This window comes from Amycolatopsis sp. NPDC041971 (assembly GCF_055588925.1).
The window spans coordinates 21663-79333 of sequence record NZ_JBVJCE010000010.1 but is presented as its reverse complement, the minus strand read 5'-3'; the positions used below and the strand labels follow the sequence as shown (position 1 = coordinate 79333).

Below are 57671 nucleotides of genomic sequence, written 5' to 3'. Positions count from 1 at the left end.
CTCCGACGAGTGGCCGCGGACCGATTTTCCGCGGAGAAGACGCTCCTGATCATCGACGACCTGCCGGTGGACCTACCGCCGAGCGTGCTCGATCAGCTGCTGGTCCCGTCGGGACGAGTGGCGACTGTACTGACCAGCCGGGTCCAGAAGTCGGCCTGGTGGCCGCCGGCCATGGAGCTCAGCGGGCTGACGCTGGAAGACGGTCTGGAGCTGCTTTCGACGGAGAGAGCGCCATTGGATCAGGAGGGCCGGGAAGCCGTGTTGCGGTTCGCCGCGCGCTGTTCCGGTGAGCCGTGGGTTCTTCGCGGCGCGGCGAGGGCGATCAGTGACGGGCTCGGAGTCAAATCCTTGGACACTCGCCCGCATGACGTGACACAAACTGTCCGGAACGAACTCGCCGGGCTCGATCCAGCGGTGCTCGCGGTTCTCCACATCGCCGCGGCACTCGCGCCGGTGCCGGTGCCGGTGCGGTTGATCTCGGAAGTGCTCGGCTTGGCGACCGAACCGCAGATGCCGCCCTTCACGGACGTGGCAGACGGCGGCTGGCAAGTACATGACGCCGCTCTCAATGTGCTTCGCGAGAATCCCGCACAGCTCGCGAGGTTCGCGTTCCGAGCGGAGCCGGTCCTGCTCGATTGGCTGGAGCATTACCGTGCTGATCGCCCGGACTTCCTGATCCAGCACGCCGAAGCGGTGGCGGATTGGCCGGTGCCACACCGAGCCCGGTTACTCCGGCCGACCGCGGAAGCCTACGAGACACTCGGTGATATGGCCGCAGCGGGTGAAATTCGCGCGAGAATACTGGCGATCCGCCCGGACGGCCCGGAAGACCTGCTCGCGGCGGCGCGGGTGGAGCTCGGCTGCGGGTTGCAGACCGAAGCGGTGAATCATGCCAGGAAGGCGGCCGAACTCGCCGCGGCCGATCAGCGAGTTCATCTCCGCGCGAAACTCGTCGCCGCACAGGCGTTGGACGAGCTCGGCAGGTATTCGGAAGCCGAGCAAGAGTTCTGGGAGAAACATGCCCACTCTGCGGGCGACGACGTCTCTGACGACGAAGACTTCCGATTAGTGCTGGCGACGGCTGTCGCGTGTCGGCTGCGCGGTAGACCCACTGACGCCGCCGCCCTACTGGAACCACTATTCCTCGCCCCTCATGGCGATTTCGCGAACGTCGTGTTGACGGCGAAACTGGAGTGGGCTCGGGTCTTGCACCTGACCGGGCGATCGTGGAAGGCCAGAGCCGTCGCGGACGAGGTCGTCGCCGCATACCGGACGGCGGGCCGTGAGTGGCATCCGGATTGCACGAAGGCGCAAGCCGTCCACGCGGACGCGGCACTCGAACTCGACCTGTCCGAGCTGAAACCCGCCGCGCCACGCTGGGAGTGGTCCGCGGTCGCGCTCCGCGAAGTCAAGACGGCATATGAGGAAAACCATGGTCGTGACCATCCGCTGACGCTCGCGGCGGCCGTACGTGCGGATCGGGCGCTGCTCGCACACGGACAACCGAGACGTGCGCTCGCGGCGCTGGCTGCCACCGAGCGGGACATCGTCCGAGTGTTGGCGGACGACCATCCGCTTCGCTGCCGAACCCGGCACGGGATGGGGATCGCGCACGGCATGCTCCGCGAATTCGAGCAGCAGACCGACATCCTGGACTCGATACTCGAGCCACAGATCCGGCTGCTCGGGACCGGTCACCCCGAAACCATCGAGAGTCACCTCGACCTGGCCATCGCCTTGGTGTTGTCCGGCCGGGAGACGGGAGACCGCGAGGTCGCGCTGGTAGAATCCGCCGAGCATGGCCTCGCCGGCACGGTGAACCCGGCGGCGAGGCTTTCGGCCAAAGCGATGACCGCGAGATGGGTCGTCCGGCTACCGAAGCCGGTATTATCGCTGATGGTCACCCGCGACCGGCTTTCCTGAAATCAGGAATGCGACGGCTCTGACCATTTCCATTTGACGCCGTACGCGAACCCTGGATCAAGATTTTCGAAACGGACATGGACCTCGCCCGCTTCATTCACCGGAATGCTCGCCCCTTCGGCGATCGGATCCCGGGCGTCGTCCTGGAAAGCCTTGTTCAGCAGGATGACCTCACGGGGCGCCCGCTCTTTTCCGAGCCGGACGTGAAGGTCGAAGAGATCGCAAGGATGCCGAGGGACGCATACGTAGTGCGGCTCGATCCTGGCACGAAATCGTAAGGCTATCTCATGCCTGTCGCCATGGTTCAACGCGATGGGCAGTTTGAGCGCCAAACCGAATCGGTCGGAAGACTCCATTCGCCTGCCGGTGAGTATCCCACCATGAAAGACCTCGACGTCCAGGTCTTCCTTTCGCGCCCGCGCTCCGGACGGATCCGGCGCGGTCACGGTCAGCGCGAGATCGAGCTCGGTGAGATCGTCGGTATCGGCCACCACCCGTCGGAACTCGAAGGCTTCCGGCATCGGCCTGTCGACGGCGAGCGCGACGCGCAGTTCCTCGGTGTGCCACTGGTGTGCCACGCGCCTCGCCCGTGAGTCCGACCGCAGTGCGCCGACCGCGAATTCCGCGAGTTGCGCTATGCCGTCGTCGATCCGGCGGCGCGCCGTCCGGTCGTCACGATCGATTCTGGTGGCCGCCCAATGTACCCGATCCTGATAGAACGGCATCCGCGCGTCCGGGGTGAGCCCGAACGCCGCCAGGACAACCGTCCGCAGGTCGTCGGGTAAGTGGGTACTAAGCACCGTCAGCCGCTCGGAAATCTTACGGCGGGTCTCGGTCACACCATCCTCGGTGGCGAGCTTGCATACCGCGCGGAGGGCCGGACCCACCCGCTCGACCAGCTGCGGCATTGCCACCCCACGACCTTTACGAAGTATCTTCAGCTCACTGATCAGGTCGCCTTTGCTGACGTCCACAGAACCTCCCCTGTCTGTCACGTGGCTGCATCCTGGCGAGTCGAGGAGGCGGTTGTCCAGTCGATCATGCTGGAAGACATTCGACTTCTTCGCCCCTACTGGCGAGGTTCTCGTTGGCCGCCAACATGAAGCGTTCGCGGTGAACCGGCCGGAGCGCAACTGTTCCCGGGCAGCCGCTGGAAAGTGACCGATCAGTACGTACTCGGATTACTCGATTCACCTTGTCCTGATTTCTCGAATTCCGGTGCGTCGAAGTGGCGCGCGGGACGGCCCGCGAAAGGATTGAGTCTCCACCCACTGGAGCCTTTAACGTCGCTTCCATGACGATCAAGGTTCTCGACACCTACCCCGCGATGCGGAAGATCCCGCGCGCCGCGGGCGGACCGCGCCGCGCTGCTCAAGGCGATGATCGAACCCGCCGCCGGGATGTACCGCTACTTCCCCGGCGACGTGGACGTCGTCGCGATGCACGCGATGAGTTCCGGGTTCCCGCTCGACCGCGATGAGGAACGCTGCTCGGAAGCGCTCGAGGCCCTCCGTGAAGCCGACGCCTGGACTCACGGTGCCGGACATCACCGTGCTCACCGTGCTGGGTGATCCCGGCGACGCGCACTTCATGGGCCCGAATCTGGGGATGACGGCGAACGGCAGCGTCTCCGGCTACATCCACCTCAATTTCTGGCCGTATCCGGAGAATTTGGCGCGGCTGGAGGCCACGGCGGTGCACGAGCTGAACCACAACCTGCGCTACAGCCCCGGCGGGGTGATCTGGGATCCGGCGACGGTCACCGTCGGCGAGCAGATCGTGTCCGAAGGGCTGGCGGACGCCTTCGCCCGCCAGTTGTACGGCGACGAACTCGGCTACACCCGCATCGGTGTGCCGCATCTGCACGACGACGCGGTGTTCGCGAAGGTCGTCTCCGGGCTGGAGATCACCGGCATGCGGAACTTCGCGGCCTGGGTGCAGGCGGCGACGGGTCAGACCGCCGCGGAGGCCCTGCCGGTGGACCGCCGCGACGTCATCGATACCGCGTTGGCCTAGGACTCGCGGCGCCTCGACCGGATCGCGAGCGCCACCAGCGCGCCACCGAGGAGCAGCAGGGACAGACCGGAGACCAGCAGTCCCCGGATCTCGCTGCCGGTCGAGGCCAGCGGTCCGTCGTCGGACGGTCCGCCGCCCGGGGTGGTCGCTCCCGGCTGCCCCGGCGTGGTGCTGACGCTCACCCCGGGGCCCGGGGTCGTGCTCGACGAGCTGCCGGTCGTCGGTGACGTGCTGCTGCTCGGGCTCGAAGACGTAGCGGTGCTGCTCGTCGGGCTCGACGACGTGGCACTGCCGGAGGAACTGCCGGCCGAACTGCTGCTGCTCGTCGGGCTTGTGGAACTCGCGGAAGAAGACGTGGAGCTGCTCGGGGTCGTGGTCGGCGTGCTGCCGCATTCGGGCAGGTCGCCGTCGAACGGGTAGGCGTGGAACTCCTGCCCGCCCCCACCGGTGACTTCGGAGGTGTGCACGAGCGAGCCCGTGGTGAAGAAGCGGCCGTTCATCCCGGACGCGGTGACGGTCGCGGTGCTCCCCGGCTCGCCGATCAGCACACTTCCCTGGAACTGGGCGCCGCCGGCGATCTTCACCTGGGTGGCGTCCGGGAAGTTCCACAGCAGTCGCTCCCGCAGTTTGTTCAGTGGGTCCCGGTCGTTCAGGTCTCCGGTATAGGTGTTGATCGTCCGGGCGGCTCCCACCATGTTGACCAGGATCGTCGCCCCCGCCGGGATGCCTTCGAATTCGATCCCCTGCATGCCGCCGGTGGCGCCGGTCAGGTCGAAGTCCACGGTGAACACCTGCAGGGCGGACTTGCCGTCCCCGGCGAACAGGGTGCGATATCCCTGGTTGGTCGCCGTGCCCGTGACCGGTCGCGACGTGCTGCCTTCCCGCGCGTAGCACTTGCTGGCGACCCGAAGATCCTCGCGCAGGCTCGAATAGGGTTTCACCGCGTCGGGATCCTTTTCGAGTTTGCCGGTCACCGTTCCGGTGACGGTTCCCGCGTGCCGGACGACACCGCCCTCGGCGAGCAACCGCTGGCCCCTCGCGACGCTGACGGTCCCGCCCGTGCTCAGGAAGTCCGCGCCGTCCGGCGGCGGAACGCGTGATCCGACACCGGCGATGCCGACGTTGTACACAGAGGACGCGCCCGCTCGTTTCGCCATGTCGAAATCACCGAGGACGACCACTCGTCCTTCGGCTTCCGCGGCCGCTTCGCGAACCTGGAATTCACCGCCGACATAAACGTTGATGCCGTTGTCCCGGCCCGCGTAATCCTTGTTGTTCACCGGCGGGTATTCGTCCGGACAGGCGGATCCGACGCACGGTCCCAATCCGCCCGGTAAGGGGGCGGCGACCGCGCCGTCGGTCACCACGAGGGCGGCCACGCACACCGCGGCGGCGGCACCGGCGGAAAGGGAGGCGAATCGCCTTGCGAGCATGGGGCGATTCTTGTGCCCTTCGACCGGGCGAACACAACCGGAAACCGGAAATACCCCCGACCGGGCGAGGAAGGTGACCCACCCCCTTCGTGGACGTGGGGTTTGGCAACGCCGATCGGCGAACCTGGACGATGGTCTTCCTTTCGATCCGCCGCGAGCGCGGTTTTCGTTCCGCGCGAATTCTCGCGAAAGTCGTTCCAGGTTCTGAGACCGGCGACTCGGCAGCGGCTCTCACCTGGCGGGTACTGGACCTGCGGGCGCTCGGGGCGTCTGCTTGACTGCTGCCCGTGCCGTCCGATCGTGAGACCTCCGTCGAAGCGGAGTTCCTGCGGGTGGTCGGCCGGTTCGCCGGTCCGGCCAGGGGCGCCGGGTTGCTGGTGATCAGCGTTTTCGGGGTGCTCGCCACGCCGTCGGACGCGCTCCCGCTCGCCTTCGGCCTGCTCGCGCTGGCTCTGGTCACCGCCGTCGCCGAGTACCTGGTGGGAAGGACCGGCCGGGGCAGACCGGTGGCGTTCGCGCTGGCACTGGTGCGCGCCGCGGCGATCTGCGGCACCCAGTTCCTGACCGCGCCCGAAGCGGGTGAGCTGAACCAGTGGGCGTTGAACGTCCTCACCGTCACCGCGATCACCCTCCAGTGGGAATGGCCGCCGAAGATCACCGTGCCCGCCCTCGCCTGCCTGCTGGCGATCGAGGTGGTGCCGCTCGGTTTCGAGGGCGGTCTTTCGGTGGTACTGCGAGTACTGCTCGAGGCCACTCTCGCCCGGGGCGCCTTCCTGCTGCTGTCACGGACGACGCGCCGGATCGACCACCTCCGTGACCGCCAGGCCCGGCTGACGCGTGAGGAATCCCTTGCCGTGGAACGAAGACTGCGGGAACGCGAGTATCTGGCCGTCCTGCACGACACGGCGGCGGCCACCTTCCTCACGGTCGCCCAGCGCGGGGAAACGGCGGACCCCGCCGAGGTCGCCGGCTACGCCCGCCGCGATCTCGCGATCCTCACCGGCGAATCCGGTTCCGGCAGTGTGGTCGATCTCGAGACCTCGTTGCGAGGTGTGCTCGCGCAGAGCCCGGTGAAGGTCGAGACGCACTGGTCGCCGGTCCCGCCGATCCCGGCGTCGGCCGCGCTCGCGCTGGTGCGGGCCGTGCGTGAGGCGCTGGTGAACGTCGAACGGCACGCCGGTGTCGGTGAAGCCCGGCTGACGGTCGAAGGCGGGGTACGCGTGACTGTCCGGGACGAGGGCCGCGGTTTCGATCCGGCGCGGACCCCGGCGCAGCGGCGAGGGGTGCGCGGTTCGCTCGTCGAACGCATGGCCGCGGCGGGCGGCCGGGCCGAGGTGACCTCCGCGCCCGGCGCGGGGACCACGGTGGAACTGGTGTGGCCGCATGAGTGAGACCGCGGACCGGGTACTCGGCGGCTGCCGGATCGCGGTCCTGCTCGCGACGGCGGCGATCCAAGTCGGGCTGAGCCTGCCCCGGCTGGACGACACCGCGGATCGGATCGCGTTCACGGCGCTCGCCGTGGTGCTCGCCGTGGCGGCGTGGTGGGTACTGCGCTGGAAGCCGGTCCCCTGGCCGGTCGCGCTCGCGGGGGCGGTGGTCGTCCTCGCCGCGTCGACGGTCGCCGTCCGGGCACTGCCACCGGATCAGCTGCTCGGCGACGACGATTGGGCGGCCGGCCTCGCGGGCTGGCATCTGCTGGTGCTGCTGCTGGACCGTCCCGCGCTCGCGATGGGCGCGCTCGTCCTCCAGATGACGCTCACCTTCTCCCGGCAGATCGGTTCGGCGCCCGCCGATCGTGGCGCGATCGGCAGCGTGGTGATCGTCGGGCTCAGCGTGCTCACCTTCCAGGCCGCGACGCTGGCGCTGATCAGGGTCGTCAACCGGCGCGCGGACGAGGCCGCGGAGTCCTCGGCGGAACGTGGTCGGCAGGCCCATCGCAAGGCACTCGCCGAGGAACGGGAAGCCGACCAGCGGAGCCGGTTCGCCGGTCAGCTCGGCGCCACCCTGTCGCTGCTCGCCGGACTGGCCGACCACACCTTGGACCCGCGTGACGAAGCGGTCCGGCGGCGCTGCGCGCTCGCGGCCACGCAGCTGCGGCGGCTGTTCGCGGAGAACGACGACGTGCCCGACCCGCTGTTGCACGAGGTCTCGGCCTGCGTCGATCTCGCCGAGCGGCGGGGACTGACGGTGACACTGGCGGTCAGCGGTGAACCGGCGCCGATCCCGACCGCCGTCCGCCGCGAACTGACCGGTCCGCTGATGACCGCACTGGTCGCCGCCCGGTCGCAGGCCAGGGTCAGCGTGCTGCGGACCGGCGAGGAGATCCGCGTCGCGGCGATCACCGACGGTGAACCCGGTGCGATGGCGAACGGATCGGGAGCCGTCGACGTCGAATGGCACGCACTGGGAAAACGATCGTGGATGGAGGCGAAATGGCGTTCGCGACCGAACTGACCGCGGTGGTCGTCGACGATCATCCGGCCGTACGGGCCGGGGTCGTGCACTGGCTGTCGTCGGGTACCCCGCCGGTCACCGTCGTGGCCGAAGGCGAGGACGTGCGGGCCGCCTGGATCGGCGAAGGCGCGCGTGCCGACGTCGTCATCCTCGACCTGCACCTGAACAGCACCACCCCGGCGATGGGCGATCTGCGACGGCTCACCGAGACGGGCCGTCGCGTCGTCGTCTACTCGATGCGGGCCGACGACGAGACCGTCCTGCAATGCCTCGAACTCGGCGCGCTCAGCTATCTCACCAAGGCCGAGGGCGCCGATCACCTCCTCGAAGCCGTGCGCGCGGCGGCGGCCGACCGGTCCTACACGCCGCCGTCGCTGGCGGGCGCGCTGGCCGGGGACCGCTCCGAACGGCGCCCCGCCCTCTCCGCGCGCGAGACCGAAGTGCTCATCGAGTGGTTCCAGTCCGAGTCGAAGGATTTCGTCGCGCACCGGCTGGGGATCTCCCCGAACACGGTGAACTCCCATCTCGAGCGAATCCGGGTCAAGTACGCCCAGATCGGCCGGGACGCCCCCACCAAGGCCGCGCTCGTCGCGCGGGCCATCCAGGACGGGCTGATCGGCGTAAGCGATTTGTGATCGGCTGTGGTGCGAACGGGCCGCAACCGCCACCGTCGGTTTGCGACTACGGTGCGTGATAAGCACGCCGGTTCAGGTTCGGCGGGAGTCCGAGGAGATCCATGAAGACCGTCCGAGCCGACGGCACCATGGCGCCCGGCAGCGGGCTCACGGGCGCGACCTACGAGACCTGCGACACCGAGGAAGTGATCACTCTCCGCGTCGGGCCGATCGGCGCAGCCTTTTCGTGATCGTTCGTGGTGCGAATGGCCCACACCGTCCTGCTCCCGCGTCGACTACGGTGCGTGGCGAGAACGCCGGAGCAGGATTCGGCGGGGAGTCCGAGGAGATCCATGAAGTTCGACCGCATCGCCCTGTCCGCCACCGGTTGCGCCGCCGTGCTGCTGCTTTCCGCCTGCGGCGGCCAAGAGAAGTCGGGCAGCCCCGTCCCCGCCCCGTCGCCCGCGCCGACTTCGGCCGCGGCGTCCTCGCCCGCGACCAGCGGCACCGTCCCGGTCTCGAACGCGGACGCCACCGTTCCCGGCAGCGAACTGAAGGTCGGCGACCGTGCCGTCGTCCCGTTCAAATACGGCACCGACAAGACCGGCACCATCGCGATCACCGTGAAGTCCATCGAGTTGGGCCCGAAAGAAGACCTCGCCTCCTACGGCGAAAAGGCCAAGGGCATGACGCCGGTGTACATCCGGATGACGGTGGAGAACGTCGGCGGCACGGACCTCACCTACAGCACGGTGCGGCTGCGCGCGGTCGGCCCGAACAACAAGAGCACCGGCGTGATCATCACCGGCGAGACCCCGAACTGCCAGTCCGAGGCGGCGAAGAAGGACTTCAAGACCGTCGGCGCGACTTACGAGACCTGCGAACTCCAGGCCATCAGGGACGGCGGCGAGATCGGCGGCGCGACCTACAGCGACGGTGACGGGTACAAGGACGACCCGATCGTCTGGAAGAAGTAAGCCCCGTCTCGGCGTTCGATCGCGAGTCGAACGCCGATTGAAGGCGGCTCTCGAAGCACTTTGAGCTAAAGGTCCGTGAAGGCCTCCTTGAGGGACTCTGGGTCCCTCAAGGAGGCCTTCACGGACAGTTCCCCCGGGGGCTGCTCAGCCGCCGCACCGCGTTGGCGCAGGCGAGGGACTCCAGAAGCGGAACGGTCCGCTCCCACCCGAGGCAAGCGTCCGTGATGCTCAGGTCGGGTCGCGGCGGAGCGGATCCGAAATCCTGCCGCCCGTCGGAAAGGTACGACTCGATCATCACCCCGGCCAGCGCGTCGTTGCCCGCCGAGATCTGGTCCGCCAGGTCCGCGACGACCACGGGCTGCCGGTTGTGGTCCTTGCCGCTGTTGCCGTGCGAGGCGTCGACGACGAGCCGGTGCGGCAACCCCGCGACGGTCAGCGCGTCGAGGGCGTCCGCGACGGCGTGGGCGTGGTGGTTGGGTTTCGGGCCGCCGCGCAGGACGAGGTGGGCGTCCGGATTCCCGGCGCTGCGCTGGATCCGCGGGCGGCCGTCGGCCGCGGCGCCCGGGAACACGTGGGGCAGCGCGGCCGCCCGGACCGCGGCGACGGCCGTGTCCAGCCGTCCCGACACGCAGTTCTTCATGCCCATCGGCATCGCCAGCCACGACGCCAGCTGCCGGTGCGGCTGGCTGGCGACGGTCCGCGCGCCGATCGCGCCCCAGCTGACGGTGTCCGCGAAGTAGGGCGCCAGGAACGGGTCGACGAACTCGTACGCCAGCGGCAGCCCGGTCGCGGTGGCGTCGTCGAGGAACCTTCGTCCGATTCGGACACCGGACGCGAGATCGCCCTTACCGTCCAGGCCTGGGTCGGGTACCAGACCGGTCCAGCCCGCGATGGTCCGCGGTTTCTCCAGGTAGGCGCGCAGGACCACGACGAGGTCGTCGGCGAACCGGCGGGACGCCTCGGCGAGCCGGTGCGCGTATTCGAGCGCGCCGTCGGTGTCGTGCACGGAACACGGGCCCACGACGACGAGCAGCCGGGAATCCCGCCGGGCGAGGACGTCCGCGACGGTTTCGCGGTGCCGGACGATCTCGTCCGGCACGACGCCGCTCGTGGCCACTTCGGCGGGACTGGGCAGCGTGTCCTGGTCAAGCATCCGCATGACCTCTCTTCTTGTCGGGGGCGGCCGCTCCGGTCCGGGGCAGCCGCGTCGCACCGGCGATCGCCACGACGGCGAGGCCGAGAACACACCAGAAGGCGTCGGCGAAGGCCGCGGCGATGTCCGGGCCGCGCGCGGCCAGCCGGGCCTGCAGCACCACGGCCAGCACCGCGGTGCCGATCGAGCCGCCGAGGGTGTTGAGCAGGTTCAACGCCCCGGCGGCGCGGGGCAGCCGGGCGGGTTCGACGCGGCGGTAGACGAGCGTCATCACCGGCGCGCCGATCAGCGCCGCGCCGAAACCACGCAGCAGCAGGGAAACCACGATCGCCCAGTTCGGGAGACCCGGGCCGAGTTGTGTGAAGGGCGCGGTGCCGAGGGCGACCAGCCCGATCCCGCTCAGCACCAGCGTGCGTGGCGAGAGCCGGTCGACGAGCCGGTTCACCAGCACCGACCCGGCCGCCGCGCCGATTCCCTGGGGCACCAGCAGCAGTCCGGTGTCCCAAGTGGACAGACCGGCGCCGCGCTGGAGGTAGAGCGGCAGCAGGAACATCGTGCCGAACACCGACGCGCCGAGCAGGACCAGCGCCAGCGCGGCGACCCCGAACGGTGGTCGCGTGAACAACCGCGGATCCAGCAGGGGTGCTTCGGCCCGCAGGCCGTGCCGAACGAACCCCGCGAGCATCACGACGCCCGCCGCGACCGCGATCCCGGCGACCACCGATGAGCCCTGTTCGAACCAGGTGAGCCCGAAGACCAGCACCGCGAGCCCCGGCGAAAGCAGCAGCGCGCCCCGGAAATCGAATCGCTCACCCTTGCCGCCGGGTTCGCCCGCCGGGACCCAGCGCCGTGCCAGGACCACGGCCACCACACCGACCGGGAGGTTGACGTAGAACAGCCACGGCCACTCGGCGACGGCGAGGATCGTGCCGCTCGCCAGCGGGCCGAGCACCGGCGACAACAGCGGCACGAGACCGACGACGCTGATCACGCGGCCGATCCGGTCCGGCCCGGCGGCCCGCGCCAGCAGCGCCTGCCCGATCGGGGGCAGCAGGCCGCCCGCGAGCCCTTGCAGGACACGGAACGCGATGAGCGCGGGCAGCGTCGGCGCCAGCGCGCACAACAGGGAGGCCAGCAGGAACACGAGGACGGCGGTGAGCCATACGCGACGTCCGCCGAACCGGTCGGCGAGCCAGCCCGACGCCGGCACCGCCGTGACCACGGCGAGCAGGTACGCCGTCGTCACCCATTGGACACCGGTGACCGGCGCGCCGAATTCGTCGGCGAGGGTGTCGACGCCGACCGAGACGATCGTGCTGTCCAAGGTCGCCATGAACGTGCCGAGCACCAGGACGGCCGCCGTGCGCCACAGCGCGGCGTCGATCGGGCGCGCGGTCACCGTTCGCCCACGAACCGGGCGGCGTCGCCATCCAGCGAGGACGGCAACTTCCGTAAGAACCCGACCAGGTGGTCGGCGAGCGAGCGGGCGTCGGCCTCCCTTGCGTACAGGACGCCTTCCCAGCCGTGCTCACCGGGAACGACGGTGACGCTCACCGGATGGTGCGTCCGTTCCCGGAACCTCGTCCCGGTGACGGTCAGGCCGGGCGCGGGTTCGCGCAGCTTCGCCGGATCCACCGGGTAGTTCTCGAACACGAGCAGGCTGTCGAACAGCCGCTCGCGTCCGGCGAGCGACGCGAGTTCGAGCAGGCCGATCCGGTGGTGCGCGGCCATCGTCTGTTGCCGCGCCTGCAAATCGACGAGGGCCTCGGCGACCGTCCCGGTGAACCGGGCACGCACCGGGACGCTGTTCGCCAGCAGCCCGATGATCTCTTCGACACCGTCCACATCGGACGTCCGGTTCGAGGTCATCACCCCGAAACTGACGTCGGGGCGCCCGGCGTGGGTCGCGAGCACGGCCGCCCAAGCACCCTGCAACAGGGTGTTGACGGTGAGTCCGCGCGACGAACCCAGCCTGGTCAGTTCCGCGACGAGCTGACCGTCCACAGTGAACAGAGCAGGCTCGGCGGACCCGCCGGTGCGCGGCAGATGGTCGCCTTCGGGCAGCCCGTCGAGTTCCGCCCGCCATGCCCGGACATCGGCGGAGTGATCGGCCGCGGCGAGCAAGCGGGGGTACCGGGTCGGCGGAACCGGCTCGGGCAACGGCTTCCCCGCGTAGAGCGCGAACAGCTCGCCGAGAATCCGTGGCGCGGACCAGCCGTCGGACAGCAGATGGTGACTGGTCAGCACGAGGGTGTGGCGGCCGGGTCCGTGTCGCAGCACGGTGACCCGCCACAGCGGACCGCGGGAAAGGTCGAACGGCTCGGCGAGTTCCTCGTCCAGCGCAGAGTCCACTTCGGACACTTCACGGACCCGGAACCCCGCCCTCGGTTCGGCGGGAATCACCTGGACCTCGTGCGACGCCGGGAACACCGCGCCCAGGTTCGGCTGCCGTCGCACCAAAGCCGTCGCCGCGGCCCGCAGCGCCTCGACGTCGAGGTCACCGGACAGGGTGAACGCGGCTTGCACCGGATACGGATCTTCTTCCGCCGCGCGGGACTCGCGCAGGATCACCTCCTGCAACGGTGTCAGCGGCAGGACCTCGCCGGGACCCGGCACGTCGGCGGCGAGCTCGTCCAGCTCGCGGCGGAAATGCTCGCCCAGCACGGCGATCTCGTCGTCGGTGAACAGCGCGGACGGCCAGGTGAAGCGGACGCCGAGCGTGCCGCCGTCGGGGACCATCGCGTTCACCGTCAACGCGTACGGCAGCGGCATATCCGCGCCGCCGCCGGAACCGAGTGGATCGGCGTCCGGCGGGCGCTGCCACCAGGTCTCCTCGACCGGCGCGGCGGGGAACCGGCCGAGGTAGTTCCAGGCGATCTCGGGCCGTGGGCCGCCGACGCCGAGGATTCCGTGCCCGAGGCCGTCCCCCGCCGCGCGCAAATGGTCACGCACGGCCCGCAGCGCGTCCGGCAGCGGACCGGTGGGCGGGGCGATTCGCGCGGGATGCACGGCGGTGAACCAGCCGGCGGTCTGCGCGAGATCGACCGTGCCCGCGAAGTCCGGCGTGTGCCCCGGCCGCCCGTGACTCTCGACGGCGACGAGCAGCTCGGCCCCGGTCCCCCGCCAGGCGGCGACAGCCCGGGCGAGCGCGGTCAGCAGCACGGTGTCCGGACCGGTGAGGTAGGCCGTGGGCAGCGCGGTGAGCACGGCGTGGGTGGTGTCGTCGCCGATGTCGACCCGGTGATGCCGCGCGGTCGCCACGGTGTCGCGTGCCGGATCGAGTCCGGCACTGCCGAGCGTGGTCACCGGCGCCGCGGCGATCCCTCGCCAGTACGGCAATTCGTCCTCTCGATGCGGAGCGGCGGCACGCAGCGACCGCGCCCAGCCGAGGAACGACTGCCCGCGCCGGTGCAGGGTGTTGCCGTGGAAGGCCTGTTCGACGTCGTCGAGCAGCACGCGCCAGGTCACCGCGTCGGCGACCAGATGGTGCGCCACCAGCAGCAACCGTCCCGGCCGCTTCTCCCCCGCGTCCACCAGCACCGCCCGGAGCAGCGGCCCGGTGCGCGGGTCCATCCGTGCCACGATCTGCTCGATCCGCGCGTCCAGTACCGCACGCGGATCGCCGGACGCGCGGACGGCGGTGAGCACGTCGGCACCGGTCACGGCGCCGACGTCCGGAACGCGGAGCGCGTCCTCGACCAGATGCGCGCGCAGGACGTCGTGGCGGGCCAGGACGGCGTCGAGCACCGACCGCCAGCGAGGGACGTCATTCGCCGACGGCACGCAGATCTCGGTCCATTGGCAGAACCCGTCGGCCGCTTTTTCCGCAAGCAGCAACAGATCACGCATGATCGGCGTGAGCGGGGCATCGCCGACGGCGTTGGCCTCCACGGCCTGTTCGGGTACGCCGCAGCGAGCGGCGATCCCGGCGACCGTGCCGCCTTCGAGAACGTCCCGAGCGGTCAGGTGCAGTCCTTCGCGACGGGCACGGGAGACCACCCGCAGCGAGGCGATGCTGTCCCCACCCGCGTCCAGGAAACCGTCGTCCAGACCGACATCGGGACCGAGCAGCTCCCGGACCACCCGCAGCAGCACGGCTTCCGCCGGGGTGACGGGTTCGCGCCCGCCGTCGGACCGCGCTTCCGGCGCGGGCAGCGCGGCCCGGTCCAGTTTTCCGCTCGGGCCGAGCGGAAGCCGTTCCAGCGGCACGAACGCTGTCGGGACCATGTACGCGGGCAACTCCCCGGCGAGGTACTCGCGCAGCGCGGCCGGGTCCGGTTCGGTGCCGTCCACGGGGACGAAGTAGGCGACCAGCCGGTCCTCCCGGACGATCACCGCCGAGGCGCGCACGTCGTCGTGCGCGGTCAGCGCGGTCTCGATCTCGCCGAGCTCGATCCGGAACCCGCGCAGTTTGACCTGGTGGTCGGCACGGCCGAGGAAGACGATCTGCCCGTCCGGCCGCCAGCGGACCAGGTCGCCGGTGCGGTACATACGCTCCCCCGGCGGCCCGAACGGGTCGGCGACGAACCGTTCCGCGGTCAGCGCGGCCCGGCCGACATAACCCTGGGCGAGCTTCGGCCCGGCCAGGTACAACTCGCCGGTGACGTTCGTCCCGACCGGGAGCAGCCCGCCGTCGAGCACGTACGCGCGGACCTCCGGATCCGGACGGCCGATCGGCAGCGGCCCGGGATCGGCCGGATCGTAATGCCAGGTGACCGAGTTGATGGTGACTTCGGTCGGCCCGTAGGCGTTGAACAGCGCCCGCCGGTTCCCCCAGCGCCGCGCCAGTTCCGGATCGAGCCGTTCGGCACCGACGACGAAGAACACGTCCGGGTCGACGGCCGCGTCGTCGGGCATCGCGGAGAGGAACGAAGGCAGCAGGTTGAGCCCGGTGACGCGGTGTTCGGCGGCGTAGGCCAGCAGGTCGTCGCCGGAGACCCGGACCTCCTCCGGCGCGATCACCGAGGTGCCGCCGGACAGCAGCGGCAGCATGAACTGCCAGAAGGCGACGTCGAAACTGGTCGAGGCGAAATGCAGGTACCGCTCGGCGGTCCCGATCCCGACGATGTCCTCTTGCAGCGCGATCAGGCTCGGGACACCGCGATGCGGCACCGCCACGCCCTTCGGCTTGCCGGTGGTACCGGAGGTGTAGATGACGTAGGCGAGCGCGTCCTCGCTGAGCCGGACAGCCGGATCCGTGTCCTTGGTGGACAGATCAGCCGGGTTCACCACCGGAATCCCCCCGGCGTCCGAAGTGGACACGACGGCCGCGGGTTCGATGTCGTCGAGCATGTACGCGAGCCGGTCGGCCGGATAGTCCGGATCCATCGGCACGTGCACCGCGCCCGCCTTGATCACGCCGAACAACGCGACCACGAGGTCGACGTCGCGGCGCAGCAGGACCGCGACCGGGTCCTGCGGTTTCACGCCGGCATCGATCAGCGTGTTCGCCAAGCGGTTGGCGCGACGGTCCAGTTCGGCGTAGGTCAGGCTCCGGTCGCGGCACACCACCGCCTCGGCGTCCGGGGTCTCCCGGACCCAGCGGCCGAATTCCTCCAGCATGCCGCCGCGATCGCGCTTCGGTTCCGGTCCTTCCCCGAGACGCAGCATCGCGCGTTCTTCCTCGGCGCCGAGCGCGCGCATCCGGGCGACCGGCCTGGACGGATCGGTGACGATCTCGGTGAGCACGGCGCGCAGCCAGCGGCCGTAGGACTCGGCCTCCTCGCGGGTGAACGCCTGGGGCTGGTAGCCGAGACCGACGGTGAACTCGTCGCCGGGCAGCACGATCACCGTGAGCGGGTAGTGCGTGGCGTCGATGATGTCGACCCCGACGAGGTCCAGCCCTGGCGCCAGGGTCGTGCGGGCACGGCTGGAGAGCGGGAAGTTCTCCATCACCAGCATCGTGTCGAACAGGTCGCCGACGCCTGCCGCGCGCTGGATGTCCGGCAGCCCGGCGTGATGGTGATCGGTGAGCCGGACGCTTTCGGTGTGCACGCGCTCCAGCACGGTCGCCGCGGTCTCGGCGGCGGCGAACCGCACGCGCACCGGGATCGTGCTGCCGAGCTGCCCGATCATGCGCTCGACACCGGGCACGTCGGCCGGGCGACCGGAGACCGGACAGCCGAACACCACGTCGCGACGGCCGGTCAGCCTGGCGAGCAGCACCCCCCAGGCGGTCTGGAACACCGTCGTCGGGGTGATCCCGCGTTCGCGGGCGAAGGCGCGCAGCCGATCGCTGAACTCCCCGCCCAGTTCGACGGTGACGCGTTCCGGACGCTCCACAGTGGACTCGACGCTCGCCGGGGCGAGCCGGGTTCCCTCGTCGAGCCCGGCCAGCGCCTCGCGCCACGCCGCGAGAGCCGCGTCGGGATCGCGTTCGCCGAGCACCCGGTGGTACTCGGAAAGCGGGGCTGCGACCGGGGCGGCCGGGCCGCCGCCGAGTTCGGCGTAGGTGGCCAGCAGCGTGCGGCCGACCAGCGGCATCGACCAGCCGTCGAGCAGCGCGTGATGGTTGGTGAGCACCAGGCGGTGCTCGTCCGGGGCGAGGGTCAGCAGCAGGAACCGGATCAGCGGCGGGGTCGCCGGGTCGAAGGGACGGGCGAGTTCGGTGCGGCACTCGGCCTCGACCTGCTCCGGCGAGACCTGCGCGAACCGCCAGTCCAGCGTGACCTCGGCGGGGACCACCTGGACGACCTCGCCCGCGTCGGTGGTGTGGAGGTGGACGCGCAACGCGGGATGCCGCCTCAGCACCTCCGCCGCGGCCTGCCGCATGCGGTCGGCGTCGAGCGCGCCGCTGAGCAGGGTGACGGCCTGCACCACGTAGACGTCGGTGTCTTCGGTTCCCCGCGCCAGGGTGTGGAACGAAAGCCCGGTCTGCAACGGGGTCGCGGGCAGCACGTCTTCGACCCGGCCACGGCGTTCGAGCGCGTCGATGTCGGTCTGGTCGAGGCCGACCAGGGGCAGATCCGACGGCGTGAGCCCGCCGCCGTCCGGTCCGATCCACGCCGCATGCGCGGCCAGGGCCTCCAGTGCCCGCGACCATGCTTCCTGAAGCGCCGCAACGCTTTCCTCCGGCAGGACCTCGCCCGCCGCGGTCCATTCGACGGCGAGCCGGGGACGGCCGTCCTCACGGACGAAACAGTTCAGCGCCAGTACCTGTTCCAGCGATTTGGCGTCCGGTTCGGTGACCGCGAACGGGTCCTCCTCCGGCAGCCGCCAGCCGGTGCCGGGCAGTGCGGCGAATCGGCCGAGGTAGTTCAGGACGACGTCCGGCGGCGGGACCGCGGCGAGTTCGTCCCGGGTCAACGGGTCGAGGTAACGCAGGACACCGAAGCCGACGCCGTTGTCCGGGACGGCGCGTTTGGCTTCCTTGGCGGCCCGCAGCAGCTTTCCCGCCGCGTCGCCGCCCTTGAGCGCGCTATCGAAGTCCGTGGTCGCCGCCACCGCGCCGGCGGGCACGCGCAACGGATGCTCGGCGGTGAACCAGCCGATGGTGCGCGAGAGGTCCAGGCCGTCTTGATCCCGGCCGTGTCCTTCGAGGGAGACGCTTTCCACCTCGACCGGTGCACCCCGCCACGCTCGGAGGGCGAGCACGAGCGCGGCGAGCAGGACGTCGTCCGGTCCGGCGCGGTAGGCCGCGGGCAAGCCGTTGAGCACCGCGTCGGTCTGCTCCGGCGAGGCGAGCGTGACCGAACGCCGGGCGGTCACGGCCGTGTCCACGGCCCGGTCGAGCGGCCGGTGACCGAGCCGCGGACCGTCGAGCGCGTCCCGCCAGTGGTCGAGTTCGCCGCGCCGGGCGCCGGAATTCCCTTGCTCGGCAAGGCGAAGCGCGTGCCGCCGCCAAGAAGTCCCGACCGGTTCGAGCGGTTCACCGGCGCACGCGGCGCGCAAGTCCGGCAGGAGGACCCGCCAGGAGACACCGTCGATCGCCAGGTGGTGGAGCACGATGACGAGGTGATCCGGCAGCGACGCGACCCTCAGCACACCCGTTCGGAGATCGAGGGACTCGGCCAGTTCCGCCGCGACCTCGGCCGGTTCGCCCGTCGTTTCGACGACGATGTCGGCGGCGAGCACGGAACCGCGTTCGCGGACCCGCAATTCGTCCTCTAAATGCAGCCGTAGGACGTCGTGGTGGTCCAGCAGCGTTTGGACGCCCTCGACCAGCGAGCCGGGTGGCAGGTCCTCGTCGAGCCGGACCGCGGTCCATTGCGTGTATCCGGCGACGGCGGCGACGTCCGGATGCGGATCGAGCAGGGCGCGGACGATCGGCGGGGCGGGCACCTCACCAACGGCCTCGTCGGGCTCGTCCGACGGACCGCCGATCTCCGCGCTCGCCGCGGCCAGCGCCTCGAAACTGCGGCGGGCCAGCAGGTCACGCGGCCGCAGGTCGAGACCGTGCGCGCGCAGCCTGCTGCTGACGCTGATCGCGGTGATGCTGTCGCCGCCCAGCGCGAAGAAGTCGTCGTCCACGGCGACCTCTTCGACGCCGATCACCTCGGCGATGGTGGCGCACAGCAGCCGTTCGCGTTCGGTGGCCGCGGTCCGGCCCGCCGCCGCGCGCGGGGCGGGCAGCGCGGTCCGGTCGATCTTCCCGTTGGAGGTCAACGGAAGCGTGTCGAGCACGACGACCGCGGCGGGCACGAGATGCTCCGGCACCCGCCCGGCGAGCTCGGCACGGACGTCGTCCGGGACGACCTCGCCGACGACGTACCCGACGAGCCTCGGCCCGCGCACGGCCGCCGCCGCCGCGCGCACTCCCGGGACGGCCGCCAGCGCGGCCTCGACCTCGCCCAGTTCGACGCGGTGGCCGCGCACCTTCACCTGGCCGTCGCGGCGGCCCAGGTACTCCAGCCCCCGGCCGGGCATCCAGCGGACGAGGTCCCCGGTGCGGTACATCCGGTCCCCGGGCGCACCGAACGGATCGGCGACGAACCGTTCGGCGGTCGCGCCGGGGCGTCCGAGATAGCCGCGGGCCAGATGCGGTCCGGCGAGGTACAGCTCGCCCGGTGAGCCCGCGGGCGCCGGGCGCAGCGCGGCGTCGAGCACCCGCACCGCCGTACCGGGTACCGCGGTCCCGATCGTCGGCTCCCCGGTGTCCAGCCAGGATCCGGCACCGTCCACAGTGGCCTCGGTCGGACCGTACATGTTGCGGGCGCGGACCCCGGACTCCACGACCCGGTGCCACAGCGCGGGCGGAGTCGCCTCGCCGCCGAGGACGAGCAGCGCGGGCCGGTGCGGGCCGTCGAGCAGGCCGGCGTCGACGAGCGGCGCGGCCATCGACGGCGTGGTGTCGACGATGTCGATCCGGTCGCGGGCGAACGCGGCCAGCAGTTCGTCGGCGTCACGGGCGACGTCGGTGCCGTAGACGTGCAGTTCGTGCCCGAACAGCAGCCACATCAGCTGGTCGAGCGCGGAGTCGAAGGCGAACGAGTAGGTGTGCGCGACCCGGAGCCGCCTGCCCGCGGCGCGTTCGGTCTCGGCGACCGTGGTCGCGCGGTGATGACGCAGCAGCGTCGCCAGTCCGCCGACCCGGCCGAGGACGCCCTTGGGACGGCCCGTGGAGCCGGAGGTGAAGATGACGTACGCGAGATGGTCCGGATGACGCTCCAACGTGAGCGGTAGAGAGTCCATTGTGGACATATCGGTTTCCGTGAGCGGCAAATGCGGCCCAGGCAAGATCTCCGTGTCCACGGCGATTGTGAGCACCGCCCCGGCTTCGGCGGCGAGTTCCCGCAGCCGCTCGACGGGATGGGCGAGGTCCAGCGGCAGAAACGCGGCCCCGGCGTCGAGCACCGCCAGCAGGGCGACGACCAGGTCCGCGGACCGCGGCAGGGCCAACGCGACGACGTCGTCAGGCCCGACTCCGCGTGCCCTCAAGGCCCGGGCGAGCCGGTGCACCCGTCCGACGAGTTCACCGGCGGTCAACCGCTCATCGCCGAAGACCAAAGCGGTCTGGTGCGGATCGAGAGCGGACAGGAGTTCCGACACTCCGACGGATTCGTCGTCCGGAGCGGGTGTCGTCCACGCCTCCAGCAACGCGTCCCGCTCGCCCGCCGGAACGAGGTCGGCGCCACCGACGGCCGGGCCGTCCGGTTCGGTCAGCGCGGTGATCAGGCAGCGAAGCGCGGTCAGCTTCGCGTCGACGGCCGCCTGGTCGTGGGTCCGCGCGTCGACCTCGAAACCGAGCAGCAACCCGCCGTCCGAGGTCGGGAGCACGGACAGGCCCATGTCCTCGGGCGGCCCGCCCGCGACGTTGCGCATGGTGCCGTGCGAGCCGGCGAAGTCGAGCTTCAGATCGAACGCCTTGAGGTTGACGCCGCGGCCGTGCAGCAGCGCCCCCGCACCGGGCACCGCCAGCTCCTGCGGCAGGTCCTCGCCGCGATACCGCTGATGCGCGCGCATCTCCTTCAGCGCACCCGCGACCCGCTCGGTCAGCTCGGCCGCTGAGTCCTCCGGGAGCACCGTGACCCGCAGCGGCAGCACGTTGACCGCCATCGCCGGGGTCCGCAGCGCGGCTCCCTCGCGGCACATCAACGGCATCGCGAACACGACGTCGGTCCAGCCGAGCACACGGTGCAGGAAGGCCGCGTAGCAGGCGATCAGCGCGTCGCCCCACGTCGTCCCGGAGCGTTTGCCCAGCTCTCGCAACCGGGCCAGGTCGGAAGCGGGCAAGATCGACCGGGCGGTCACCGTGCTTTCGGGAGGCCCCGACGCGCCACTGCCGTCGTCGATATCCGGCAACGGCGTGAATCGCCCGCGCCAGTACTCCCGATCCCGCTCGAACCGTTCGCTCTCGCGATATGAGCGGTCGGCCTCGACGAGATCGGCGAATCGCGCGAACGTCGAGGGCGGCGCTTCCTTGCCCAGGACCGAAGCCGTGTAGCGAGCGGCCGTCCGGCGCGCGAGCATCGCCGCGGTGTAGCCGTCGAAGACGAGGTGGTGCCCGAGCTGGGTGAACCACACGTGCGACTCCGAAAGCCGCAGCACCAGATGGGCGAACAGGGGCCGGTCCACCATGCCACGGCACGCCTCGGCGACCCGGCGGCGTTCGGCCTCGACCCGTGCGTGCGCCGCGGCCACCGGATCCGCCTCACCGCGCAGATCCACCACCTCGGGCGACGGCACCGCGTCGTCCGACACCACCTGACGGGGCCCGTCCGCCGTGTCGAAGACGCGCAGCCGCAGGCTGTCCGCCTCCTCGGCGGTCGCGCGAATCGCCTCGGTCAGCGCGACGACGTCGACCGGCCGGTCACCGACGATCTCGATCACGTCGCCGACGACGTAGTACGGAGAATCAGGCTCCAGCCGCTGCGCGGTCCAGATGCCCAGCTGGGCTCCGGTGAGGTTCAGCATGAGGGCACCACCATCGGGGTTCCGGTCACCGGGTCGGGCACGACGACACTGGGGAGATCGAAGACCTCCTTGATCAGCTCGGCATCGACGATGTCGGCGGGCGCGCCTTCCGCGACGATCCGGCCGTCCCGCAACGCGACGAGGTGATCGGCGTACCGGCAGGCCTGGTTGATGTCGTGCAGGACGGCGACCACCGTGCGGCCCTCGTCGCGCAGACGCGCCAGCAACCCCAGCAGCTGGTACTGGTGCGCGATGTCGAGGAACGAGGTCGGTTCGTCGAGCAGCAGGTATGGCGTCTTCTGCGCCAGCACGAGCGCCACCCACACGCGCTGCCGCTGCCCGCCCGAGAGTTCCTGCACCGGCCGGTCGGCCAGCCCCGCCACCCCGGCCGCGGTCATCGAGTCGAGCACCGCGCGTTCGTCCTCTTCGGACCACGACGCGAACAGCGACTGATGCGGGAACCGGCCGCGCGCCACCAGCTGCCGGACGCGGACGTCCTCCGGCGCCACCGGGTCCTGCGGCAGGAAACCGAGTTCCCGCGCCAAACCCTTGCCGTGGAAGGAACCGACATCCTTGCCGTCGAGCAGGACCTCGCCATCGGCGGGCCGCAGCAACCGGACGAACGCGCGCAGCAGCGTCGACTTGCCGCACGCGTTCGGTCCGACGACGGCGGTGAACGCCCGGTCGGGCACGTCGAGGGTGAGCCGGGTCGACACCACCCGGTCGCCGTAGCGCAGGGTCAGGTCCCGAGCGGTCAAGCGGGCACTCATGTGCGCCGCACCTCCTTGGTGAGCAACCAGATCAGGTAGCCGCCGCCGATCACGGTGCTGACCACACCGACCGGCAGCGCTTCCGGCGCGAGCAGCATCTGGGCGGCCAGGTCGGCGCTGGTCAGCAGCACGGCACCGGTCAGGGCGGCGGGAAGCAGCGAGATACCGGGGGTACGGGCCAGCCGCCGCCCGATCTGCGGGGCGGCCAGCGCGATGAACGCGATCGGCCCGGCGACGGCGGTGACCGTGGCCGTGCAGCCGACCCCGATCAGCACCAGGACCAGCCGCAGCCGGTCCCAGCGGACGCCGGTGGTGACCGCCAGCTCGCCGCCGAGCGCGGCCTGGTGCAGCGCCGGTGCCCGGGTGAACAGCACGGTGAACAGCACCGCGAGCACCCCGAACGGGATCGCGACGTCGTCCCAGCCGACCCCGTTGAGGGACCCGGCGTTCCAGCCGACGGCCGCGATCGCGATCTCGAGTTCCGCGCGCAGCACGATCCACGAGTTCAACGCGGTCAACATCGCGTTGATCGCGATACCGATGACGATCAGCCGCAGCCCGGACAGCCCGCCGCCGAGCGACAACGCGTACACGATCGCCGCCGTGAGCACGCCGCCGAGCACCGAGCCGATCGTCAGCTGCGTCGACGTCCCCGACAGCACGGTGATCGCGAACAGCGCGCCGGTGTAGGCGCCGGCGTCGAGGCCGATCACGTCCGGGCTGCCGAGCGGATTGCGGGTGATGTTCTGGAAGATCGCGCCCGCCACCCCGAGCGCGGCGCCGAACACCAGCCCGGCCAGCACTCGCGGCAGGCGCCATTCCCGGATGACCACGCCGGGGCCGCCGCCGGAACCGGTGAGCGCGGCGAACACGCGGGCGGGACTCGCCCACGCCGCGCCGTAACAGAGGCCGAGCAGCGTCAGCCCGGCGATGACCACGATCATCGCCACGAAGAACCAGAGGGTGCGGCGTTCCAGCCGGGCGGAGAACCGCCCGCGCCGCAGGACGAGGGTGCTCACAGTGTTCACAGCGGCGCCGCCCCGTATTTGCGGACGGCCCAGATCAGCACCGGGCCGCCGAGGAACGCGGTCACGATCGCGACCGGAACCTCTCCGGTCGGCAGCAGGACCCGGGAGCCGACGTCCGCCGCCAGCATCAGGACCGGGCCCAGCAGAGTGGCGAACGCGATCAGCCATGGGATCGACGCGCCGGCCACCCGCCGGGCCAGATGCGGCACGATCAGGCCGACGAACAGGATCGGCCCGGCCAGCGCGGTGGCCGCGCCCGCCATCAGCGTGATCAGCAGCAGGGTGATCGTCCGGACACGGGCGACGTTCGCGCCGAGCGTATGCGCGACCGTCTCGCCGAGCGCGATCGCGTTCAGCTGACGGCTCACCGCGAACGCGCCCAGCAGGGACAGGCCGATGATGATCAGCGGGACCGTCGTCGGCGCCTGTTCGCGGCCGGCCAGCGAACCCACCGACCAGAACCGGTAGACGTCGAAGGTCTCCGGGAACAGCAGCCGCAGGCCGAGGGTGAGCCCCAGCAGCACGGCGCTCAGCGCGGTCCCGGCGAGCACCAGCCGCAGCGGCGACCGGCTGCCGACCGCGTACACCAGCGCCGAAGCACCGAGCGCGCCCAGCACCGCCAGGCCCAGTTCGGCGGGCGCCGACGCGGCGAGGCCGAACGACGAACCCACCGCGATGGCGAACCCGGCCCCGGCGGTCACACCGAGTACGCCGGGTTCGGCCAAGGCGTTGCGCGACAAGGCCTGCACGAGCACGCCGCCGACGGCGAGCGCCGCGCCGACCCCGGTCGCGAGCACCGCCCTCGGCATCCGGATGTCCAGGACCACGGCCCGGTCACTCGGATTCCCCTCGCCGAGCAAGGCGCGCACGACCTCGCCGGGGGCGATGGCGTGCGCGCCGATGCCGACGCTCAGCACGGCGACCACGACGAGCCCGAGCAGTGCGGCGCCGAGCAGCGCGGACCGCCCGGTGGTGGTCACTGCTTGAGCAGCGGCGCGAACGCCTGGTCGACGGCGTCCAAAGTGGACGTCGCGGCCCGGTAGGTGGCGGCCTCGGTGTAGCGGAACGGGTAGACCTTGCCCGCCTTCACCGCGGGGAGTTCCTTCCACAGCGGCGAGTCGAGGACGTACTTGACCGGCGCGGGCACGGATCCGTCGGCGCTGACCGAGTAGGTGATCGCGTCGGCCTGGGCGAACGCGGTCGACAACTCTTCGATCGACGGGTACTCGCTGACGTCCTTGGAGCCGCCGCCCTTGACCTTGACCTGGCCGTAATAGGTGGCGCCGACGTCCTGCGCGATGTTCGTGCCCCAGGAACCGTTGAACTCGCGCTGGAAGTTGCCCTTGGCGACCTCGCCGTAGGCACCGACGTGGCCCAGCTTCAGCTGCGGCAGCACGGACTTGTACTTCTCGGCCAGCCCCTTGGCCTTGGTGTCATACGCGCTCTTGATCGCGTCGAACCCGGCGGTGGCACCGGCGGCGTCGGCCTGCTTGCGGGACAGCTCACGCCACATCGACGGCACCGAGGGGCCGATCGCCACGACCGGCGCGATCGCTTCGAGCCGCTTGAGGTCGATGTCGGCGAGCACCGGCTTCGGCACGCCGATGACGATGAGGTCCGGATCCGCCTGCGCGATCGCCTCGTAGTTCGTCTCTGCCGCCGACTCGCCCGCGACCTTCGCCAGCTCGTCGTACTTCTTGCGCTCCTGTTCGTTGAACAGCGGGATGCCGCGCTTCCAGCTGGACACCCCGACCAGCGGCGCGCCCGCTTCGAGCAGGGCGGGGACCGCGTAGCCGGTGGCGATGACCCGCTTCGGCGAGACCGGGATGGTGATCTGGCCGTTGTCGGCGGCGAACACCCGGGTCTGACCGCCGTCGGCGGCCTTGCCGTCTTCTCCGGAGCCGCAGGCGGTGGCCGCGGTCGCGACCGTCAGCGCGAGCGCGATCGCTCCGGCGAAGCGTCGGGTTCTGGTGGGGCGCATGGGTTTCCTCGTTCTTCGGTGTTCTTTGGCGGGTGGGATCAGTGGTCGTGCTCGTCGTCGAAGTCCGCGACGCCGCGTTTCCAGTAGCCGGTCACGTCGTGGTCGTCCTTGCCGAGCCCGAGATCGTTCTTGAGCCAGCGGCGCAGCGGTTTGATCTGCCCCGCTTCGCCCGCGACCCAGGCGTAGAGCCGTTCACCGGCGGGGACCTCGATCGTCTGGACCGCGCGGGCGAGCATGTCCGAGGCACCCGGCGTGACGTCGCCCCGATGCAGCCAGTGCACCTCGACGTCTTCGGGCGCGGACAGCTCGATCTCCTCGCTCGCGTCGGTGACCTCGATGAACGCCCAGCCCGCGGCGGTGCGCGGCAGTTCTTCGAGCCAGCGCGCGATCGCGGGCAGCGCGGTGAGGTCACCGGCGAGCAGGTAGCGGTCGTAGGTGTGCGGCACGATCAGCCCGCCCGGCGGACCGGCGACGTGCACCGGGGTGCCGGGGGTGACCGCCTCGGCCCAGCCGGAGCCGAGCCCGCCTTCGTGCAGCGCGACGTCGAGGTCGAGTTCCCCGGAAGCCGGGTCGTACCGGCGGACCGTGTACTCGCGCGACGTCGGCGAGGGCTTCGGCCAGCGCAGCATGTCGCCGTCCTGGACCGGCAGCCTCGGCTCGGGATCCAGTTCCGGGAACAGGACCTTCACGTGTTCGTCGGGCGAATGTGCCTCGAAACCCGCCGTCCCGGGACCGCCAAGGGTGACGCGAAGCAGTCCGGAACCGATCAACTCGGTACGGACGACTTCGGCTTGCCGGACCCGGATCGGATACGGCACCTTCTCGGCGTGCGCTCCCCCGCGCACCTCGGCGATGCGCTCGAGGTGCCGGTGGCGATGGTCGGCTCGGCTCACGCGGCGTTCCCGGTGAGGACCCGCGTCCAGTGACCGAGGGTCGGCTGTTCGGCGAGGTCGGCGAACTCCAGGTTGTCGGCCCCCTCGGTGCGCCACTGCTCGACCAGACCCATGATCCGCATCGAGTCGAGACCGAGGTCGGTGAGGTCGGTCTCCGGCTTCAGCTCCGCCGGGTCGCAGCCGAGCAGTTCGGCGACGTCGGCGTGGATCTTCGCTGTGCTCAGGCTCATTACCGCGCTCCGGCGTGGATCGGGGCCAGCGCGGCGAGCGCGGCGGCCGTGGTGGTCAGTGCGCCACAGCGCTGGGCGACGTACTCGCAGGCCTGGTCGTGCCGTTCGCGGGAGAAGTCCGCGACCGCGTCGCCGACCAGGAACGGCTGGATGTCGCGCATGAACGCCTCGACGGCGGTGGCCTGGCAGCCGATATGCGCGTAGACGCCGGTGATCAGCAGCTGATCGCGACCCGCTTCGGCGAGCTGTTCGGTGAAGGTGCTGCGCTGGAACGCGCTGTAGCGCCACTTCGTCAGGACGGTGTCACCCGGTTTCGGGGCGATTTCGGCCACCACGTCCGCGGCCGAGGGGTCGTCCTCGATGACCGCGCCGATGCCGTCGCCCCAGAACTCGGTGAGCAGGCCGCGGTCCTCGGCGGCCTGGTGACCGGGTTGCGCGGTGTAGAACACCGGAACGCCGACGGCGCGGGCGGTGTCGGCCAGCGCGGCGATGTTCGCGACCATCTCCGGGACCGGGGCTCCCTCGTACGGCGCGAGGAAGTACCGCTGCGCGTCGTGCACCAGCAGCGCGGCGCGGGCGGGGTCGGGTTTCCAGCCGACCCGCCCGGCGGGCAGTTCGGCCTCCGTCGGCAGGGCGTACGGCTGGATCTTGGGCAGCGACACTCTCACTTCTCCTTCGCCAGAGCGGCCAGTGCCGCCCGCAGCTCGCGTTTGCTGGTCTTGCCGACCCCGGTCACCGGGAATTCCGGCACCACCTGGACCAGATCGGGCACCTTGAACGCCGCCACTCCCCGTTCCCGCACGAACCGGCGCAGTTCCGCGGCGCCGGGTTCGGCACCGGCAGCGGGGACGACGTAGGCGCAGGTGCGCTCGCCCAGGTACGGATCCGGCACCGCGACGACGGCGGCGTCGAGCACGCCGGGATGGGCCATCAGGTGGTTCTCGACCTCTTCCGCGGCCACCTTCTCGCCACCGCGGTTGATCTGTTCCTTGGCCCTGCCGACGACTTCGAGGTGTCCCGACGGGTGCTGCCGCACGAGATCGCCGGTGCGGTAGAAGCCGTCCTCGGTGAACGCGGTCTTGTTGTGCTCGGTGGCGCGGTAGTAGCCGCGGATCGTGTACGGGCCGCGGGTCAGCAACGCGCCGACCTCGCCCGGCGCGACGACGTCGTCCGAAGTGGACAGTGGGTCGTCCGGGTGCACGACGCGGATCTCGTCGTCCGGCGAGATCGGCCGTCCCTGTGTGGCGAGGACGTACTCGTCCGGATCGTCGAGCCGGGTGTAGCAGACCAGCCCTTCGGCCATGCCGAACACCTGCTGCAGACCGCAGCCCAGCGCGGGCCCGATCTTCTCGGCCAGTTCACGCGCGCATTTGGCGCCGCCGACCAGCAGGACGTCCAAAGAGGACAGATCACGGGTGGTCCGCGCGGCCGCCTGCGCCCACGCGGCGGCCAGCGGCGGCACGAGGCCGGTGATCGTCACACCCTCGGCCTCGATCAGCCGGAACGCGGTGTCGGCGTCGGGACGCGGCGCGAACACCGTGGCCGCGCCCGCGTGCAGGGCGCCGAGCAGACCGGGCGAGCTGAGCGGGAAGTTGTGCGCCGCCGGCAACGCGGCCAGGTACACGCTTTCCGGGCGCAGGCCGCAGATCCGGGCGCTTTCCCGCACGCTGTAGAGGTAGTCGTCGTGCGTGCGCGGGATCAGCTTGGGCAGGCCGGTGCTGCCGCCGGACAGCTGGAGGAACGCGACCCCGGCGGGATCCGGATCCGGCAGAGCGCGCGGAGTCGCCGCTTCGAGCACGGCGAATTCCTCCGTGCCGACGACGAAGACGTTCCGCACCGAAGGGATTTCGGCCGCGACCGTGTGTGCCATGGCCGCGTGGTCGAACCGTTCGTGCTCGCCGACGGTCAGGATCGCCGCGGCCTCGCTCTGTTCGGCGAAGTGCCGCAGTTCGCTCGCCCGGTGCGCGGGGAGCGCGAACACCGGCAGCGCGCCCGCCCGCCACAGTCCGAAAACGACGGACGCGAACTCCGGCACGTTCGGCAGTTGCACGACGACCCGGTCACCCGGCTGGATTCCGGCGCCGGCGAACCCGGCGGCGAGCCGGTGCGCCCGTTCGTCCAGTTCGGCGAACGTCCAGCGGGCGGTTTCGCCGATCACGGCGAGGCGTTCGGCGTACGCCTCGGCAAGGCTGGTCAGCAGCTTGCCGAAGGTCTGTCCGCGCCAGTATCCCGAAGCCCGGTACCGCGCGGCGGTTTCGGGCGGCCAGGGCACGTGATCCTGATTCACGCCGCTCCCTCCAGGCCGAGCGCGCGCAGCATCGTGCCGAACTTCGCGCCGGTCTCCGCGAGTTCGGCTTCCGGATCGGAACCCGCCACCACTCCCGCGCCGGCGAACAGCCGCACGGTCCGGTCACGGACCTCGGCACAGCGGATGGTGACGACCCATTCGCCGTCCCCGTCCTGATCGGTCCAGCCGACCAGACCCGAGTAGTAGCCCCGGTCCTCGGGTTCGAGCGCGGCGATGGTGTCGCGGGCGAGCGCGGTCGGCACCCCACAGACGGCAGGTGTCGGATGCAGTGCTTCCGCCAGCCCGAGCGCGGACGAACCGGCGTCGCCCGGGTCCGCGAGCCGCCCGCTGATCCTGGTGGAGAGGTGCCACATCGTGGGCGTGCCGAGCACCTCGGGTTCGGCGGGTACGTCGAGGTCGACGCAGAACCGGCCCAGCACGTCGGCCACCTGGGCGGCGACGTGGGCGTGTTCGGCACGGTCCTTTTCGGACGCCAGCAGATCATCGATCCGGCGGGCATTCTCGGCGTCGTCGGCCACCCTCGGCCGCGATCCGGCCAGCGGGTTGGCCGTCACGATCCGGCCGCGGCGGGAGACCAGCAGTTCCGGGCTCGCGCCGATCAGGGTGCTTGGCGTGGGGTCGCCCGGCGCGCTGACGTCGACGGCGAAGGCATGGGCGGCCGGGTCCGCGTGGACAAGACGGGCCAGCAGCCGCGGCACGGCGACGGGGTCGCCACCGGTGACGTCGAGGCAGCGGGCCAGCACGATTTTGCGCAGGTCACCGTCGCGGATCTCGTCCAGTGCCCTGGCGACGGCAGTGGTGTAGACCTCCGGCGCGGGCCGCGGCGACACCGACCAGCTCCCGCCGAGCGGTGCCACCGGACCACTCTTCTCCGGTGGTCCGGCCCGGCGGACCACCGCGGGCACCACCAGGCTGCTCGGCGCGTCGGGGCGGAACCCGATCGCCCCGGCCACCACCGGTTCGGCCACTCCCGCCACCAAAGCGGCGTCGAGGATCTCGGCGGCGGCGCGGGCACGGTTACCCGGCGCCGCGTGGACCGGCGCGTACACCCCGTCGGCGAGAAGCGATCCTCGAGCGGACGAGTAGTAGAACGATCCGGGCAGGTACGCCGCCAGCAGATCGGCCGCCTGGTGGACCGGCCTTGGTCGGGCCGGTGCAGGTGAGGACACGACTGGATTCCCTTTCGCGAATACTACTGACCAGGTCGGCACCTCTTGGTGCTGCGGTGCCCCATGCGGCGCGGAACGCGACCCCTGGACGCGCCTTTCGGTTAGCCTAACCTAATTGTACGGACCCGAAAAGTCTTCGTTGCGTCATCGAGATCACCCGCGGAGCGTGGCGCCGCCGTCGACGTAGAGATTCTGCATCGTGATGTGCCGCGCTCGATCGGAGGCCAAAAACAGGACGGCGTCGGCGACATCGGTGGGCTCGGCTATCCGGCCCAGTGGTATGCCGACGCGGTATTGCTCCGGATTTCCCGCGATGACACGGTCCGCGCCGTTCTCATCCGTCCACAGTAGACGTTGCATCTCGGTGTCGGTCGAGCCGGGCGAGACGATGTTGCAGCGGATACCGGAACCGGCGAGTTCGAGGCCGAGACAACGGGTCAGCATCGTCGCCGCGGCCTTCGAGGCGGCATAGGCGGCCATCCCGGTGCGTGGGACCCCCGCCGCGTTCGACCCGACCGTCACCAGCACACCGCTCCGCCGCGACAGCATCCGGCGGGAGATTTCGCGAAGCACGGTGAAAACACCGGTGGAGTTGACCGCGAAGGTCGCCGCCCAGTCTTCGTCGCTCGTCTCGCAGACCGACCCCGGCTTCAGCACGCCCGCGACGGACGCCCCGATCCCGATCGGTCCGAGTTCGCGTTCGACCTCGTCGACCACCCGCGCGACGGCCGCGGGATCCCCGACGTCGGCGACGAACGAGGTCACCCCGTCCCGGGAAGGCCCTTCAGTCAGGTCCACCGCCGCCACGATCGCGCCCGCTCCGACGAGCCCGTCCACGACGGCCGCCCCGATCCCGCGCGCGCCTCCGGTGACGAGCGCGACCTTGCCCTCGATCCCGTCCACGCCACAACCCCCGCTCCCTGTGCTTAGCCTTGCCTAAGCTAGCGGGGGAATCCGGACAAAGCGAGGGACCGACACCGGTGATTAGGGGCACAGCCCGTCGCGCGCCGCTTGGTCGCCCTCGATGAGCGGCACCCTGGGCATGCCGACGGCGTGCCCGTGCGGAACGGTGACATTTTCGTCGACGTCCGCGCACATCGCCGCGATCGGCTCGGGACAAGCGGCGTCGACTGTGAACGGTATGAAAGAAGTCGTTCTCGCGGCGATCACCCGCGTCCTCGCGGTGCTGCTGCTGATCCCGGCGTGGCCGCGGTCCCCCGGTCACGCCCGGCGGCTCGCCTGCGGCTGGGCGCTGTCGCTGCGGTTCCCTGCCGAGAACCTCGCCGGGCTCACCGGAGGAACCCTCGACGCGTTCACCGCCGCCAGGACCGAAGCGTTCTGGCGGCACGGCACGCTCCTCGGCGTCACCTCGGGACATCGTGACGCCGCCGAGCAGCATCGTCTGTTCCTCGCCGAGATCGGGCGAAAGCGGGTCCTGCCACCGAAGGATTCCGCGCACGTCCGAGGCGTCGCGCTGGACGTCCGGCCGCGCGAGGGCGCGCAGTGGCTGGAGGACCACGGTGCCCGCTTCGCGCTCTACCGGATCTACGACAACGAATGGTGGCATTTCGAGTACCGGCCCGGCGAGGCCCCGCCCGTGCGGCTGCCGCATCCGGGCTGGCGGGCGGGTGTCACCCGGTGACGGTGATCCGCGGGGCCAGCGCCGCCAGGAAGTCGGCCGCGTCGAAGACCTCCCCTGCCGAGACGACCCCGGCCGCCTTGGTCCGGCCGTCGAGCACCCGCTGGACGGCCTCCACCACCAAAGGTGCCGTGATCGCGTAGATGTCCTGGCCCCGTGCGGCGATCCGCCGTTCCGCGCCACCGGATCGCACGACGACGTCGACCACGAACTCCTGCGAGGACGGGCCGTCCGAGCCAGGCGCGGGCGTCTCGGGCGTCACCACCTCACGAGCCGCGTTCACGGTCATGTACGTGGTCACGTCGGGGATGGCGAGATGACTCGGGACGGTGACGACATCGGCCATCGTGAACTCGCCGAGTACGGCGCGGGTCCCGAGCGGCGCTGGGAAGTCCCAGTCCAGTTCCGGCAGCGCGTCGTCGCGATACTCGATCCGGCCGCCGGAGAACCGGATCCGCTGACCATTACGCCGCTCCCGCGACACCTTGCCCGCCGCGCGGGTCCCTTCGGTCGGATGCCAGCTGCTCAGCGCGTAGGCGATGTGCGCTTCGTCGGCGGAAGTCCAGTCGCCCATGGCGGCGGTGACCATCAGATCGCCGAGACCGCCGAAGAAAGCCATCGCCGGGATCACTGTCGCTCCCTCGGCGCGGTCGGCGAAATGCGCGAAGGTGTCCATGTTCGCTTCGAGCTCCGCAGCTACGTCCAGATACGGGACGCCCGCCCGCAGCGCCGCTTCGATCACCGGAGCGGCGGTGTCGGCGAAGGGCCCGGCGGCGTTGATCACCGCGTCGGCGCCCTCGAACGCGCGGTCGAGCGAAGCGGCGTCGTCGACCGACGCCCGGCGGATGTCGAGGCCGGGCCAAGACAGACCGCGCAGTTTGGCCTCGTCACGCCCCACCGCCAGCACACCGAAACCGCGCTCGCGCAACTCCGCCACCACGAAACGCCCGGTGTGCCCGTAAGCCCCGAAAACCGCGACGTCGTACGTACCCATGAGGGTTTCTCCTGTCCTCGGCTGATCCACTGTGGACCATCTTTTCGGCCGATCCCGTCCGCCGACAGTGTCCGGAACGCCATCATGCGTACACTTTCGGACATGAGCACGGTCGCCCTCGCCGCCACCGACGGCATGCTGCAGTTCGAGCTGGCCATCGCCCACGAGGTCTTCGGCACGGGCCTGCCGGGATTCGCCGGCTCCTGGTACGAGCTCAGCGTCTGCGGATCGAGGCCGGTGAAGGTCGGCCGCTTCCTGCTCGAACCGGACCACGGGCTCGGCCAGCTCGCGTGCGCCGACACTGTCATCGTCCCCGGCTGGGCCGACATCGACGTCGATCCGCCCGGGGACCTCATCGACGCCGTGCGAGCCGCTCACGAAGCGGGCGCGCGGGTGGCGTCCCTCTGCACGGGCGCGTTCGTCCTGGCGGCCGCCGGCCTGCTCGACGGCCGCCGCGCGACGACACATTGGGCGCACACCGACGTCCTCGCCGCCCGCCATCCCTTGGTGAAGGTCGATCCGGACGTCCTCTACGTCGACAACGGCAGCGTGCTCACCTCCGCGGGCAAAGCCGCCGCGATGGACCTGTGCCTGCATCTGGTCCGCTCCGACCACGGTTCGACGGTCGCGAACACCGTCGCCCGCCGACTGGTCGTCCCGCCGCACCGCGCGGGCGGGCAGGCCCAGTTCGTCACCGCCCCGGTGCCCGAACAGGACGACCATCCGCTCGGCGGCCTGCTCCCCTGGATCACCGAACGGCTGAACCGGCCGCTGACCGTCGAGGACCTCGCCCGCCACGCCAACATGAGTTCCCGCAATCTGGCCAGGCATTTCCGGTCGGCGACCGGGACGACCCCGTTGCGCTGGCTGCTGAACCAGCGCATCCGCCGCGCGCAGGAACTCCTGGAGCGGACCGACGACAGCGTCGACCTGATCGCGGAGGCCACCGGGATGGGCACCGCCGCGACACTCCGGCGGCATTTCAACCGGACCGTCGGGGTACCGCCGGACAGCTACCGCCGCACCTTCCGCGCGGCACGATCGTCAGGACCTCCGCGATGACGGCACCGATCTTCACCGAACGGACGCAGCAGCGCCTACCGGACCGGTTCGCCCGCCCGGAACGCCGAACCGGGCACGAAAGCGACGTTTAGGCTCGTCCTCGTGCCTCTCGTGGAACCACCTACGCGCCCCATCTTCCCGAAGCCAAGCTGCGTGAGCTCGGTTCGGTTCTGCCGCATCTCGTGTCCGTCGCCGTCGAGTGCCCCGAGGAGCCTTACGACGGCGACCTCCAGCCGGGCGACGTGGAACTGCGGTTCCGCACGGCCCGTCGCGGCTTGGGAGACACGCCCTAGGCGCTAGCGCTCTCCGAACACGTTCCGCCTGACGAACGGGTTCCGGAACTTCCCGTCCGGGTCCAATTCGGTGGCCAGCGTCCGGAAATCGGCCAGCTTGGGGTAGTCCGCGGCGTGGTGGAAGAGCTTCCCCCAATGCGGCCGGACCCCGAAGGGCGCCAAACGTTCTTCCATGACGGGCAGCAACGCGCGGACCGCGTCCTCGTCCGGCTGCCAGGTGAAGTGCAGTGCCAGCCGGTCGCCGCCGTGGAACGGGCTGAGCCACAGGTCGTCCCCCGCGACCGCGCGGATCTCCGAGGTGAGCAGGACGGGTGCCAGCCGGTGGCCGATGCCGCGCAGCGCTTCCATCGCCGCGACGGCGTGCCGGATCGGCACGAAATACTCGGTCTGGAGTTCGTTCCCCACGCTGGGCGTGAAGTCGAGGCGGAAGTGCGGGATCCGTTCGTGCCACGGCCCCGGAACGCCGAGCTGCCGCGTGCAGTTGTCCGCCGGGATACCCGCCGCGTGAGCGGGATGCCGCGGCCCGTCCGCCGCCTTCGCGCCGAAGAAGTCCGCACCCGGCCACCCTGGTCCCTTGACCCAGACCTGGTCGACCGTGTCGCGGGCCCAGTTCGTGAACAGGCTGACGCTGTACCCCGCGTCCTGGATCTCGTCGAAATGCTCGTACGCCGACTCCCAGGGCAAGCCGTCGAAGACGTCCTGACTCAGTTCGAAGGACGGCACCAGGTCGAGCGTCAGCCGGGTGACCACGCCCAGCGCGCCGAGGCCGACGACCACACCGTCGTGCCGTGAGTACGTCTTCACCTCGCCGTCCGCGGTGACCAGCTCCAAACCGGACACCGCCGACGCGAGACTCTGGTTGCGCCATCCGGAACCGTGGGTCGCCGTCGCGACGGTGCCCGCCACCGTGCAGTGGGGCAGCGACGCGAGGTTGGCCAGCGCGAACCCGGCCGCGTGCACCTGGATGGCGATGTCGCCGTAGCGCGCCGCCGCCGGCACCGTGATCGTCGCCGCGTCACTGTCGAGTTCGGTCACCGGGTCGAGCCCGGCGAGGTCGATCTGGACACCGCGCGGGAAATCCGCGATGTCGTTGAAGCTATGCCTGCTGCCCAGTGCCTTGACCGCTGTCGCCCCGGCGACGGCTTCCTGGACCTCTTCGACGGTCCGAGGGCGAAGAATGCGTTCCGCGGTGAAAGTCTGATTCCCCGCCCAGTTCGTCTCGCGCACCAAGCCCCTTTCCTTCGGGCGTCCGGACGCCGAGCCTACCCAAGCTTGATCGCCGGGTATGGCTCTGCGAGGAGGAGGTTCGCGCTGACGGGCATTCCCGGCGAGATGGTGTCCGTCGCCCTCCTGCTGATCGTCCTGGCCTTCGCGGTCATCCGGCCACGCGGCCTTCCAGAGGCGGCTGCTGCCCACCCCTTCCCTGGCTCGCGGCGGTGCTCACCGAATACCTGGTGTTCCGCCGGTTCTTCGCCGCCGACCTGGCGGCCCGGCCTCGCCAACCTGATCAACAATCTGCCCGCGGCGCTCGTACTGTGATTCCGCTCAGTGAGAGAATGGGCGGATGGCCGGGAACCTGTCCACGCCGGGCGCCAGTGTCACATCGCGGGCGTTCGCGCTGCTCGGTGCCTTCGACGTCGACCATCGTGAGCTGTCGCTGACCGAACTCGCGGGTCGCGCCGGCCTGCCGCTGCCCACCGCGCACCGGATCGCCCGCGAACTCGTAGGCCTGGGCGCGCTGGAGCGACGCGAGGATCGGTACGCCGTCGGCAGGCGACTATGGGACCTCGGCCTGCTCGCGCCCGTCCAGTTCGAACTGCGGCAGGTCGCCGCTCCCTTCCTCCAGGACCTTTACGGCGCGACCGGTGCCACCGTGCATCTCGGCGAGCGGGACGGTGACCAGGTGCTCTACCTCGACCGACTCTCCGGGAACGCCTCCGTGCCGGTGGTCAGCCGGATCGGCGGACGGCTGCCGCTTTACGCCACCGGGATCGGGAAGGTGCTGCTGGCCTGGGCTCCGGAGGATGTCCAGCGGCAGGTGCTCGCGTCCCTGACCCGCGTCACGCCGTACACCGTCACCCAGTCCGGACGGCTCCGCGAACAGTTGCGGCGCGTCCGCCGGGAGGGTTTCGCACAGACCGTCGAAGAAATGAGCCGAGGCGCCTGCTCGGTCGCCGTCCCGATCCGGCCGTCCGGAGGTGAGGTCGTCGCGGCGCTCGGCCTGGTCGTCCCGGATCTGAGCCGCGACCGGGCACGGCTGGTCTCCGCGCTCCAGGTCGCGGCCGCCGGAATCGGGCGGAGTCTGCCGGTTTCACTGAGTGGAAGCGAACGCTAGTAGTTCGCCCGTGACGCGGTCAGACTCCGGTCATGCGAACTCCAGTCGCCATCGTCGGCGCCGGCCCGGCCGGACTACTCCTGTCGCATCTGCTCGACCTGGCAGGGGTCGAGTCGGTGATCGTGGAGACCCGCTCCCGCGAATACGTCGAGGCCCGGATCCGGGCCGGCATCCTCGAACAGTCCACAGTGGACCTCCTGCGCGAGGCAAACCTGGCGGACCGGCTCGACCGTGAGGGCGACGAGCACCGCGGAATCCATCTGCAATGGCCGCAGGAGCGCCACCATCTCGACTTCGTGGACCTGGTCGGGCGAAGCGTCACCGTGTACGGCCAGACCGAGGTGACGAAGGACCTCGGCAAGGCGCGAGCGGCAGCCGGGCAGCAGATCCACTACGAGGTGGCCGACACCGCCGTGCACGACATCGAGACCGACCGGCCCTACCTCACTTTCACCGACGTGGACGGCACACAGCGGAGGCTCGACGCCGACGTCATCGTCGGCTGCGACGGCTCCTTCGGGCCCTGCCGCACCGCGATTCCCGACGCCGCGAAGCAGACTTGGGAGCGCACCTACCCGTACTCGTGGCTCGGCGTCCTCGCCGACGTCGCCCCGTCGACCGACGAGCTCATCTACGCCTGGCATCCCGACGGTTTCGCGATGCATTCGATGCGTTCGGCCACCGTCAGCCGGCTGTACCTGCAAGTGCCCAACGGCACCGACATCGGCACCTGGTCCGACGAGCGGATCTGGGAAGCGCTCGCGACCCGGCTCGGCCACGGCCAGGACGGCTGGACGCTCACGCCAGGGCCGATCACCGACAAGAGCGTGCTGCCCATGCGCAGTTTCGTACAGCAGCCCATGCGGCACGGCCGCCTGTTCCTCGCCGGTGACGCCGCCCATATCGTGCCGCCCACCGGCGCCAAGGGCCTCAACCTCGCCGTCGCCGACGTCGCCCTCCTCGCCCCCGCCTTGGCGGCCTTGGTACGGGACAAGGACTCCGCGCTCGCCGACGCCTACTCCGACACCGCACTGCGCCGGGTCTGGAGGTGCACGCATTTCTCGTGGTGGATGACGACGATGCTGCATCAGTCGGGCGATCCGTTCGACCGGCAGTTGCAGCTTTCGCAGTTGCAGTGGCTGGCGCGAAGCGAGGCGGGCCGGGCGGGACTGGCGGAGAACTATGCGGGACTGCCCATTGGTTTCTGACCCGGGTTCTGCTTTGGTCCGGGTTCTGCTTTGGTCCGGGTTCGGGCGGGCGGCTCTCGCCATATCGCGGCGACGACCAGGGCGAGCCGCGGAGCAAGGCCTACGCCGGCACGCCGACTCAGCGCGCGTTCTTCCTCGCGGCTTCGCAGCCTTTACCCTGCCTCGCCCGACGCTGCGGCGTCATCAAGCCAGCTACCGCCGACGTGCACGCGACACAAAGCAGACTGGCCCGCCTGCCGCCAGCACTATCCACCACAGAAACGGCGTCCCGACCCAGCCAGCCATTACCTCCCAACGGCAACGATCGAAAACAAACCGCACCCACGGCCAACCGCCAAGCTTGGACCCGCCCCAGCCGTCGCCATCCAGCGGCAACACCACACCGGTGAACGCAAGCCAGCCCCCGTCGCCGTTTTACGGCAACGCCTCAAAACGACAGGAATCCGGCCGTGGCTCGTGCAGTGGCGGCGGCATGCTGGTGTGGGTATGCCCGGTGGGCGTGGTGACAGTGAGGCTGCCGTCGGGGTCGAGGCGATAGATCCAGCCGGATTCGTCCTTCAGACGGTGGTCACGACGGCAGTAGGTGACCAGATCGGCCACGTTCGTTTCGCCCTGGAACTGCCACGGGATCGAGTGGTCGAGTTCGCAGGTGTGGGCGGCCCGGTCGCAGCCCGGTCTTCGGCACTCGCGATCCCGCACCCGGACGAACTCCGCCGTCGCCGCGTCGGGGCGATATCGCGTTCTGCCCAGATCTCGGACTTGGCCGCTGAGCGGGTCGGTGATGATGCGCCGGAGGACGGTGTCCGGTCCCGTGGCGATGTGACGGCCCAGCCCGGCCGGGAGGTAGCCGTGTCCGGCCATCTTCACGGGATCGTCGTTCAAACCCAAGTACGTGGTGAGGTCCATGTACAGGAACACCTCGGCGCGCTCGGGGACGCCGCCCTGCCCACCGAGGAGCAGGTCCAGGGCGATATCGGCTCGAAGCTGGTCCATCGTCCGTGTATCCCCCTGGTTCCGAAGCGCTCGCGCTTCCCGGTGGATTCGTTGGTACGCCGCGGTGACCTTCTCGACCGAGCCGTCCACCACCTCGATCGACGCGACTCCGGCCTCACCTTGCGTCATGGACAGGCGGCGGCCTTCCCTGCGCTCGGCCGTCCGCCTCTCGGCACCGGATCGGTCGGCCCTCGTCGCCGCGTAACTCGCGGCCTTCCTGACCTGTTCGCTGTTCTTGTCCGGTATCCGTGACTCCAGTGCCGCATCGGCCACCAGGGAGTCCTCGTCGGACAACCACGCCGTCGCTTCGGCCACCTTCTGCGCGGCGAACCCGCTTACCTTTCCAAGGTCCATCAACGACAACGTCCGCGGCAACCGCGACGTCAACGCCACTCCGGTCGCCACGAGAGAACCAGCGAACCGTCCACAAGAGACAGTTCCAGTGCCACTTCCTGCACCACACTCCGCACGCCGCCGCGTACCTTGCTCAACCGCGACAGCGCCCGATACCGCATCGCCTCGATGCGTGCCAGTGCGATGCCTGCTTGCTTCGCGACCAGTAGAGAATCCTTGTCGTCCAACGAATCCACTAAAGCATTGATCTCCTTCAAACGTTCGGGATCGGTCATTTCCTCGAGAACGGCCTTGAGTTCGGCCCCTGTGGTAGCCACGGGAGAAACCTACAACCGAGCACCGACAAAAACGGAACCAAGCTTCAGCGGGTCAGACTGAGCCGACGTTCCCGATGTGCGGTCATGTACACCGGTGTGTTCATGACCCCGTACCCCCGATACCCGCCGATCCGTTGCACCACCTCGAAAAACACCCGCGCACCCACCAGTTCGGTACAGAAGTGCAGGAACTCACCGGACGAGTCCCGGTCGTACAGCACCGAATTTTCCGCAATGCGGCCGAAAACGGCAGCTCGAACCGCGCTTCGAGGTCGTCGTAGTAGTTTCCGGGAATCGAAAGCAGTGGCGCACGCGCCTCGCGCATAGCCCGCGCGACGGCGAGAGCGTCGTCGCAGGCGAGAGCGATGTGTTGCGGCGAAGACACTCCCGGCGCCCATTCCCCTCGCCGCACCAGGGCGCTGTCCAACGTCAACCGGACGTCCTGGTCCCCGAACGGCGCCGCGAACTCCGAGATCGGGTCCGGCCGCAGGCCCAGCACCGAACGGCAGAACAGCGTCGCCTCGTCGAAATGGTCGAAGGGTTGGGTCAAAGCGATGTGATCGATTCCGGTGATTCCCGGCCCGGCCGGCGTCATCCCGCGCCACAGAAGAAGATCTCGGTCCTGTCCGGCGCGGCGACGGCGGACAGTTCCGCCTCGTCCGGACCGTGCTCGCGGGGCAGCACAGGCGCGAGCAACGCCTCCGCGCGCCGCGCCGACCTGGGCGGGTTCGCACTCATCAGGCCGAGGGCGCTGATCACACCCTCCTCGGTCGCCTCGTTCACCAGCAAACGCGCCGAACCCTGTTGCCACAAATGGACCGGCTTCGCGAAGGCGAGCCCGTCCAGCCGAGGAGCCTCGGGAACCTCAAGGGTGCCAACGGATTCGCGCAAGGCCACCCACGACCGCATGGCGTCGACGGCCGCGGGCTGCGGGTCCGTCTGGCGGAACAGTTCTCGCGCTGCCTCTGACAGGGAATTCGACTTTTGAACAGGAGCCGCGCTCGCCGCCCGGTTGTGGGCGGCGAGCGCCGAGCTCATCCGGTGACGTCGGTCGATTCCGGTTCGGCCGGGCGGGACCGCAGGCCCAGCACCAGGTCGATCACCAGGAACGCCAGCAGACTGAGGCCGAACAGCGGCACGAACCAGCCGATCGCGGCGGCGAGGACGAGAAGACCCACCACCAGCGCGGGCGGCGCCTTTCGCCATTGCCCGCGCGCGATGGGCCGCCCGAAGGTCAATCCGGTGGCCCGGGTCGGCCTGCGCCGCCACCACATCCGGTAGCCAAGCACGACCAGAGTTACCAGTCCGGCGCCGAGCAGGAGCAGCACGATCTGGTTGGGCCAGCCGAACAGCACGCCCATATGCGCGTCGATCCCCCAGCGGGCGAGCTTGGCCATCAGCGGGTAGTCGTCGAACCGCACCTCGCCGAGGATCTGCCCGGTGGTCCCGTCGACCGCGACGGCGTCGACCTGCGTCGGCCAGCCGCGCTCGATTTCCGCCACCTGCCAAGGAGCGCCGGGTTCGGTCGGCAGTCCGATCTCCACCGAGGGCGCGTCGATCCCGGCGGCACGAGCCGAAGCGAGCATCGCGTCCACGCTCTCGGGCTTCGCGGCGGGCGCTTCACCGTGCCCCGAGTGCCCGGTGTGTCCAGCGTGCTCGTCGGTGCCGGTCACCTTCAGCGCCGGCGTGGCCCAGCCGAGGGATTCACGCAACGCCGAGACGTTCTCACCCGCGTACGTCGACCATGTCAGCCCTGTCGCGGAAAGGAACAGCGCGCCGAGCAGCACCCACAGACCGACGGATCCGTGACGGCGCACCGCCTTCCCGCGGGCGGACTCGGCCTTCTCGTCGCGGCGGGCGCGGCGGCGGCTCACCCACAGCACGAGACCGCCCAGCGCGACCACCCACAGCCAGGACGCGGCGAGCTCGCTGTAAAGCCGTCCCGGCTCGCCGAGCAGCAGGTTGCGGTGCAACTGGTCGAGTGTGGTCCGGAACGGCAACGTGCCGCTCGAGCCGTACGCGACGAGATCCCCGCGCACCTGCGCGGTGGCGGGGTCGATGAAGATCGCGCGCCGTTCGGACTCACCGAGCCCGTCCTCGGCGAACAGCACGCGGGTCGTGTCGCCCGGTTCGGGGGCGGGACGGACGGCGACCAGGTCACCGCCGGGGGTGGCCGCCTGAGCCGCTTTGACCTGGTCGCCGAGTGAGACCTGGTTCAGCCCGACGGGTGCCCGGAGCTGATCGGAGTGGACCCAGGACTCCATCTGCGGCGTCGCCGCGTACAGAACGCCGGTGAGCGCGGCGATGAGGACGAACGGGCCGACGAGAACGCCGGCGTAGAAGTGGAACCGGAGGAACAGTCCACGCCAGCCGGACGCGCGGGGTGGACTCGTGGCCGGATCGGTTCGCGTTGCCATGGGGGAACTCCTGAGGCGTCGGTGGGGAGGCGTGCGCCTGCGCCGCGCGCCGGGGTGCCCACGGCACGCGTGCTGAGCCCTGCCGGGGCATGGGTCTCGGCAGGGTTTAGGGGATCAGGCGAACGACACCGGCGGACCGCGCCGCGAAAGCACGTCACGCAGGAGCGCCTCGGTCGCGGGGAACTTCACCGCCAGCGGGACGGGGATCCGCAGCGGCGCCGTCGCCGGCCGCGCGGCCAGGCGGCGCGGAAGGACCGAAGCGATCAGCGCCGTGAGCGCGAACAGGACGCGCTCGGCGCCCGCGAGCACCATCGCCACCACAACGGTCGCGGCGGCGTGCCCGGCCGCCATGGACAGGCCGTTGCCCGGGGCTTCGGCGTGCTGGGAGTGCGACTGCCAGGTCAGGAAGGTCAGGCAGGCGTGCATTGCCACCTGCCCACCGGCCACCAGGAAGAGGATCGCGAGCGGACCGCGCCGACGTCCCGCGAACGCGCACGCCACCCAGCTCAGCAGGGCGACGAGCAGCACGACCACGCCAAGGTCGGGGACGCGTCCGCTGGTCCCGACGTGGGCGCCGGTCGCCAGGGTGCCGGTCAGGACCCCCACGGCCCCGCCGCGGAGGCGCCGGACCGGGCCTCGGGTCGGGGTCGGCGTGCGCACGGAGGCAGAGTAGAGCGCGACCGGGCCCGCTGTCTCTCCTTGCTATCGTCACCCCGGTGTTCCGCAGCCTGTCGTTCGTCCGGCTCTGGACCGGGAACACCGCCTCCGGGCTGGCGACCTGGGCCCTGCCGTTCATCCTCGGACTGGCGGTGCTGGAACGGTCGCTTTCGGCCGTGGACCTCGGCATCGTGCTGGCCGCGCGGACCGCCGGATTCCTCGTGGCGGTCCCGGTGGCGGGGGTACTGGCCGACCGGTACTCACGGCGCGGGGTCGTACTCTGGGCCGGTCTCATCGCGGGTATCGCCACTCCCCTGATCGCGGCCGGCATGGGCCGGTCCGTCCTGCTGATGGCCGTCGCGGCCGCCGTCGTCGGCGTCGGGCAGGGCGCGTGCCGCCCGGCGTTCCAGGCACTGACCGCGGAGGTGATCGCCGAAGACCGGCGTCAGCAGGCAAACGCCGCGATGACCCTCGCCGTCCGGGTCACGACCTTGGTCGCACCGGGTCTCACCGCCCTGCTCTCCCAGTTCGCCTCGACGTCGGCGCTGGTGATCGGGACCGGAGTGCTGTGGCTGGGCGCGGCGCTGATCCCGCCGCGAGGAACCTTCGCGCCCACCCCGGCCACGACCAAGATCCGCTTCTTCGGTGAATTCGCCGACGGCCTCCGCGAAGCTCGCCGTCACCCGTGGTTCCTGGCCGGGCTCGGCGCGCTGACCGCCGTGATCGCGACCGGCTATTCCGCCACCGGTGTCGTGCTGCCGCTGGTCAGCCGTGATCGCTATGACACCGAAGTCGTCCTGGCCGCCGGGCTCACCGCGTACACGATCGGCGCGCTCGCGGGCGCCCTCGTCATCGCGCGCTGGCGACCGAGGCGGCAAGGCTGGGCGGCGCTGATCGGGCTCGGCTGCTACGGCTTCGCGCCACTGAGCCTGCTGTTCCCGGTGCATCCGGCCTTCATCGTGGCCGCCTACGTCGTCGCCGGACTGGGCATCGAACTGTTCAACGTCCCGTGGTTCACCGCGACCCAGCGGGAGGTCGAGCCGGGGAAGCTCGCGCGAGTGTCCTCTTTGGACTTTCTGTTCTCCTACGGCCTGGCGCCCGCCGGGCTGGCACTCATCGCGCCCGCGATCGACCGGTTCGGTGCCACGCCGGTCTTGGCGGCCTGCGCGATCGTCTGCTTCGCCGCTCCGGCGGCCGCCGCGCTTGTTCCCTCTGCGCGCGACTTCAGGAGTCGCCCGCAAGGTCGGGGTCAGTGAAGCCACGGTCAGCCGGGTGCTCAACGGTCGGTCCGGGATCTCCGCCGGCACCCGGGCCGCCGTCCTCACCGCGCTGGACGTGATGGGCTGCGAACGGCCCACCCAGCTGCGCGGTGACCGCGCCCACCTGGTCGGACTTCGTCTGCTGCCACTTGACGGGACGCCGCACACGCGTGACTGGAGACCGCACACGCGTGACTGGAAGCCGAACTCTCGTCATCCGCCTGGAGACACACGTCATCCGGATCCGAACACGCATGATCCGGATCCGAACACGTGCCTTCCTGGGAGGAGGCGTACTTTGCGTTCACCCGGGACACCGCCGTGTGGCCGCGCACCTGATCACCGGCCGGTCGTGACCCGGCTGATCCGGCCGCGCATCCGTGCGCGGCCCGCCGGGTCACGCCACCGGAATGCCAGTCGAGCACCTCGCGGAGGACGAGGCCGTGGGTGGCGGTCTCGACACAGGGGTGGTCGCGGAGCCAGTCGAACAGCTCCGACGACCGCCCTTCAGGCAGCACGGACCGGAGGAGGTCTTCGGAGGTGTCGTCCGCTTGCGCGCTTCCGTCGGCGGATCACCGGCGAGCGCCGAGGCCGTCCGCAAGATCCGGGCCGGGCCGGCCGACGACCAGCTGATTCCTCCGGGCGGCACGCTCCACTACCGGCCTGAGGCGGAACGCGAAGTGGGCGGCCCGAAGCGGGTGAACGACTTCTACCGGCTGTTCCTCGCGCCGGGTGTCGCGCACCGCGCGGGCGCCGCGCCGACGAACGCGCTGGGCGCGCTCGTCGCCGACCCGCGATCTCTGCCCGTATCCGCGGGTTTCGCGCTACCGCGGCAACGGTGATCCCGCGGTGGCCTCGAGCTACCGCTGCGTCGGCCGCTGAAGCCCCTCCCCACCTGTGCCCGTCGTGCCGGCGCTCCTCCGGCGCGACGGGCACTTCGTCACACTGTGAGAAGTTCCGGTGTCCCCTTTGCCCTACCCCTCAAAAGTACGGTATTGACGACAGGTAACGCCGCGACGGATCGGATCGCGCGGTTGGACGAAGCTTCTTCCGGTAACGGCTGAACCGTTGCACCGCAACGGAATCACCGGCCGGATCACCATGGAATCCCGCCATATCACTCCACGTTCAAGCCTGGCGATATGACCCAAATGGTATGTACCAGTCCAGTGATGCGCCTCGTACGGTCGGGAACGAATCCCCCTCCCCCGCCAGTTTCGAGGAAGCGCCGACATGAACAGAAAGATCTTAGCCGCGACTGCCGCGGCCATAACCGGGGCAGGCTTGGTCACCGCCATCGCCCTCACCCCCAGCGCGAGTGCCCGCCAGCAAGCCACCCCCGGCGACCAGGCCCAGTCCGAAATGCTGGCCGCGATGGCCCGCGACCTGAAGATCAGCCCCGAGCAGGCCAAGCTCCGGCTCGCGAGCGAACAGCGCGCCGCGGTCGCCGACAACACGCTGAAGAAGCAGCTCGGCACGTCGTACGCCGGATCATGGCTGGACGGCACCGGGACCACGCTCACCGTGGCGGTCACCAACGCCGCCCAGGCCGAGCTGGTGCGCGCCGCGGGCGCGACCCCGAAGACCGTCGCCCGCAGTGCCACCGATCTCGACGCGGCGAAGCTGCGGCTGGACGCCAAGTCCGGTCAGGCACCGAACACCGTGCCCGGCTGGTTCACCGACGTCACCACCAACTCGATCGTCGTGCTGGCCAACGCCGGCGGGGAAGCCGCCGCGAAGTCGTGGGCGGCCGAGTCCGGTGTGCCGTCCGACCTGGTCCGGGTCGAAGCCAGCGCCGAAGACCCGCGCCCGCTGATCGACATCATCGGCGGCAACGCCTACACCTTCGGCTCGGGCCGCTGCTCCATCGGTTTCGCCGTCGACGGCGGCTTCGTGACCGCCGGCCACTGCGGCAGGACCGGCACGCGCACCTCGAACCCGAGCGGGGTCGTCGCCGGCTCCAGCTTCCCCGGCAACGACTACGCCTGGGTCCGCGCCGACGCGGGCAACACCCCTCGCCCGCTGGTGAACCGCTACCCCGGCACCGTGCCGGTCGCCGGTTCGACCGAGGCCCCGGTCAACTCCTCGGTGTGCCGCTCCGGCTCCACCACCGGCTGGCGCTGCGGCACCATCCTGCAGAAGAACACCTCGGTCACCTACCCCGAGGGCACCATCACCGGCCTGACCCGGACCAACGCCTGTGCCGAGCCCGGTGACTCCGGCGGTTCGTGGCTCACCGGTGACCAGGCGCAGGGCGTCACCTCCGGTGGCTCCGGGAACTGCACCTCCGGCGGCACCATCTACTTCCAGCCGATCTCGGAGATCCTGAGCGTCTACAACCTTCGCTTGACGGTCAGCGGGAACCCGCCGTCCAGCACCACCACGACGCCGACCACGCCCACCACCCCGACCAGCCCGACGACGTCGAACAGCCCGACCACGTCGAACCCGCCGGGCGGCACCTGGGCGCCGTACACCTACTACGGCTCCGGCGCGACCGCCAGCTATGACGGCAGCAACTACCGGGTGATCCAGCCGCACACCTCCATGCCCGGCTGGGAACCGCCGAACGTTCCCGCGCTTTGGGAACTCGCCTGACCTGGACCGCCCCCGGCGAACTCACCTCGCCGGGGGCGGTTCCTTCCCCTGACGACGGCGCGGGGGCGGCGGATCTCGAATCCCTCGTCCCCCGCGCCCGTCGCGGTGACCCCGCCGCGACGAACGAGTTGATGAGCATCGTCCAGCCGATGGTCGTGAGCTACTGCCGGAGCCGGATGGGCGGAACCGACGCGCGCGTGATCGCCGCCGAGGACGTCGCGCAGGAGACCTGCCTCGCCGTGCTCACCGCGCTGCCCACCGCCCGGGTTACCCGCGGTTCCTTTCTCTCCACCGTCCTCGGGATCGCCGCCCGGAAGGTCGCCGCCGCGTTCCGGTGGCGAGCACGGGACCGATCCGAACCCACACCCGATCCGCCGGATCGCGCGACGCCCGAGCCCAACGAACCCGAGTGGCACGCCCTCGCCGCCGACGGCCACGACCGGTTGACGCGGCTGATGAGCACTCTGCCCGGCATCCAGCAGGAGATCCTCCGGCTGCGGATCACCGTCGGCATGACCGCGCCCGAGGCGGGCGCGATCCTGCGGGTGAGCCCCGGCCTGGTCCGGGTCGCCCAGCACCGCGCGCTGCACAAACTCCGCACGATCATCGACGAGGACGACCTGTGATCAGCCCCCTGATCGGTCCCGGGGACGGCCATTCCTGGCCGTCGGAGATCGATGTCCGGCATCTGCGCCTCCTCGACGCGATCGCGTCGGCGGGCAGCCTCGCGAAGGCCGCGACCGCGCTCGGACTCTCCCAGCCCGCGCTGAGCGCGCAGCTGCACCGGGTCGAGCGGGCACTGGAGCGGACGGTGTTCGAGCGCGACCGGCACGGCATCCGCCCCACCGCGCTGGGCGAAGTGCTGCTGAAGCACGCGAAACGGGTCCTTGCCGCGGCGGACGACCTCGAATTCGCGATCCGCCGGTTCCACCGCGCCCCGTCCGAAGGTCTGCTCCGGATCGGCGCTTTCCCGACCGTCTTCGCCGAGCCGGTGAGTGGCGTGGTCGCCGCGGTCACTCCCGGCCGTCCGGTCGAACTGCTCACGATGACCGGCAGGACCGCGTTGTTCACCGCGCTGCTCGACGGCACGGTGGAATTGGCGCTGCACGTGGATCACCCCGGACAGGAGATCGTTCCGCCGGACGGCGTCCACCTCCTTCCCGTCGGAACGGAGCCGGTCTTCGTGATCGTGTCCCCGGACCATCCCGTCGCCGCACGCGGCGAGGTGTCCTTGGCGGAACTCGCCGGTTCGGCCTGGCTGACCGCGGCGGGCGGGGACGACGGGTTCCGCGAACACCTGACCGACCAGTGTGCCCGCGCCGGCCTCGATGCGATCACCGTGCGGGAAGTGGAACCGACGGCGCTATGGCAGGCCGTCCGGGACGATCCCCGGGCGGTGGCGCCGATCCCGTCCCTCGACTCCGGCATCACGATGCCCGGCCCGGTGGTGGCCCTGCGCGGTGTTCCGCTCAGGACGCGGCATCTCCTGCTGTGGCGCGACGGTTCACCCATCGACGTCGCCGCCGTCCGAAGTGGACTGACGCACGCGATCGCCGAGCCCGCCGCGATCCGCCACCGTCTTCCCGAGTGGGCGGCGGCCAACCCCGGCTGGCTCGGCACCTGATCCGACTCAGCGGTGGATACGGTCGAGGCCGAGGGTCCACGGATTGGTGACTGACTGTCTGCGTTGCGCCGGTCTGTTGCCGTTTCGCGGCAACGGGCCGGGGGTCTGGTAGCGAAGCGGGTCTCACGTCGCCACTGCCCTGCGTCCGTCGCCGTTCCTTGGCGACGAATCGGACGCTCACGTCATCAGTTCGGACTCACGCCGCCCGCGCCGCCCCGATCCGTTGCCGGATCGCGGCAACAGACTGGTAGCCGGGTAACGAAGCCAGCCTCACGCTGCCACTGCGTCGCCGTTTTGCGGCAACAGCCCGAGATGGTCGAGTCTCGAAGCCAATACCGGCGCCCCACCGCTCCGACCTGTCGCCGTTCAGCGGCAACGCTTCGGACGGTCACATCGCTTGGCTGGTCTCACGCCGCCGCCCGAACCGGTTGCCGTTTCCCGGCAACGGGCCACCGAGCACAACACGAACCCATCGCCGTTCCCCGGCAACCGGCTCATCATCCTTGAGAACGTACGAGATCCAAACCCGGCGATGTACTCAGAGAGCCCTCTTCCGCTGGTTGGCATTGAACCGCGCCTTCTTCTGACGATTGCCGCACGTGTTCATGTCGCACCATTTGCGGGTGCGGCTTTGGCTGGTGTCGAAGAAGGCGGCTTGACAGGTCGGCGATGCGCACAAGGCCAGCTTTCCGTCGCGTTGGCCTGCGATGATGCTGATCGCGTCGGCGGCGATCACGCTGAGGGCGTCTTCCACACTGGACGCCGAGCTGAGCTGCCATCGTCGCTTGCCTTCGGGGGTCAGGACGGCCGCGGCCCGGCCCTCAGTGCTGCGGTCGTTGAGGACTTGGACGGCGGAAGCGGGGAGCGCGTCCTGGAGCGCGGCCGCGGTCGCCGCGGCGTGAATCGACTCCCTCAGGTCTCGAGCGAGTTCGAGCTGGGCGTTGGTGCACGAGTCCACGGCGAGGCCGCTCACCGCCAGCCAGTCGACCAGTCGGTGCGGCGTGGGGATGCGTTCCACGGCGTCACCACGACGCTCCGTCAGAGTCGCCGTGAAGCTGGTCGCGAGCACGTTGCCGAGGCGGAAGTCAGGGAACCCAGCAGCCATGGAACCATCTTAGCCGGTTGCGCGCCTACCTGACGACCTGTTAGAACCGTCTTAGCCGGTTCCACGATATCAGGAGGTCCCATGTCCCGTCCGACCAGCGACGTACAACCATTCGAAGCCCACGCACCTGACGCCGACCTCGACGATCTGCGCACGCGATTGGCCGCCGCGCGGCTGCCGGAGGCCGAGACGGTCGATCTTCGATGGGGCCAGGGCGTTCCTCTCGCCGACCTCGTCGATGTCGTGGACTACTGGCGCACCGGATACGACTGGCGGTCGTTCGAGGAGCATCTCAACCGGATCGGCCAGTTCCGCACGACCATCGACGGCCTGGGAATCCACTTCCTGCATCGCCGGTCCACGCGCGCTGATGCCGTTCCCCTGGTCTTGACGCACGGCTGGCCGGGCAGCATCGCCGAGTTCGTCGATGTGGTGGACGAGCTGGCAGAGCCGAGGGACGCGGACGTGCCGGCGTTCCACGTCGTGGTTCCCTCGCTACCCGGCTTCGGTTACAGCGACAAGCCGTCCACCACCGGATGGGGCACCGAAAAGATCGCGGCCGCGTGGGTGGAACTGATGGGCAGGCTCGGCTACGACAGGTTCACCGCCCACGGCGGTGACTGGGGCGGCAATATCACCACGGTTCTCGGTGGCCGGTTCCCTGCGCACGTCCTCGGTATCCACACGACGTTCGCGGAGGGACCGCCCGGGCTGAGCACAGACGGGCTGACGGCGACCGAGCGCAAGTGGACCGAGGAAACCCACGATTTCTGGCATCACCGCGCGGCGTACGCGAAGCAGCAGGCGACCCGGCCGCAGACCATCGGCTACTCGCTCGTCGACTCACCGGTCGGGCTTCTCGCCTGGATCCTCGACAAGTTCGCCGAGTGGTCCGACACCGAAGACAGCCCGTTCGAGACGATCTCCCGAGACCGCGTCCTCGACGACGTCACCCTGTATTGGCTGACACGGACCGGTGCGTCGTCGGCCCGCATCTACTACGAAAGCCACAACTCGCTCGATCCCGAACTCCGGGTCGACGTCCCGTCGGCGATCACCGTCTATCCCCGCGACATCGAGAAGTATCCGCGCCCCTGGGCAAAGGAGCGGTACCGGCAGATCGTCCGATGGAGGGCGCCCGAAGCCGGGGGCCATTTCCCGTCGCTGGAGATGCCCGGGTATTTCGTCGAAGACCTGCGAGAAGGCCTCGCGGCAGTGCTGACCGCCGGTCGACACGCGGTATAGGGCGTTATACAACTATGGCCGTTCTCTCGAACGGCGAGCATCACGCCCGCAGGTGGGCCCGGTCCGGCGCGACGGCGTGCTGAAGCGGCTCCCCGAGCACGAATCGCCGCAGTTCTCGCGCGACGAGTTCGCCCATCCGGGCGCGCTCGGCGCCCAGCGCGCCGGCCAGATGCGGGGTGAGCACCACGTTCGGCAGCGTGTACAGCGGCGAGTCCGGCTCGGGTGGTTCGGGCCAGGTGACGTCGAGGATCGCCGTCAGGTCCGGGCGGTCACGCAGCACCGGAATCACCGACGGTTCGTCGACGACGGCGCCGCGGGCGGTGTTGATCAGGGTCGCGCCGATGCCCATCCTGGCCACCAGCTCCCCGTTCACCAGTCCTTCGGTCTCCGGAAGCAGTGGCGCGTGCAGGCTGACCACGGGGCACGTGGCGAACAGTTCGTCCAGGCCCACCAGCCGCACGCCGAGTCCGGCGGCGGTCGCCGGATCGACGACGGGGTCGTTCGCGAGCACGTCCACGTCGAAACCGCGCAAATGCGACGCGACGAGAGCGCCGATCTCGCCGAGGCCGAGCAGTCCGACCCGGGACCGGTAGGCGCCCGCGACCCTGGGGTCGGGCGGATAGGCCCGCCGCTCCCGGATCTCGCGGGAGATCCGGTGCACCTGCTTGAGTCCCAAGAGGATCTGGGCCAGGGTGAACTCGGCGACCGGGACGGCGTTCGCGGCCGCGGCCGACACGATCGGCAGCTCGCGCGCCCAGAACTCGGGTGTGGTCAGCGGCCGGACCGATCCGGCGGCGACGAGCACCGCGCGCAGGTCCGGCGCGCGCGCCAAGACGACGGAATCCAGCACCGGGGCACCCCAGCCGGACAGCAGGATTTCAACGCCTTCCATGGCCGCCGGATCCTCCGCCAGCCGCTCGCGAGTGAGCGGCTCGCGCAGGTCCACCAGCGTGCCGATCTCCTTCAGTACCGCCTCGGGGTAAACGTCGTCACGGCGGCGTTCCTCCATCACGAGAAGTGCCGTCGGCCGGTGTTGCAGCTCGGTCATCCCTACCTCCGTGGCGACCATACATCGGATGCTTTCCCCGGTCCACGCGCGGCGAGCCTCACGCAGAGCCAAACCCGCCCGATTGAGATTCGTAATCATCGGACCATTGACCTCAGGTTGGGAAAGCGCTTACCGTCCCCTGCGGAGTAGACAGCGTGGTCCACAGTGAACAGGAGATGCGATGCGGAAATCGCGGTGGATCGGCGTGGGACTCACTGTCTCAGCGCTGGTCCTTTCGGGCTGCTCGGCAGGCCCCGCCGGAACGAACGTCGCGCAGGACACCAAGGCGCCCTTGGAACTGTGGACCCGGACGACCCCCGGCGGAGCCGGCGAGCAGGCCACCAAACGGCTCGCGGAATCCTTCGAGAAGGCCACGGGGTTCAAGGTGCAGGTCACCGCGATCTTCGACGACTTCGAGACGAAGCTGGCCCAGCGCGCCGCCCAGCGCGACCTGCCGGACATCGTGATGAACGACGTCACGCAGGTCGGCACGCTGAAGAGCCAGGGTCTCGTGCGTGAGATCGAACTGGGCAAGATCAAGCACGCCGCCGAGCTGACCGAGCAGGCGTTGAAGTCCAATCAGACGCCGGACGGCAAGCTGTACGGCCTGCCCTACAGCGCACAGGCTTCGGCGCTGCTGATCCGCAAGGACTGGCGCGAGAAGCTCGGCAAGAGCGTGCCGCAGAGCTGGCCGGAACTCGTCGACCTCGCCAAGGCGTTCACCACCGGCGACCCCGACGGCAACGGCAAGAACGACACCGCGGGCCTGAACGCGACGCTGTCGACCAAGCGGGGCTACGCCTCCTGGTACTTCTCCAACTTCCTGTGGGCCGCGGGCGGCGACTTCATCACCGAGGCCGGGGGCGGCAAGTACAAGCCGTCGATGAGCACGCCCGAATCGGCCGCCGCGGTGCAGTGGTTCCGCGACCTCGGCTGCAAGGACAACGTGATCCAGCCCGGTTCGGTCACCATGCCGACCCCGGCGACCAACGAGACCTTCGAAGCGGGCAAGGCCGGGATGTACGTCGTCGGCCCGTATCTGCTGCCGCGGTTCGACAAGGCGCTCGGCAAGGACAAGTACGAGGTCGTCCCGATGCCGAAGGGCGCCAAGAACGCGGACGTGCTCGCCGAGGGGCTGTCGATCTACATGATGGCCGGTTCGCCGAACCAGGCCGGACAGGACGCCTTCGGTGACTTCGCGATCTCGGCCGACGGCCAGAAGATCGGCATGGAAGGCGAATCGGCCTTCATCGTGCAGCTCCCGGTGAACAAGAACATCGACATCAGCCAGGTCCGCCCGGACCCGCGTTGGAAGACCTACGCCGAGATCTACACCAAGTCCGGCCACTACGCGCCGTCCATCCCGAACTGGACGCCCGTCCGCCAGGACACCGCCGACACGGTCAGCGCGCTCATCGCCGACTGCAAGCTCGACACCAAGGCGGAACTGGCGAAACTCGACACCAAGCTCACCGCGACCTTGCAGCAACAGGGGATCAGCGCGTCATGACCGTAGATCACGCCAAGCCGGCGGCCGTCGGCGCGGACCGTCCCGCAGTCAAGCGGACGCCCGCGCCGAAGGCCCGCAGGCGCAGCGACCGCGACGGGAAGTGGTGGACGCCGTGGCTGTTCCTGGCCCCCGCCCTGATCCTGTTCGTGTACTTCAAGTTCATCCCGATGATCACCGCGGTGACGATGTCCTTCCAGGACGTCCAGCCGTACCTGGGCAACCAGTGGGTCGGCGGGCAGAACTACAGCACCGTCCTCGGTGACGAGGCGTTCCACTCCGCCATCTGGCACACCGTGATCATCGCGGTCGGGCAGACGGTCGGCTCGATGGTCATCGGCCTCGCGCTCGCCCTGCTGATGGAGGGCCAGAGCAAACGGCTGAAGTTCCTGCGGTCGGCGGCGTTCCTTCCGGTGGTCGTGCCGATCGCCGTGGTCGCCGAACTGTGGCGGATCATGTACCACCCGACCGAGGACGGGATGCTGAACTCCATCCTCGGCATGGTCGGGCTGGGGCCGTCGGGCTTCATTAACGATCCCGACACGTCGATGGTCTCGGTCATCGTCACCGGCATCTGGCGCGGCGCGCCGTACGACATGATGATCTTCCTCGCCGGACTGGCCGGTATCGACCGGGGGCTCTACGAAGCGGCCACTGTGGACGGTGCCTCTCGCTGGCGCAAGATCCTCCACGTGACGCTGCCGGGCCTGCGGTCGGTGTTCTCGATCCTGTTCGTCCTCGCGGCGATCCGCGGCCTGCGGGTGTTCACCGAGGTGTTCCTGCTGACCAACGGCGGGCCGAACGGCTCGACCGAGGTGGCGATGACCCTGATCTACAAACTCGGCCTGGAACAGAACCGGCTGGGCGTCGGCGCGGCGGGCGCGGTCCTGCTGTTCCTCGCGACGCTCGTGCTGACGCTGTTCGTCCAGGTGCTGCGACGGAGGCGAGACGCATGACCGCGGCCAACGATTCGGCACTCGGCCTCGACGCCGTCAAGTCGCCGGGCGGACGGATCCTGAAGTTCGTCCTGTACGCCCTGCTGCTCCTGGTGTTCGCCGGTCCGCTGCTGGCGCTGCTGGTCAGCGCGTTCAACGACGTCTCCGATCCGACGGCGTTGAGCGTCGTCCCGTCGAGCCCCACCCTGGACAACTTCGGCATCGCCTTCGACCTCGGCGTCGGGATGTACTTGCTCAACTCGTTCCTGGTGGTCGGCTTCGGCCTGCTGCTGCAGGTCATCGTCTCGGTGCTGGCGGGATACGCGCTGGCGCGCAAGAAATTCCGGTTCATGACCTTCGTGCTGGTCGCGATCCTGGCGACGCTGATGCTGCCGGAGGAGATCCTCGCGATCCCGCTGTCGCTGATCCTGTCGGATCTGCCGGTGGTGCACCTGAACCTGATCGGCAGCCTCGCCGGGATGATCGTGCCGCTGGGCGCGTGGGCCTTCTCGATCCTGGTGATGACCGAGTTCATGAAGGACGTTCCCCGCGAACTCGAAGAGGCCGCGCGGATCGACGGCGCCGGCGATCTGCGGATCTTCGCGCAGATCATCCTCCCGATGTGCAAGCCCGCGCTCGGCGTGATCGGCGTCTTCGGCTTCACGATGATCTGGGACCAGTACCTGCTGCCCTTGCTCGTGTCGACCGACGCCTCGACCTACACCCTGCCGCTGGCCCTGCGGACGCTGCGGATCGACACGAACGTCACGCCGGGCGTGATCATGGCCGCGTCGCTGCTGGCGCTGCTCCCCTCGGTCGCCGCGTTCCTGTTCTTCCAGCGTTCGTTCGTCCGCGGTCTCGCCTCGGGCGCGCTCAAGGGCTGACACCAAAGACAATCAAGGAGCGATCCTGAAGTGAGTTCCACCGCCTGGTTCACCCACGACCGGTTCGGGATGTTCGTCCACTGGGGACTCTATTCGCCGGCCGCCCGGCACGAATGGGTGCAGAACCGCGAAAAGCTGACCGACGAGCAGTACCGGGTCTACTTCGACCATTTCGAGCCGGACAAGTACGACCCGCGTTCCTGGGCGCGGGCCGCGAAGGCCGCGGGCATGACCTATGTCGTGCTGACCACCAAACACCACGACGGTTTCTGCCTGTGGGACAGCGATCTCACCGACTTCAAGGTGACGAACACGCCCTATGGCAAGGATCTGCTCGGCCCGTTCGTCGACGCCTGCCGCGAAGAAGGCTTGAAGGTCGGCTTCTATCACTCGCTGATCGACTGGCACCATCCCGCTTTCCCCGTCGACGGCACCCATCCCCGCCGTGACGACGCCGAGTACATCGCGGCCCACCAGTACGCCGACATCGCCGAGTATCAGCTCTATCTGCATGGTCAGGTGCGCGAACTGCTGACCCGCTTCGGCACGATCGACTACCTGTTCTTCGACTTCTCCTACCAGGGCCGCAAGGAATGGTGGGGCGGCAAGGGACCGGAAGACTGGGACTCCCCCGGCCTGCTCGCGATGGTCCGCGAACTCCAGCCCGGCATCCTGATCAACGACCGCACGGGGATCCCGGGCGACTTCATCACTCCGGAGCAATACCAGCCGTCGGGTCCGATGACCCGCGACGGTGTCCCGGTGGTGTGGGAGGCGTGCCAGACGTTGAACGGCAGCTGGGGCTACGACCGCGACAACCTCGACTACAAGAGCCCCGAGCTGCTCATCCGGATGCTCGTCGACGGCGTGTCCAAGGACGGCAACCTACTGCTCAACGTCGGGCCGAACGGCCGGGGCGAGATCGACCCGCGGGCGCTGGAGGTGCTCGGCGAAATCGGCCGCTGGATGGACCGGCACGAGCGCTCGATCCGCGGCTGCGGACCGGCCGAGTTCCCCGCGCCCGCCGACGGCCGCTACACCCAGCGCGGAGACCGGCTGTACCTGCACCTGTTCAGCTGGCCGATGAACCACGTCCACCTGCCAGGGCTGGCCGGGCGGGTGCGTTACGCCCAGCTGCTCGACGACGCCTCGGAAATCCGGCAGGTGCACACCGATCCCGGGCAGACCGCGCAGAACACCCAGATGGGCGGGCAGCCGGAAGGCACCCTCACCCTGAAGCTCCCCATCCGGAAACCGGACACCCCGGTCCCGGTGATCGAACTGTTCCTGAGCACAGAGAGCCCCGCCGCCGAAACCCTCCCCACCGATTGAGCACGGAGGCATCATGGATCGCAGAAGGTTCCTCAGCGGCGCCACCCTCGGCGCCGCGCTGATCACCGTCCCCTGGGTCACGGCCGGGACGGCGGCGGCCAAACCGAAGAAACTGTGCGCCCTGAACGTCAGTTCGCTGACCGAACTGCAGAACGCGATCAACCAGGCGGGCCCCGGAGCCGTCATCACCGTGAACAACGGCACCTACACCGTGCCGTCGGGCAAGCCGATCAGCGTCAAGGGCCGCCGCGGCACGAAGGACCAGCCGATCACCATCGTCGCTCAATCCCGCGGCGGGGTGACGTTCGACGGTGAGCAGAGCTTCGTCTTCGACGACTCCACCGGCGTCACGATCAGCGGGTTCAAGTTCCGCCAGAGCACCACGCTGGAGATCCCGGCGAACTGCTCGAGGATCCGCCTGACCCGCAACGATCTCCAGTTCGCCGACATCGCCGACCTGCACTGGGTGATGGTCCGCGCCGACAACAGCAAGATCGACCGCAACCACTTCCACCACAAGACGACGCTCGGCGTCATGCTCTGCATCGAAGGCGCGGACGAAGACAAGATGGCGACGGGCGTCGAAGTCTTCCGGAACTACTTCTCCGACCACACCTTCGCCGGCGACAACGGTGGCGAGCCGATCCGGCTCGGCGTCAGCCCGCGTGCGCTCACCACCGCCGGGGCCAAGATCGAGTTCAACCTGTTCGAACGCGCGAACGGCGACCCGGAGGCGATCTCGGTCAAGTCGTCGGGCAACTTCATCCGCAACAACACCATCCGGAACAGCCTTGGCGGCATCGTGCTGCGCCACGGGAACAAGTCCGTCGTCGAAGCCAACTTCATCCTCGGCGGCAAGGAAGGCATCCGGATCTACGGCAACGACCACAAGATCCTCAACAACTACATCGCCGGAGTGTCCAGCAACGCGCTGGTCGTCGGCAGCGGCAGCGTCCGGGACCACTTCCCGGGTGAATCAAAGGAATCACGGCGCGGAAACGACGCGGCGGACCGCGTGCTCATCGCGCACAACACGCTGCTGAACAACGGCGGCACGCTCTCCGGCGAGACCAAACGGACGATCGAACCGCGCGACTGCACGATCTCGGACAACATCTTCGTCGGCAGCAACGGCGACCTGGTTTCGATGAGCACCACGGGCAACTTCACCTGGTCGGGCAACATCCTGTGGGGCTCGGGCGGGAACGGCAACATCCCGGCAGGCACCTTCCGCCGGATCGACCCGAAGCTCGTGCAAGGCAGCCACGGGGTCTCGCGGCTCGCCGCGGGCAGCCCCGCGATCGACGCGGCGACCCTGTCGACCGCACCGGTCACGCTGGACATCGACGGCCAGGCTCGCGGCAGCAAGCGTGACGTCGGTGCAGACGAGTACTCGACGGCCGCCATCGCCAACCGGCCGCTCACCCCCGCGGACGTCGGCCCCGGCGCTCCGTAGCGAACCGGGGGGCGAGCGAGGGTATCGCACCCCCGCCGCGGGCCCCCGCACCCCCCAAGGAGGGTTTGTGGGGGGGGAAACCTTCCCGGGGAGCGGGACCCAAAGGTA

46 protein-coding genes and 3 pseudogenes (1 of these 49 only partly in view) are annotated in these 57671 nt (G+C 69.9%); 25 read left to right on the top strand and 24 right to left on the bottom strand.

All coding sequences use genetic code 11. The features are described from left to right. Positions 1-1923: the 3' portion of a hypothetical protein gene (locus tag ACZ6DT_RS20575; RefSeq protein WP_465597393.1), read on the top strand. It extends 351 nt beyond the left edge of the window; 1923 of the gene's 2274 nt are visible here — the last part of the coding sequence; the start codon falls outside the window, past its left edge; its stop codon occupies positions 1921-1923. A 2-nt stretch (positions 1924-1925) separates the two neighbouring features. Here the strand turns inward: ACZ6DT_RS20575 and ACZ6DT_RS20570 are convergent, their stop codons facing one another. Further along, a complete protein-coding gene (locus ACZ6DT_RS20570; protein WP_465597390.1) occupies positions 1926-2897 on the bottom strand; it encodes a hypothetical protein in 972 nt (323 codons plus the stop codon). A gap of 405 nt (positions 2898-3302) precedes the next feature. Between ACZ6DT_RS20570 and ACZ6DT_RS20565 the strand changes: the two genes are divergently transcribed. Beyond that, positions 3303-3494 carry a hypothetical protein gene (locus ACZ6DT_RS20565; protein ID WP_465597387.1) on the top strand — a complete coding sequence of 64 codons (192 nt, stop codon included), beginning with the start codon at positions 3303-3305 and terminating at the stop codon, positions 3492-3494. Then, positions 3460-3939 (top strand): DUF2268 domain-containing putative Zn-dependent protease, encoded by a 480-nt coding sequence (locus ACZ6DT_RS20560; protein WP_465597384.1) that lies wholly within the window; start codon positions 3460-3462, stop codon positions 3937-3939. The genes ACZ6DT_RS20565 and ACZ6DT_RS20560 overlap by 35 nt, the downstream gene beginning before the upstream one ends. Here the strand turns inward: ACZ6DT_RS20560 and ACZ6DT_RS20555 are convergent. Further along, entirely contained in the window at positions 3936-5372 is a 1437-nt protein-coding gene (locus ACZ6DT_RS20555) for a choice-of-anchor A family protein (protein WP_465597381.1), read from the bottom strand. The genes ACZ6DT_RS20560 and ACZ6DT_RS20555 overlap by 4 nt on opposite strands. A 287-nt stretch (positions 5373-5659) precedes the next feature. Between ACZ6DT_RS20555 and ACZ6DT_RS20550 the strand changes: the two genes are divergently transcribed. The 5 genes from ACZ6DT_RS20550 to ACZ6DT_RS20530 all read left to right on the top strand — a co-directional run bounded on the left by ACZ6DT_RS20550 (position 5660) and on the right by ACZ6DT_RS20530 (position 9417). Then, positions 5660-6763: a sensor histidine kinase gene (locus ACZ6DT_RS20550; RefSeq protein ID WP_465597378.1), complete on the top strand. Its 1104-nt coding sequence runs from the start codon at positions 5660-5662 to the stop codon at positions 6761-6763. Beyond that, entirely contained in the window at positions 6756-7826 is a 1071-nt protein-coding gene (locus ACZ6DT_RS20545; RefSeq protein WP_465597375.1) for a histidine kinase, read from the top strand. Before ACZ6DT_RS20550 ends, ACZ6DT_RS20545 begins: the two co-directional genes overlap by 8 nt. Continuing rightward, positions 7805-8461, top strand: a complete 657-nt coding sequence (locus tag ACZ6DT_RS20540; protein ID WP_465597372.1) for a response regulator — start codon at positions 7805-7807, stop codon at positions 8459-8461. Before ACZ6DT_RS20545 ends, ACZ6DT_RS20540 begins: the two co-directional genes overlap by 22 nt. 101 nt (positions 8462-8562) lie before the next feature. Next, positions 8563-8691, top strand: a complete 129-nt coding sequence (locus tag ACZ6DT_RS20535) for a hypothetical protein (RefSeq protein WP_465597369.1) — start codon at positions 8563-8565, stop codon at positions 8689-8691. A gap of 102 nt (positions 8692-8793) precedes the next feature. After that, positions 8794-9417 (top strand): hypothetical protein, encoded by a 624-nt coding sequence (locus ACZ6DT_RS20530; protein WP_465597366.1) that lies wholly within the window; start codon positions 8794-8796, stop codon positions 9415-9417. Positions 9418-9535: 118 nt separating this feature from the next. Here the strand turns inward: ACZ6DT_RS20530 and ACZ6DT_RS20525 are convergent, their stop codons facing one another. The 13 genes from ACZ6DT_RS20525 to dhbA form a co-directional block, all read right to left on the bottom strand. Further along, positions 9536-10576, bottom strand: a complete 1041-nt coding sequence (locus ACZ6DT_RS20525; RefSeq protein WP_465597363.1) for a 3-deoxy-7-phosphoheptulonate synthase — start codon at positions 10574-10576, stop codon at positions 9536-9538. Then, positions 10563-11969, bottom strand: coding sequence for a DHA2 family efflux MFS transporter permease subunit (locus tag ACZ6DT_RS20520; RefSeq protein ID WP_465597360.1), 1407 nt, complete (start codon positions 11967-11969; stop codon positions 10563-10565). The genes ACZ6DT_RS20525 and ACZ6DT_RS20520 overlap by 14 nt, the downstream gene beginning before the upstream one ends. Beyond that, positions 11966-21922 carry an amino acid adenylation domain-containing protein gene (locus ACZ6DT_RS20515; RefSeq protein ID WP_465597357.1) on the bottom strand — a complete coding sequence of 3319 codons (9957 nt, stop codon included), beginning with the start codon at positions 21920-21922 and terminating at the stop codon, positions 11966-11968. Before ACZ6DT_RS20515 ends, ACZ6DT_RS20520 begins: the two co-directional genes overlap by 4 nt. Beyond that, positions 21916-22692, bottom strand: coding sequence for an ABC transporter ATP-binding protein (locus ACZ6DT_RS20510; RefSeq protein ID WP_465597354.1), 777 nt, complete (start codon positions 22690-22692; stop codon positions 21916-21918). The genes ACZ6DT_RS20515 and ACZ6DT_RS20510 overlap by 7 nt, the downstream gene beginning before the upstream one ends. Next, complete coding sequence (locus ACZ6DT_RS20505; protein WP_465597913.1) at positions 22689-23711, bottom strand: FecCD family ABC transporter permease; 1023 nt, start codon at positions 23709-23711, stop codon at positions 22689-22691. Before ACZ6DT_RS20505 ends, ACZ6DT_RS20510 begins: the two co-directional genes overlap by 4 nt. A gap of 5 nt (positions 23712-23716) precedes the next feature. After that, positions 23717-24700 (bottom strand): FecCD family ABC transporter permease, encoded by a 984-nt coding sequence (locus ACZ6DT_RS20500; RefSeq protein WP_465597351.1) that lies wholly within the window; start codon positions 24698-24700, stop codon positions 23717-23719. Continuing rightward, complete coding sequence (locus ACZ6DT_RS20495; protein WP_465597348.1) at positions 24697-25701, bottom strand: ABC transporter substrate-binding protein; 1005 nt, start codon at positions 25699-25701, stop codon at positions 24697-24699. The genes ACZ6DT_RS20500 and ACZ6DT_RS20495 overlap by 4 nt, the downstream gene beginning before the upstream one ends. Before the next feature lie 38 nt (positions 25702-25739). Further along, complete coding sequence (locus ACZ6DT_RS20490) at positions 25740-26594, bottom strand: siderophore-interacting protein (RefSeq protein WP_465597345.1); 855 nt, start codon at positions 26592-26594, stop codon at positions 25740-25742. Beyond that, positions 26591-26824: a phosphopantetheine-binding protein gene (locus ACZ6DT_RS20485; protein ID WP_465597342.1), complete on the bottom strand. Its 234-nt coding sequence runs from the start codon at positions 26822-26824 to the stop codon at positions 26591-26593. Before ACZ6DT_RS20485 ends, ACZ6DT_RS20490 begins: the two co-directional genes overlap by 4 nt. Then, positions 26824-27492: an isochorismatase family protein gene (locus tag ACZ6DT_RS20480; protein ID WP_465597339.1), complete on the bottom strand. Its 669-nt coding sequence runs from the start codon at positions 27490-27492 to the stop codon at positions 26824-26826. The genes ACZ6DT_RS20485 and ACZ6DT_RS20480 overlap by 1 nt, the downstream gene beginning before the upstream one ends. Continuing rightward, positions 27489-29111 (bottom strand): (2,3-dihydroxybenzoyl)adenylate synthase, encoded by a 1623-nt coding sequence (locus tag ACZ6DT_RS20475; protein ID WP_465597336.1) that lies wholly within the window; start codon positions 29109-29111, stop codon positions 27489-27491. Before ACZ6DT_RS20475 ends, ACZ6DT_RS20480 begins: the two co-directional genes overlap by 4 nt. Next, positions 29108-30301, bottom strand: a complete 1194-nt coding sequence (locus ACZ6DT_RS20470; protein ID WP_465597334.1) for an isochorismate synthase — start codon at positions 30299-30301, stop codon at positions 29108-29110. The genes ACZ6DT_RS20475 and ACZ6DT_RS20470 overlap by 4 nt, the downstream gene beginning before the upstream one ends. A 153-nt stretch (positions 30302-30454) precedes the next feature. Beyond that, entirely contained in the window at positions 30455-31204 is a 750-nt protein-coding gene (gene dhbA, locus ACZ6DT_RS20465; RefSeq protein ID WP_465597331.1) for a 2,3-dihydro-2,3-dihydroxybenzoate dehydrogenase, read from the bottom strand. Positions 31205-31442: 238 nt separating this feature from the next. Between dhbA and ACZ6DT_RS20460 the strand changes: the two genes are divergently transcribed. Further along, the gene (locus tag ACZ6DT_RS20460; RefSeq protein ID WP_465597328.1) at positions 31443-31943 is read left to right on the top strand and encodes a M15 family metallopeptidase domain-containing protein; all 501 of its coding nucleotides are present in this window, start codon (positions 31443-31445) and stop codon (positions 31941-31943) included. Here ACZ6DT_RS20460 and ACZ6DT_RS20455 read toward each other — a convergent pair. After that, complete coding sequence (locus tag ACZ6DT_RS20455; RefSeq protein WP_465597325.1) at positions 31933-32934, bottom strand: saccharopine dehydrogenase family protein; 1002 nt, start codon at positions 32932-32934, stop codon at positions 31933-31935. The genes ACZ6DT_RS20460 and ACZ6DT_RS20455 overlap by 11 nt on opposite strands. Positions 32935-33036: 102 nt before the next feature. Here ACZ6DT_RS20455 and ACZ6DT_RS20450 point away from each other — a divergent pair, with 102 nt between their 5' ends. Continuing rightward, entirely contained in the window at positions 33037-33996 is a 960-nt protein-coding gene (locus ACZ6DT_RS20450; protein WP_465597322.1) for a helix-turn-helix domain-containing protein, read from the top strand. A gap of 296 nt (positions 33997-34292) precedes the next feature. On the opposite strand, the gene ACZ6DT_RS20445 is transcribed toward ACZ6DT_RS20450, so the two are convergent. Continuing rightward, positions 34293-35516 (bottom strand): FAD-binding protein, encoded by a 1224-nt coding sequence (locus ACZ6DT_RS20445; RefSeq protein ID WP_465597319.1) that lies wholly within the window; start codon positions 35514-35516, stop codon positions 34293-34295. Positions 35517-35561: 45 nt separating this feature from the next. On the opposite strand from ACZ6DT_RS20445, the gene ACZ6DT_RS20440 reads away from it, so the two are divergent. The 3 genes from ACZ6DT_RS20440 to ACZ6DT_RS20430 are packed head-to-tail and all read left to right on the top strand — an operon-like array spanning position 35562 to position 37832. Further along, on the top strand, positions 35562-35828 hold the full coding sequence (locus ACZ6DT_RS20440; protein WP_465597316.1) for a hypothetical protein: 267 nt from the start codon (positions 35562-35564) through the stop codon (positions 35826-35828). A 25-nt stretch (positions 35829-35853) separates the two neighbouring features. After that, positions 35854-36624 carry an IclR family transcriptional regulator gene (locus tag ACZ6DT_RS20435; RefSeq protein ID WP_465597313.1) on the top strand — a complete coding sequence of 257 codons (771 nt, stop codon included), beginning with the start codon at positions 35854-35856 and terminating at the stop codon, positions 36622-36624. 32 nt (positions 36625-36656) lie between these two features. Then, complete coding sequence (locus ACZ6DT_RS20430) at positions 36657-37832, top strand: 4-hydroxybenzoate 3-monooxygenase (protein WP_465597310.1); 1176 nt, start codon at positions 36657-36659, stop codon at positions 37830-37832. A 414-nt stretch (positions 37833-38246) separates the two neighbouring features. Here the strand turns inward: ACZ6DT_RS20430 and ACZ6DT_RS20425 are convergent. The 5 genes and pseudogenes from ACZ6DT_RS20425 to ACZ6DT_RS20405 form a co-directional block, all read right to left on the bottom strand. Continuing rightward, positions 38247-39454: pseudogene (locus tag ACZ6DT_RS20425) on the bottom strand (HNH endonuclease signature motif containing protein). A 142-nt stretch (positions 39455-39596) separates the two neighbouring features. Further along, on the bottom strand, positions 39597-40046 hold the full coding sequence (locus ACZ6DT_RS20420; RefSeq protein ID WP_465597307.1) for a hypothetical protein: 450 nt from the start codon (positions 40044-40046) through the stop codon (positions 39597-39599). Positions 40047-40087: 41 nt separating this feature from the next. Further along, positions 40088-40534: a hypothetical protein gene (locus tag ACZ6DT_RS20415; RefSeq protein ID WP_465597304.1), complete on the bottom strand. Its 447-nt coding sequence runs from the start codon at positions 40532-40534 to the stop codon at positions 40088-40090. After that, entirely contained in the window at positions 40531-41913 is a 1383-nt protein-coding gene (locus tag ACZ6DT_RS20410; RefSeq protein ID WP_465597301.1) for a PepSY-associated TM helix domain-containing protein, read from the bottom strand. Before ACZ6DT_RS20410 ends, ACZ6DT_RS20415 begins: the two co-directional genes overlap by 4 nt. A 114-nt stretch (positions 41914-42027) precedes the next feature. Next, positions 42028-42573 (bottom strand): hypothetical protein, encoded by a 546-nt coding sequence (locus ACZ6DT_RS20405; protein WP_465597299.1) that lies wholly within the window; start codon positions 42571-42573, stop codon positions 42028-42030. Positions 42574-42629: 56 nt separating this feature from the next. Here ACZ6DT_RS20405 and ACZ6DT_RS20400 point away from each other — a divergent pair, with 56 nt between their 5' ends. The 6 genes and pseudogenes from ACZ6DT_RS20400 (at position 42630) to ACZ6DT_RS20375 (ending at position 48051) form a co-directional block, all read left to right on the top strand. After that, positions 42630-43826 (top strand): MFS transporter, encoded by a 1197-nt coding sequence (locus ACZ6DT_RS20400; protein ID WP_465597296.1) that lies wholly within the window; start codon positions 42630-42632, stop codon positions 43824-43826. After that, positions 43783-43971, top strand: a pseudogene (locus ACZ6DT_RS20395) (LacI family DNA-binding transcriptional regulator); the annotation flags it as partial. The gene ACZ6DT_RS20400 and the pseudogene ACZ6DT_RS20395, both read left to right, overlap by 44 nt. 478 nt (positions 43972-44449) lie before the next feature. Then, positions 44450-44711 (top strand): annotated as a pseudogene (locus tag ACZ6DT_RS20390) (tannase/feruloyl esterase family alpha/beta hydrolase); the annotation flags it as partial. A 351-nt stretch (positions 44712-45062) separates the two neighbouring features. Next, positions 45063-46427, top strand: a complete 1365-nt coding sequence (locus ACZ6DT_RS20385; protein ID WP_465597293.1) for an alpha-lytic protease prodomain-containing protein — start codon at positions 45063-45065, stop codon at positions 46425-46427. Further along, positions 46412-47053: a sigma-70 family RNA polymerase sigma factor gene (locus ACZ6DT_RS20380; protein WP_465597290.1), complete on the top strand. Its 642-nt coding sequence runs from the start codon at positions 46412-46414 to the stop codon at positions 47051-47053. The genes ACZ6DT_RS20385 and ACZ6DT_RS20380 overlap by 16 nt, the downstream gene beginning before the upstream one ends. Then, positions 47050-48051, top strand: a complete 1002-nt coding sequence (locus tag ACZ6DT_RS20375) for a LysR family transcriptional regulator (protein ID WP_465597287.1) — start codon at positions 47050-47052, stop codon at positions 48049-48051. The genes ACZ6DT_RS20380 and ACZ6DT_RS20375 overlap by 4 nt, the downstream gene beginning before the upstream one ends. Positions 48052-48589: 538 nt before the next feature. Here ACZ6DT_RS20375 and ACZ6DT_RS20370 read toward each other — a convergent pair. Next, positions 48590-49156 (bottom strand): CGNR zinc finger domain-containing protein, encoded by a 567-nt coding sequence (locus ACZ6DT_RS20370; protein WP_465597284.1) that lies wholly within the window; start codon positions 49154-49156, stop codon positions 48590-48592. An 81-nt stretch (positions 49157-49237) separates the two neighbouring features. Here ACZ6DT_RS20370 and ACZ6DT_RS20365 point away from each other — a divergent pair, with 81 nt between their 5' ends. Continuing rightward, positions 49238-50401, top strand: coding sequence for an epoxide hydrolase family protein (locus ACZ6DT_RS20365; RefSeq protein ID WP_465597281.1), 1164 nt, complete (start codon positions 49238-49240; stop codon positions 50399-50401). A gap of 40 nt (positions 50402-50441) precedes the next feature. Here ACZ6DT_RS20365 and ACZ6DT_RS20360 read toward each other — a convergent pair whose 3' ends face one another. Beyond that, on the bottom strand, positions 50442-51449 hold the full coding sequence (locus ACZ6DT_RS20360; RefSeq protein WP_465597278.1) for a hydroxyacid dehydrogenase: 1008 nt from the start codon (positions 51447-51449) through the stop codon (positions 50442-50444). Between the two features lie 181 nt (positions 51450-51630). Between ACZ6DT_RS20360 and ACZ6DT_RS20355 the strand changes: the two genes are divergently transcribed. From ACZ6DT_RS20355 to ACZ6DT_RS20335, 5 genes are read left to right on the top strand one after another with little or no spacing between them, the layout of a single operon-like run. Beyond that, on the top strand, positions 51631-52959 hold the full coding sequence (locus ACZ6DT_RS20355) for a sugar ABC transporter substrate-binding protein (RefSeq protein WP_465597275.1): 1329 nt from the start codon (positions 51631-51633) through the stop codon (positions 52957-52959). Continuing rightward, complete coding sequence (locus tag ACZ6DT_RS20350) at positions 52956-53912, top strand: carbohydrate ABC transporter permease (protein WP_465597272.1); 957 nt, start codon at positions 52956-52958, stop codon at positions 53910-53912. The genes ACZ6DT_RS20355 and ACZ6DT_RS20350 overlap by 4 nt, the downstream gene beginning before the upstream one ends. Further along, complete coding sequence (locus ACZ6DT_RS20345) at positions 53909-54775, top strand: carbohydrate ABC transporter permease (RefSeq protein WP_465597269.1); 867 nt, start codon at positions 53909-53911, stop codon at positions 54773-54775. Before ACZ6DT_RS20350 ends, ACZ6DT_RS20345 begins: the two co-directional genes overlap by 4 nt. A gap of 30 nt (positions 54776-54805) precedes the next feature. Continuing rightward, positions 54806-56107: an alpha-L-fucosidase gene (locus ACZ6DT_RS20340; protein ID WP_465597266.1), complete on the top strand. Its 1302-nt coding sequence runs from the start codon at positions 54806-54808 to the stop codon at positions 56105-56107. A 13-nt stretch (positions 56108-56120) separates the two neighbouring features. Then, positions 56121-57563 (top strand): chondroitinase-B domain-containing protein, encoded by a 1443-nt coding sequence (locus ACZ6DT_RS20335; protein ID WP_465597263.1) that lies wholly within the window; start codon positions 56121-56123, stop codon positions 57561-57563. Positions 57564-57671 lie beyond the last annotated feature (108 nt).

Excerpts from the sequence above, each read along its gene's own strand:
- ACZ6DT_RS20360 (WP_465597278.1), bottom strand. The coding sequence starts at position 51,449 with ATGACCGAGCTGCAACACCGGCCGACGGCACTTCTCGTGATGGAGGAA.
- ACZ6DT_RS20370 (WP_465597284.1), bottom strand. The coding sequence starts at position 49,156 with ATGGCTGCTGGGTTCCCTGACTTCCGCCTCGGCAACGTGCTCGCGACC.
- ACZ6DT_RS20355 (WP_465597275.1), top strand. The coding sequence starts at position 51,631 with ATGCGGAAATCGCGGTGGATCGGCGTGGGACTCACTGTCTCAGCGCTG.
- ACZ6DT_RS20530 (WP_465597366.1), top strand. The coding sequence starts at position 8,794 with ATGAAGTTCGACCGCATCGCCCTGTCCGCCACCGGTTGCGCCGCCGTG.
- ACZ6DT_RS20365 (WP_465597281.1), top strand. The coding sequence starts at position 49,238 with ATGTCCCGTCCGACCAGCGACGTACAACCATTCGAAGCCCACGCACCT.
- ACZ6DT_RS20335 (WP_465597263.1), top strand. The coding sequence starts at position 56,121 with ATGGATCGCAGAAGGTTCCTCAGCGGCGCCACCCTCGGCGCCGCGCTG.
- ACZ6DT_RS20515 (WP_465597357.1), bottom strand. The coding sequence starts at position 21,922 with ATGCTGAACCTCACCGGAGCCCAGCTGGGCATCTGGACCGCGCAGCGG.
- ACZ6DT_RS20495 (WP_465597348.1), bottom strand. The coding sequence starts at position 25,701 with ATGCGCCCCACCAGAACCCGACGCTTCGCCGGAGCGATCGCGCTCGCG.
- ACZ6DT_RS20435 (WP_465597313.1), top strand. The coding sequence starts at position 35,854 with ATGGCCGGGAACCTGTCCACGCCGGGCGCCAGTGTCACATCGCGGGCG.
- ACZ6DT_RS20385 (WP_465597293.1), top strand. The coding sequence starts at position 45,063 with ATGAACAGAAAGATCTTAGCCGCGACTGCCGCGGCCATAACCGGGGCA.
- ACZ6DT_RS20415 (WP_465597304.1), bottom strand. The coding sequence starts at position 40,534 with ATGAGCTCGGCGCTCGCCGCCCACAACCGGGCGGCGAGCGCGGCTCCT.
- ACZ6DT_RS20525 (WP_465597363.1), bottom strand. The coding sequence starts at position 10,576 with ATGCGGATGCTTGACCAGGACACGCTGCCCAGTCCCGCCGAAGTGGCC.
- ACZ6DT_RS20555 (WP_465597381.1), bottom strand. The coding sequence starts at position 5,372 with ATGCTCGCAAGGCGATTCGCCTCCCTTTCCGCCGGTGCCGCCGCCGCG.
- ACZ6DT_RS20430 (WP_465597310.1), top strand. The coding sequence starts at position 36,657 with ATGCGAACTCCAGTCGCCATCGTCGGCGCCGGCCCGGCCGGACTACTC.
- ACZ6DT_RS20450 (WP_465597322.1), top strand. The coding sequence starts at position 33,037 with ATGAGCACGGTCGCCCTCGCCGCCACCGACGGCATGCTGCAGTTCGAG.
- ACZ6DT_RS20535 (WP_465597369.1), top strand. The coding sequence starts at position 8,563 with ATGAAGACCGTCCGAGCCGACGGCACCATGGCGCCCGGCAGCGGGCTC.
- ACZ6DT_RS20485 (WP_465597342.1), bottom strand. The coding sequence starts at position 26,824 with ATGAGCCTGAGCACAGCGAAGATCCACGCCGACGTCGCCGAACTGCTC.
- ACZ6DT_RS20545 (WP_465597375.1), top strand. The coding sequence starts at position 6,756 with ATGAGTGAGACCGCGGACCGGGTACTCGGCGGCTGCCGGATCGCGGTC.
- ACZ6DT_RS20350 (WP_465597272.1), top strand. The coding sequence starts at position 52,956 with ATGACCGTAGATCACGCCAAGCCGGCGGCCGTCGGCGCGGACCGTCCC.
- ACZ6DT_RS20455 (WP_465597325.1), bottom strand. The coding sequence starts at position 32,934 with ATGGGTACGTACGACGTCGCGGTTTTCGGGGCTTACGGGCACACCGGG.
- ACZ6DT_RS20540 (WP_465597372.1), top strand. The coding sequence starts at position 7,805 with ATGGCGTTCGCGACCGAACTGACCGCGGTGGTCGTCGACGATCATCCG.
- ACZ6DT_RS20565 (WP_465597387.1), top strand. The coding sequence starts at position 3,303 with ATGATCGAACCCGCCGCCGGGATGTACCGCTACTTCCCCGGCGACGTG.
- ACZ6DT_RS20460 (WP_465597328.1), top strand. The coding sequence starts at position 31,443 with ATGAAAGAAGTCGTTCTCGCGGCGATCACCCGCGTCCTCGCGGTGCTG.
- ACZ6DT_RS20345 (WP_465597269.1), top strand. The coding sequence starts at position 53,909 with ATGACCGCGGCCAACGATTCGGCACTCGGCCTCGACGCCGTCAAGTCG.
- ACZ6DT_RS20410 (WP_465597301.1), bottom strand. The coding sequence starts at position 41,913 with ATGGCAACGCGAACCGATCCGGCCACGAGTCCACCCCGCGCGTCCGGC.
- ACZ6DT_RS20510 (WP_465597354.1), bottom strand. The coding sequence starts at position 22,692 with ATGAGTGCCCGCTTGACCGCTCGGGACCTGACCCTGCGCTACGGCGAC.